General features: G+C 46.8%; 50 protein-coding genes (1 of these 50 running past the window's edge). 34 read left to right on the forward strand and 16 right to left on the reverse strand.

Features of this window, described 5'->3' with window-relative positions; all coding sequences use genetic code 11:
- Positions 1–109: 109 nt before the first annotated feature.
- The 27 genes from B3K91_RS10340 (at position 110) to B3K91_RS10470 (ending at position 33,621) form a co-directional block, all read left to right on the forward strand.
- A complete protein-coding gene (locus tag B3K91_RS10340; protein ID WP_292594986.1) occupies positions 110–352 on the forward strand; it encodes a hypothetical protein in 243 nt (80 codons plus the stop codon).
- Between the two features lie 681 nt (positions 353–1,033).
- The gene (locus tag B3K91_RS10345; RefSeq protein ID WP_292594988.1) at positions 1,034–2,581 is read left to right on the forward strand and encodes a type I restriction-modification system subunit M; all 1,548 of its coding nucleotides are present in this window, start codon (positions 1,034–1,036) and stop codon (positions 2,579–2,581) included.
- Complete coding sequence (locus tag B3K91_RS10350) at positions 2,571–3,686, forward strand: PDDEXK nuclease domain-containing protein (RefSeq protein ID WP_292594991.1); 1,116 nt, start codon at positions 2,571–2,573, stop codon at positions 3,684–3,686. Before B3K91_RS10345 ends, B3K91_RS10350 begins: the two co-directional genes overlap by 11 nt.
- A gap of 84 nt (positions 3,687–3,770) precedes the next feature.
- Positions 3,771–5,102: a restriction endonuclease subunit S gene (locus tag B3K91_RS10355; RefSeq protein WP_292594993.1), complete on the forward strand. Its 1,332-nt coding sequence runs from the start codon at positions 3,771–3,773 to the stop codon at positions 5,100–5,102.
- Positions 5,099–7,396 (forward strand): AAA family ATPase, encoded by a 2,298-nt coding sequence (locus B3K91_RS10360; protein WP_292594996.1) that lies wholly within the window; start codon positions 5,099–5,101, stop codon positions 7,394–7,396. The genes B3K91_RS10355 and B3K91_RS10360 overlap by 4 nt, the downstream gene beginning before the upstream one ends.
- A 1-nt stretch (position 7,397) precedes the next feature.
- Positions 7,398–10,577: a type I restriction endonuclease subunit R gene (locus B3K91_RS10365; protein ID WP_292594998.1), complete on the forward strand. Its 3,180-nt coding sequence runs from the start codon at positions 7,398–7,400 to the stop codon at positions 10,575–10,577.
- A 423-nt stretch (positions 10,578–11,000) separates the two neighbouring features.
- Positions 11,001–11,822, forward strand: a complete 822-nt coding sequence (locus B3K91_RS10370) for a S1 family peptidase (RefSeq protein ID WP_292595000.1) — start codon at positions 11,001–11,003, stop codon at positions 11,820–11,822.
- A 78-nt stretch (positions 11,823–11,900) separates the two neighbouring features.
- Positions 11,901–12,809 (forward strand): hypothetical protein, encoded by a 909-nt coding sequence (locus B3K91_RS10375; RefSeq protein WP_292595002.1) that lies wholly within the window; start codon positions 11,901–11,903, stop codon positions 12,807–12,809.
- Positions 12,810–12,899: 90 nt separating this feature from the next.
- A complete protein-coding gene (locus B3K91_RS10380; RefSeq protein ID WP_292595004.1) occupies positions 12,900–14,279 on the forward strand; it encodes a HEPN domain-containing protein in 1,380 nt (459 codons plus the stop codon).
- A gap of 279 nt (positions 14,280–14,558) precedes the next feature.
- Entirely contained in the window at positions 14,559–16,535 is a 1,977-nt protein-coding gene (locus B3K91_RS10385; protein WP_292595007.1) for an ATP-dependent nuclease, read from the forward strand.
- 16 nt (positions 16,536–16,551) lie between these two features.
- Positions 16,552–18,363 carry a UvrD-helicase domain-containing protein gene (locus B3K91_RS10390; RefSeq protein ID WP_292595149.1) on the forward strand — a complete coding sequence of 604 codons (1,812 nt, stop codon included), beginning with the start codon at positions 16,552–16,554 and terminating at the stop codon, positions 18,361–18,363.
- A 187-nt stretch (positions 18,364–18,550) separates the two neighbouring features.
- Positions 18,551–19,351 carry a TIGR02391 family protein gene (locus B3K91_RS10395; RefSeq protein ID WP_292595010.1) on the forward strand — a complete coding sequence of 267 codons (801 nt, stop codon included), beginning with the start codon at positions 18,551–18,553 and terminating at the stop codon, positions 19,349–19,351.
- 126 nt (positions 19,352–19,477) lie between these two features.
- Positions 19,478–19,852 (forward strand): hypothetical protein, encoded by a 375-nt coding sequence (locus tag B3K91_RS10400; RefSeq protein ID WP_292595013.1) that lies wholly within the window; start codon positions 19,478–19,480, stop codon positions 19,850–19,852.
- Between the two features lie 454 nt (positions 19,853–20,306).
- Positions 20,307–21,062: a GntR family transcriptional regulator gene (locus tag B3K91_RS10405; protein WP_292595015.1), complete on the forward strand. Its 756-nt coding sequence runs from the start codon at positions 20,307–20,309 to the stop codon at positions 21,060–21,062.
- A gap of 23 nt (positions 21,063–21,085) precedes the next feature.
- Positions 21,086–22,573: an FGGY family carbohydrate kinase gene (locus B3K91_RS10410; RefSeq protein ID WP_292595018.1), complete on the forward strand. Its 1,488-nt coding sequence runs from the start codon at positions 21,086–21,088 to the stop codon at positions 22,571–22,573.
- A 15-nt stretch (positions 22,574–22,588) separates the two neighbouring features.
- Positions 22,589–24,106, forward strand: coding sequence for a sugar ABC transporter ATP-binding protein (locus B3K91_RS10415; protein WP_292595021.1), 1,518 nt, complete (start codon positions 22,589–22,591; stop codon positions 24,104–24,106).
- On the forward strand, positions 24,099–25,079 hold the full coding sequence (locus B3K91_RS10420; protein WP_292595023.1) for an ABC transporter permease: 981 nt from the start codon (positions 24,099–24,101) through the stop codon (positions 25,077–25,079). Before B3K91_RS10415 ends, B3K91_RS10420 begins: the two co-directional genes overlap by 8 nt.
- Before the next feature lie 13 nt (positions 25,080–25,092).
- On the forward strand, positions 25,093–26,112 hold the full coding sequence (locus B3K91_RS10425; RefSeq protein ID WP_292595026.1) for an ABC transporter permease: 1,020 nt from the start codon (positions 25,093–25,095) through the stop codon (positions 26,110–26,112).
- Positions 26,102–27,664, forward strand: coding sequence for an FGGY family carbohydrate kinase (locus B3K91_RS10430; protein WP_292595029.1), 1,563 nt, complete (start codon positions 26,102–26,104; stop codon positions 27,662–27,664). The genes B3K91_RS10425 and B3K91_RS10430 overlap by 11 nt, the downstream gene beginning before the upstream one ends.
- A gap of 12 nt (positions 27,665–27,676) precedes the next feature.
- The gene (locus tag B3K91_RS10435) at positions 27,677–28,084 is read left to right on the forward strand and encodes a cupin domain-containing protein (RefSeq protein ID WP_292595032.1); all 408 of its coding nucleotides are present in this window, start codon (positions 27,677–27,679) and stop codon (positions 28,082–28,084) included.
- Between the two features lie 101 nt (positions 28,085–28,185).
- The gene (locus tag B3K91_RS10440) at positions 28,186–29,154 is read left to right on the forward strand and encodes a sugar ABC transporter substrate-binding protein (protein WP_292595035.1); all 969 of its coding nucleotides are present in this window, start codon (positions 28,186–28,188) and stop codon (positions 29,152–29,154) included.
- Between the two features lie 62 nt (positions 29,155–29,216).
- Positions 29,217–29,960 (forward strand): SDR family NAD(P)-dependent oxidoreductase, encoded by a 744-nt coding sequence (locus B3K91_RS10445; protein WP_292595037.1) that lies wholly within the window; start codon positions 29,217–29,219, stop codon positions 29,958–29,960.
- A gap of 16 nt (positions 29,961–29,976) precedes the next feature.
- Positions 29,977–30,648 (forward strand): deoxyribose-phosphate aldolase, encoded by a 672-nt coding sequence (deoC, locus tag B3K91_RS10450; protein WP_213917679.1) that lies wholly within the window; start codon positions 29,977–29,979, stop codon positions 30,646–30,648.
- Between the two features lie 162 nt (positions 30,649–30,810).
- Positions 30,811–31,917, forward strand: coding sequence for a M24 family metallopeptidase (locus B3K91_RS10455; protein WP_292595044.1), 1,107 nt, complete (start codon positions 30,811–30,813; stop codon positions 31,915–31,917).
- A gap of 213 nt (positions 31,918–32,130) precedes the next feature.
- A complete protein-coding gene (gene smpB, locus B3K91_RS10460) occupies positions 32,131–32,574 on the forward strand; it encodes an SsrA-binding protein SmpB (protein WP_292595046.1) in 444 nt (147 codons plus the stop codon).
- A gap of 144 nt (positions 32,575–32,718) precedes the next feature.
- The gene (locus B3K91_RS10465; protein ID WP_103135185.1) at positions 32,719–33,282 is read left to right on the forward strand and encodes a hypothetical protein; all 564 of its coding nucleotides are present in this window, start codon (positions 32,719–32,721) and stop codon (positions 33,280–33,282) included.
- A 21-nt stretch (positions 33,283–33,303) separates the two neighbouring features.
- Positions 33,304–33,621: a hypothetical protein gene (locus B3K91_RS10470; RefSeq protein ID WP_292595050.1), complete on the forward strand. Its 318-nt coding sequence runs from the start codon at positions 33,304–33,306 to the stop codon at positions 33,619–33,621.
- A gap of 8 nt (positions 33,622–33,629) precedes the next feature.
- Here B3K91_RS10470 and B3K91_RS10475 read toward each other — a convergent pair whose 3' ends face one another.
- The 15 genes from B3K91_RS10475 to B3K91_RS10545 all read right to left on the reverse strand — a co-directional run bounded on the left by B3K91_RS10475 (position 33,630) and on the right by B3K91_RS10545 (position 47,878).
- Positions 33,630–34,730 (reverse strand): Ldh family oxidoreductase, encoded by a 1,101-nt coding sequence (locus B3K91_RS10475; RefSeq protein ID WP_292595053.1) that lies wholly within the window; start codon positions 34,728–34,730, stop codon positions 33,630–33,632.
- A gap of 2 nt (positions 34,731–34,732) precedes the next feature.
- The gene (locus tag B3K91_RS10480) at positions 34,733–35,836 is read right to left on the reverse strand and encodes a M20 family metallopeptidase (RefSeq protein ID WP_292595054.1); all 1,104 of its coding nucleotides are present in this window, start codon (positions 35,834–35,836) and stop codon (positions 34,733–34,735) included.
- Complete coding sequence (locus B3K91_RS10485) at positions 35,833–37,032, reverse strand: UxaA family hydrolase (protein WP_292595057.1); 1,200 nt, start codon at positions 37,030–37,032, stop codon at positions 35,833–35,835. The genes B3K91_RS10480 and B3K91_RS10485 overlap by 4 nt, the downstream gene beginning before the upstream one ends.
- Entirely contained in the window at positions 37,019–37,318 is a 300-nt protein-coding gene (locus B3K91_RS10490; protein ID WP_292595058.1) for a UxaA family hydrolase, read from the reverse strand. Before B3K91_RS10490 ends, B3K91_RS10485 begins: the two co-directional genes overlap by 14 nt.
- Positions 37,319–37,320: 2 nt before the next feature.
- A complete protein-coding gene (locus B3K91_RS10495) occupies positions 37,321–38,046 on the reverse strand; it encodes a GntR family transcriptional regulator (protein WP_292595059.1) in 726 nt (241 codons plus the stop codon).
- Positions 38,043–38,873, reverse strand: a complete 831-nt coding sequence (locus tag B3K91_RS10500; RefSeq protein WP_292595062.1) for a sugar phosphate isomerase/epimerase family protein — start codon at positions 38,871–38,873, stop codon at positions 38,043–38,045. The genes B3K91_RS10495 and B3K91_RS10500 overlap by 4 nt, the downstream gene beginning before the upstream one ends.
- Before the next feature lie 10 nt (positions 38,874–38,883).
- Positions 38,884–39,786, reverse strand: a complete 903-nt coding sequence (locus B3K91_RS10505) for a phosphate acyltransferase (RefSeq protein WP_292595064.1) — start codon at positions 39,784–39,786, stop codon at positions 38,884–38,886.
- Positions 39,787–39,797: 11 nt separating this feature from the next.
- The gene (gene buk / locus B3K91_RS10510) at positions 39,798–40,838 is read right to left on the reverse strand and encodes a butyrate kinase (RefSeq protein WP_292592913.1); all 1,041 of its coding nucleotides are present in this window, start codon (positions 40,836–40,838) and stop codon (positions 39,798–39,800) included.
- On the reverse strand, positions 40,835–42,088 hold the full coding sequence (locus B3K91_RS10515; RefSeq protein ID WP_292595067.1) for a LeuA family protein: 1,254 nt from the start codon (positions 42,086–42,088) through the stop codon (positions 40,835–40,837). The genes buk and B3K91_RS10515 overlap by 4 nt, the downstream gene beginning before the upstream one ends.
- A complete protein-coding gene (locus B3K91_RS10520; protein WP_292595069.1) occupies positions 42,088–43,335 on the reverse strand; it encodes a lactate racemase domain-containing protein in 1,248 nt (415 codons plus the stop codon). Before B3K91_RS10520 ends, B3K91_RS10515 begins: the two co-directional genes overlap by 1 nt.
- A 1-nt stretch (position 43,336) precedes the next feature.
- Positions 43,337–44,053 carry an ABC transporter ATP-binding protein gene (locus B3K91_RS10525; protein WP_292595072.1) on the reverse strand — a complete coding sequence of 239 codons (717 nt, stop codon included), beginning with the start codon at positions 44,051–44,053 and terminating at the stop codon, positions 43,337–43,339.
- A gap of 2 nt (positions 44,054–44,055) precedes the next feature.
- Positions 44,056–44,814, reverse strand: coding sequence for an ABC transporter ATP-binding protein (locus B3K91_RS10530; protein ID WP_103135195.1), 759 nt, complete (start codon positions 44,812–44,814; stop codon positions 44,056–44,058).
- 12 nt (positions 44,815–44,826) lie between these two features.
- Entirely contained in the window at positions 44,827–45,789 is a 963-nt protein-coding gene (locus B3K91_RS10535) for a branched-chain amino acid ABC transporter permease (RefSeq protein WP_214079042.1), read from the reverse strand.
- Positions 45,790–45,799: 10 nt separating this feature from the next.
- On the reverse strand, positions 45,800–46,690 hold the full coding sequence (locus tag B3K91_RS10540) for a branched-chain amino acid ABC transporter permease (RefSeq protein WP_292595077.1): 891 nt from the start codon (positions 46,688–46,690) through the stop codon (positions 45,800–45,802).
- Between the two features lie 69 nt (positions 46,691–46,759).
- Positions 46,760–47,878, reverse strand: a complete 1,119-nt coding sequence (locus B3K91_RS10545) for an ABC transporter substrate-binding protein (protein ID WP_292595080.1) — start codon at positions 47,876–47,878, stop codon at positions 46,760–46,762.
- A 413-nt stretch (positions 47,879–48,291) separates the two neighbouring features.
- On the opposite strand from B3K91_RS10545, the gene B3K91_RS10550 reads away from it, so the two are divergent.
- Positions 48,292–48,771, forward strand: a complete 480-nt coding sequence (locus tag B3K91_RS10550) for a hypothetical protein (RefSeq protein WP_292595082.1) — start codon at positions 48,292–48,294, stop codon at positions 48,769–48,771.
- Here B3K91_RS10550 and B3K91_RS10555 read toward each other — a convergent pair whose 3' ends face one another.
- Entirely contained in the window at positions 48,772–49,557 is a 786-nt protein-coding gene (locus B3K91_RS10555) for an SPL family radical SAM protein (protein WP_292595084.1), read from the reverse strand.
- Positions 49,558–49,614: 57 nt separating this feature from the next.
- On the opposite strand from B3K91_RS10555, the gene B3K91_RS10560 reads away from it, so the two are divergent.
- The 6 genes from B3K91_RS10560 to B3K91_RS10585 all read left to right on the forward strand — a co-directional run.
- Complete coding sequence (locus B3K91_RS10560; protein ID WP_099829693.1) at positions 49,615–49,992, forward strand: RidA family protein; 378 nt, start codon at positions 49,615–49,617, stop codon at positions 49,990–49,992.
- Between the two features lie 13 nt (positions 49,993–50,005).
- Positions 50,006–51,952 carry a threonine--tRNA ligase gene (gene thrS / locus B3K91_RS10565; RefSeq protein WP_292595088.1) on the forward strand — a complete coding sequence of 649 codons (1,947 nt, stop codon included), beginning with the start codon at positions 50,006–50,008 and terminating at the stop codon, positions 51,950–51,952.
- Positions 51,953–52,015: 63 nt separating this feature from the next.
- Positions 52,016–53,764 carry an adenine deaminase gene (gene ade, locus B3K91_RS10570; protein WP_349682111.1) on the forward strand — a complete coding sequence of 583 codons (1,749 nt, stop codon included), beginning with the start codon at positions 52,016–52,018 and terminating at the stop codon, positions 53,762–53,764.
- Positions 53,757–56,057, forward strand: coding sequence for a xanthine dehydrogenase family protein molybdopterin-binding subunit (locus tag B3K91_RS10575; protein ID WP_292595094.1), 2,301 nt, complete (start codon positions 53,757–53,759; stop codon positions 56,055–56,057). The genes ade and B3K91_RS10575 overlap by 8 nt, the downstream gene beginning before the upstream one ends.
- A gap of 30 nt (positions 56,058–56,087) precedes the next feature.
- Positions 56,088–57,470: a PLP-dependent cysteine synthase family protein gene (locus B3K91_RS10580; protein WP_292595095.1), complete on the forward strand. Its 1,383-nt coding sequence runs from the start codon at positions 56,088–56,090 to the stop codon at positions 57,468–57,470.
- A 171-nt stretch (positions 57,471–57,641) separates the two neighbouring features.
- Positions 57,642–57,671: the 5' portion of an ABC transporter substrate-binding protein gene (locus B3K91_RS10585; RefSeq protein ID WP_214061563.1), read on the forward strand. The gene runs 1,281 nt beyond the window's last position; 30 of the gene's 1,311 nt are visible here — the first part of the coding sequence; it begins with the start codon at positions 57,642–57,644; its stop codon lies off the right edge, out of view.

Consider the following 57,671-nt stretch of genomic DNA (forward strand, 5'->3'; position numbering starts at 1 on the left):
GCGAAGCGCAGACTATGATCTTCGCTTTAACCAAGAACATGGACGCGTAGCGTCGGAACGAGGAACTTAGGCGCGAAGCGCCGGAACTAAAACTAAGGAGGTAATCCATTTGAACTGGATAAAAGAGTTAATATCCCTAATCACAATTTTCGCAAGCTACGTAGAGAGTCCTGGTAACGGGGCTGAGAAGAAAGAGAAAGTGAAGCAGATGATTAAGGATGCGCTTCCGGATGAAGAGTGGAAGATCGATCCAGAATTCTTCGACTTCATCCTGGACGTATTGATAGACCTCGTCGTCTTGTTCCTGAACAAGGGACTTTGGAAGACCGCGATGAAAGTGCTGGTGAAGTAATAGCTATTTGCAGATAGCGATTGAGAAACACAATGTTTCTAAGCGACTCGAAAACAAACAAACGCACTGTATTTCACCTTCTTTTTTAGCCCGGCTTCAAAGCCGGGTTTTTTTAATGCGAACTACCCTATAATGATATTCGAGAACTAAGCAAACTAGGAGTAAGGAATTCTAGAATCTGTATCTCTTCTCTTGAACGGAAATCTGATCTACTATTGCTCAATTCCGAATTCGTATCACAAGTACTATGTTTGTTACTAAACATGCAAGAGAGATCACAAACTACTAATTCACGTGAGCTAACCCGATAGGATTCGACTAGTGGCCTAGCTGGTCCATCATCAATTTAGGATAGACAGGCAGAATATCTTATCCGATAGGGTGCCGCATGAATCATGAATCCAATGTCTCCGTAAACTTTCCGCAATCTTTTGGATTGCATTTGGTTTTTTTTGTAATTATTACTATAATAATCGTGAAAAGTACTAGAAACGCAAGAAAAGATTGTTTGGGTAGTTGAGCCTACTGTCTTTGAAAGAAGACTCCAAATCAAGTTCTTCGATATACTTCAATCGCTCAACTAGGAAAGATCTACACTTCCAGATGGAACACTTCCCTACCCGAAACAGTTTGCTCGATAGACTCTTTTGGCCCTAAATCATGCCTATGGAGGTAGACTATATGGCAAAAGAAACCAACGGAGCGAATCTCGGCTTTGAGAACCAGATGTGGGCCGCCGCCGACAAGCTGCGCGGACATATGGATGCCTCCGAGTACAAGCATGTGGTTCTCGGATTGATTTTTCTGAAATACATCTCGGACGCCTTCCAGGCCAAGTACAAGCAGCTGGAGGCCACAAAGGATACTGAATATTCAGATCCGGAAGACCGTGACGAATACTCGGCTGCCAACATCTTCTGGGTGCCAAAGGAGGCCCGCTGGTCAAATCTACAAGCAAACGCCAAGCAGCCGACGATCGGAAAGATCGTTGATGATGCAATGGTGGCCATTGAAAAAGAGAACCCGACGCTTAAGGGTGTTCTGCCTAAAGACTATTCACGTCCGTCTCTAGATAAATACCGTCTGGGTGAGCTCATCGATATCATCAGCAAGATCGGTCTTGGAGACGATGAATCCCGCTCAAAAGATATTCTCGGCCGGGTGTACGAGTATTTCCTTGGCAAATTCGCTGCGGCGGAAGGTAAAGGTGGCGGTGAGTTTTACACACCCCGGTGCGTGGTCAATCTGCTCGTGAGAATGATCGAACCATATAGGGGCCGTATATATGACCCGTGCTGCGGCTCGGGCGGTATGTTCGTTCAAAGCGAGCGCTTCCTTGAGGAGCGCGGCGGCCGCCTGGGTGATATCGCTATCTACGGTCAAGAGTCCAATCCCACAACCTGGCGGCTGGCGATGATGAACCTGGCCATCAGAGGTCTAGACGCCAATCTTGGCGGCCAACATGCGGACAGCTTTCATAACGACCTGCACAAAGACCTGCGGGCCGATTTCATTCTCGCCAATCCGCCATTCAACATGAGCGACTGGGGCGGCGAACGCCTGCATGAGGACGCCCGCTGGAAATACGGTATCCCACCGGTTAACAACGCCAACTACGCTTGGATTCAACATTTCATCCATCACCTGTCACCTACTGGCGTTGCGGGTTTCGTCATGGCTAACGGGTCCATGTCCACAAACTCAAGCGGCGAAGGTGAAATCCGCAAGAACATCATCGAGGCGGACCTGGTGGACTGCATGATCGCCCTGCCCGGACAGCTTTTTTATACGACTCAGATTCCGGTGTGCCTCTGGTTTCTCGCCCGCAACAAGAAGAACGGCAAATTTCGCAATCGGAGCGGTCAAACTCTTTTTATAGACGCGCGTAAACTAGGCTCTCTCATTGACCGAACCCACAAGGAACTATCCGAAGAAGAAATCGGCAAGATTGCCGCCACCTACCATGCCTGGCGTGGGGAGAAAGATGCCGGTGAGTATCAGGATGTGCAGGGTTTCTGCAAGAGCGCCACAACCGATGAGATCAAGGGACATGGTTATGTGTTAACCCCTGGCCGTTACGTAGGCATGGAAGAGATCGAAGACGACGGTATTCCATTCGAAGAAAAAATGGCCGAACTGTCAGCAACGCTCTACGAGCAGTTCGCTGAGGCTCACCGGCTCGAAGCCGCTATCAAAAAGAACCTGGAGGTTTTGGGCTATGGCCAATAACCAGGAAGGCTTCAACTTCAGCACCCTGGTCACTGCTATTCACCAAGTAGACGAAAACATGGCCGCACAGGCCAGCCGGGCGGTCAATGTCAGCCTGACCCTTCGAAACTGGATGATCGGCGCCTATATTGACAAATATGAACTGAACGGTTCGGACCGGGCGGATTACGGTGATAAGCTCCTTTCAGAACTGGCAAAGCGGCTGACAGGCATCAATGTGAGTAATTGCAATCGCCGCCAGCTCTATCGTTACCTGCGTTTTTACCGGCTTTATCCTCAAATTGTGGGGACACTGTCCGCACAATTGAAAACCATGCTGCCTGCGGACTTACATGGAATTGAAAAAGTGGGGACACCGTCCCCACAATTGAAAATCCCACCGGAAAAACTCGTATATCGGCTTTCATACAGCCATCTGGAATTGATCGTGGATCTTGACGATCCTCTCAAACGGACCTTTTACGAGATCGAGTGCATCCGGGGAAACTGGTCGGTGCGGGAGCTCAAACGGCAGATCGGCAGCCTCTACTATGAGCGTTCCGGGTTATCGGAAAATAAAGAAAAACTGGCAGAACTGGTCCAATCAGGGACGGAAAAGAGCGAACCGAAACTGGCTGTCCGCGATCCCTACGTTTTCGAGTTTCTCGGGATAAAGTCCTGTGAGGTCATGAGGGAGTCCGATCTGGAGGATCAGCTCCTGAATAAACTACAGGATTTCCTTTTGGAGCTTGGCCACGGATTCTGCTTTGAAGCCCGCCAAAAGCGGATTCTGATCGGTGATACACACGGTTTCGTTGACCTGGTTTTCTACCACCGCATCCTTAAATGCCATGTGCTGGTAGAGTTGAAGGTCGAGTCCTTTAACCACGAAAACCTCGGACAGCTCAACACCTATGTGAGCTGGTACCGGAAAAACATGATGGCCGACGGAGACAAGCCGCCCGTGGGCATTCTGCTCTGTACGCAAAAAGACCATGCGCTGGTGGAATACGCCCTGGCAGGTATGGACAACCACCTGTTCGTCTCCAAGTACCAGCTCGAACTGCCCCGCAAGGAAGAAATACAGAAATTTCTGGAAGAGAAGATGCGGGAGGTGGGGGAATGAAAAGAGCAGCCACACTCTACGAGCAGTTTATTGAAGCGGACCGGCTCGAAGCCACTATCAAGAGAAATTTGGAGGTCTTGGGCTATGGGGGGTGATTGGGTAAATCACCGAGTTGATGATGTTGCTAATGTAACAGACTACGTGGCAAATGGCAGTTTTGCCATTCTAAAAAAGAATGTTTCTTATTCATCTACCCCTGATTTTGCGATATTGGTCCGGCTTGTTGATTTTAATAATGGTTGGAATGGAAATTATGTATATCTCCCTGAGAATTCTTACCGCTTCTTGAAGAAGAGCTCTTTAGATGTTGGTGATGTTATCATTTCGAATGTTGGCGCGAATACGGGTACAGTTTTCCGTGTACCCGACCTTGGAAAACCAGCAACCTTGGGCCCAAATTCGATTGTTATTAAAACCAAAGGTAAAGAATCACTCCGTGACTTTCTATACTACTATTTTTCCGGTCCAATGGGCCAAAATCAAATTCAAAGTATAATTACAGGAAGTGCTCAACCCAAGTTCAACAAAACTGATTTTAGAGCTATTACTATCAAAATCCCTAGCAATGAGCATGAACAACGCGCCATCGCTCATATCCTCGGGTCTCTGGACGACAAGATCGAATTGAACCGAAGGATGAACCATACGCTGGAGGCAATGGCCCGCGCCATCTTCAAATCATGGTTTGTGGATTTCGACCCCGTGCGTGCCAAAGCCGAAGGTCGCCCGACAGGCCTGCCGGAAGATATCGACGCACTTTTCCCGGATAGTTTTGAGGACTCGGAGCTTGGGGAGATTCCGAAAGGTTGGGAGGTCGTGGCCATGCCTGAGATTATAGATGTAAACCCTGCCCGAAAACTTAAGAAAGGTCAAATCGCTCCGTATCTCGAAATGAAAAACGCACCCGAAAATGCAGCAAGAGCTTTGCATTGGCATTACAGGGAATATGGCTCAGGAGTTAAATTCATAAATGGTGATGTTCTAATGGCTCGAATAACGCCCTGTCTCGAAAATGGGAAGGGTGCTTTTGTTGATTTTTTGGAAGATGATCAGGTTGGATGGGGTTCCACGGAGTACATAGTCTTTAGGTCAAAAAAACCATTACCTTTGGAGTATTCGTATTTTTTATCTCGAACAAATGATTTTCGATCTTACACCATAGTCAACATGACAGGTTCGTCTGGCCGTCAGCGAGTACCTGCCACAATATTCGATTCCTACCTTGTTGCTAACCCAAGCAGGGAAGTGTCTGAATGCTTTGGCATGATTACAGGCGCAATAATGCAAAAGATGAAAAAGAGTGATGAAGAGGCTCATACCCTCGCCTCTCTTCGCGACACCCTCCTTCCCAAACTCATTTCTGGCGAGTTGCGCGTCCTGGATGCAGAGAAGTTCGTTGAGGAGGCCGGGGTATGATAGAAAAAATCTTATCAATAAAAAATATTGGGCGGTTTCGAAATTGCAAGCCTCGTGGAGACGTGTCCTTTCGGAAGTTAACCTTACTTTTCGCTGAGAACGGACGAGGCAAGACAACTCTTTGCGCAATTCTCCGTTCGCTTCAAACTGGTCAGTCAGAATTTATCTCTGAACGGAAGACACTGGGGACGACAGATTCGGCATCCGTTCAAATACGACTTGGCGGAAATACTCACACTTTTGGAACTAATGGTTGGTCGTCCATTCATTCGGACATCGTCGTTTTCGATTCAGTCTTTATTCACGACAATGTGTACGCTGGCGATCATGTCGAACACGAACACAAGAAAAATCTCTATCGCGTTATTATAGGCCCCAATGGCGTTCAACTAGCACAGAGGGTTGAAGAACTAGATGGCAAGATTCGCGATGCCAACACCGACATCAACACCAAGAAGAGCGCTGTGTCGCGAACTCTTCTGAATGGTATGACGCTCGAAACGTACCTTGCTTGGCAACCTATCGAGAACATTGAGGCTAAGATACAGCAAAAGAACACTGAGATAACCAATCGCCAGCGGGCCTTGGACAAGGCGACAGAAATACAATCGAAAGCCTTGCTTTCGAAGATTGACCTTCCCGCTTTTCCTGTCGGTTTTTTGGGCACACTATCAAAACAGTTAACCGATGTAATTGCTGATGCTGAGGCACGTGTTAGACGGCAAATCGAAGATCACAGCATGGGAAACAAGGGCGAGACATGGTTATCTCAAGGATTGGCCTTTGTGGCCCATGATAAATGCCCTTTTTGTGGGCAAAACATCGAGACCAATGAACTGATTGCTGCCTACAAGTCTCATTTCAACGCCGCCTATACGCAGTTGAAGCAGGAAAGTGCAGGGCTCTCTCAGCGTATATCAAGTGCAATCGGAGAAACTGCACTCAATAGTCCGCAACAAACGTATTCCAGCAACTTAACACTCGTTGAATTCTGGAAGCAATTCGCCGAAATCGCTGTGCCTTCCTTCGATTTCGAGAATGTCCGAACGAAATACTCAGCGCTTCGTGATCTTGCCACCAAGCTGGCTGAAAAAAAGCAACAGTTGCCAACGGAGCCCATTCTTCCCGGTGACGATTTCCAGGCCGCGCATGATGCTGTGACTGCCCTTCAATCTTCCGTTGAGACCTACAATGTCGCAGTGAACACGGCAAATACCATTATTAACGAGCAGAAAGCCTCAGTACAACAAGGCGTTGACATAAACGTTCTGAAAAGTGAACTGGCCGACTTGGAGGCGAGGAAGAAGCGCTTCGAGCGGGATGTTGTTCAGGCATGCAAAGACTACCAAGATGCGGTAACCGAGAAGACCTCTCTTGAACAGCAAAAATCAACGGCCAAGGAACAGCTCGACCAACACTGCCAGCAGATTCTTCAAACCTACCAATCATCCATAAACACATACCTGGACCAGTTCAATGCTGGATTCAGAATCACGAACTCACGGCATCTATATACCGGTGGAACACCCAGCTCTCATTACCAGATTGAAATCAACAACAATGCTGTTGACCTTGGCGATTCACGAACACAACCTGGAATGCCATGTTTCAAGACAACACTAAGTTCAGGAGACCGAAGTGCTCTAGCTCTTGCATTCTTTCTTGCGGCATTGAAGCAGGATGCAGAAATCGGAAACAAGATTGTCGTTCTCGATGACCCTTTCACAAGTCAGGATCGCTTTCGCCGCACATGTACGCAGCAGCTGATACGCCAAATGGCAGATACGACGCAGCAGGTAATCGTTCTCTCCCATGATCCGTTTTTCCTGAAACTCATATGGGAAGGTTACGCACCTGCAGACATCAAGACTCTTCAAATGTGCAGGACTGGAGACAATACGATCATCAGCGAATGGGATATTGAGACGGAAACGAAGTCTACTTACATGAAGAACTATTCCATGCTTCTTGACTTCTACCGGGAAAGGAAAGGTGTCCTGTTGGATGTAGCGCGTTCAATCCGCCCCTTCATTGAGGGGATGCTACGTGCTCATTTCCCCGGACACTTTCAACAGAATGAATGGCTTGGTGATTTCATCGTCAAAATCCGGAATGCAAGCAATACCGATGGACTGTATCACGCCCAAGCCGATCTATCAGAAATCGAAGCGATAAACGATTATTCTAAAAAATACCACCATGATCAGAACCCGAGTGCTGATTCTGAGTATTTATCAGAAGAGGAATTGTACGGCTTTGTAAAACGAACACTGAAATTAGTAGGGGGTTGTTGAAATGATTAGAACCTCCGAAACCACTTTAGAACAAACAGCCCTCGATTGGTTTGAGACCCTGGGTTGGCAGACCGCCTTTGGCCCGGATATCAGCCCCGACGGCACGGCCTGTGAACGCAATGGCTACGATCAGGTTGTCCTGCTCGGAAGGCTTCAGACCGCACTTGAAAATATCAACCCAAACATCCCGCCTGATGCGATTGTAGAAGCTATCCGGAAAATCACCCGCACCGACTCGCCCAGCCTGATCGAAAACAACCGGCGTTTTCACCGCATGTTGACTGACGGCGTGGATATCTCATATATGCAAGATGGTAGAGAGGTTCACGACAAGGTATGGCTGCTCGACCTTGAGGACCTGGAAAACAACGACTGGCTCGCCGTTAATCAGTTCACGGTCATTGAAGATCGTAGAAACAGGCGGCCCGACATTGTGGTTTTTGTCAATGGCCTGCCCCTGTGCGTGATCGAGCTCAAGAATCCTGCGGATGAGAAGGCTACCATCCGCCATGCCTTCAACCAGCTTCAGACCTACAAAAACGATATACCCGGCCTCTTCATCTATAACGAGTTGCTTGTCATTTCCGATGGTCTGGAGGCCCGCGGCGGGACGCTTACAAGCGGTTGGGATCGGTTCATGCCGTGGCGCACGATTGACGGCAAAGAAGTCTCCCCGCGTGGCTCTGTGGAACTTGAAGTGCTGCTCAAGGGGGTTTTTGAAAAGCGGAGATTTCTCGACCTTGTATTGAATTTTGTCGTGTTCGACGATGATGGAGCCGTGATTGCCAAAAAAGCGGCTGCTTATCATCAATTTCATGCGGTCAACAAAGCGGTTGAATGTACCCTGTCGGCATGTGGTATCGATGCAGACCCCGGCATGCTGTATGCCCGTTTCCCGGAGCATGACAAGCACAATCCTTTTGTAGTGCGCGAGCCGCAGGCCGCTTATGGCACTGGCACCGATCACTTCGGCGGTCACCGCATCGGCGTGATCTGGCATACCCAGGGGAGCGGCAAGAGCCTTTTGATGGCGTTTTTCGCCGGTAAGATCATCCGTCATCCAGCCATGGAGAATCCTACAATGCTGATGATAACCGACCGGAACGACCTGGACGATCAGCTCTTTGGCACGTTTTCATCCTGCCGTGATCTTCTTCGTCAAACACCCATTCAGGCAGAAAGCCGGGAACATTTGAAGGAGTTGCTTCAGGTTGCTTCAGGTGGGGTGATTTTCACGACGATTCAGAAATTCCTGCCTGACGAGAAGGGCCAGCAATACCCCGAACTATCGACTCGCAGGAATATCGTGGTCATTGCCGATGAAGCGCACCGCAGTCAGTATGACTTCATCGACGGATTTGCGCGCCACATGCACGACGCTCTGCCAAATGCATCCTTTATTGGATTCACAGGTACACCCATCGAACGTGACGACCGCAGCACGCCCGCGGTCTTCGGGGACTACATCGATAAATACGACATCCTGCGGGCGGTCGAGGACGGTGCTACCGTTCCCATCTTTTACGAAGGTAGGCTGGCAAAGATCGACTTACGGGAAGAGGAAAAACCGACAATCGACTCGGAGTTTGAAGAGATCACCGAGGGGGAGGAAGAGTCCTACAAGCAGAAGCTGCGCACCAAATGGGCCGCTCTTGAAGCGATGGTCGGAACAGAAAAGCGCATCGCGCTCGTTGCTGAAGACCTGGTGAATCATTTTGAAGACCGTATGCAAGTATTGGACGGCAAGGCCATGATTGTCTGCATGAGCCGTCGAATCTGTGTGGAGATGTACAACTCTATCGTGAAGCTTCGACCTGATTGGCATAGCAAGGACGACGACAAGGGCGTGGTGAAGATCGTCATGTCCGGTTCCGCATCGGATAGCGCTGACTGGCAGCCCCACATTCGCAGCAAGCCGCGGCGTGAGGCCCTGGCCAAGAGGTTCAAAGACCCGAGCGATCCGATGAAGATGGTGATCGTGCGGGATATGTGGTTGACGGGTTTTGATTGCCCGTCGCTGCATACGATGTACGTCGACAAGCCGATGAGGGGACACGGCCTGATGCAGGCGATAGCCCGCGTTAACCGGGTGTTCAAAGATAAGCCGGGTGGACTGGTCGTTGACTATCTCGGCCTTGCCGACCAATTGAAAATAGCCCTTGCGGACTACACCGAAGCGGGTGGCCGCGGGAAGGCGGCCATTGACCAGGAAGAAGCCGTTGCGGTGATGTTGGAGAAGTTCGAAATTGTCGTCTCCATGTTCCACGGTTTCGATTACACCTCTCTTCTCAAAGCAGAACCGGCAAAGCGTATTGGCGGTATTGCGGCCGCCATGGAACACATCCTTCAGTTGGAGGATGGCAAGAAACGCTATCTGGCAGAGGTGACTGCGCTGTCCAAGGCTTTTGCTCTCGCTGTTCCTCATGAGGAAGCTCTTAAGATTCGTGATGAAGTGGGATTCTTCCAAGAGGTCCGCTCCGGGCTGGCGAAAGCAACTGTTGAAGGCGAAGGCAAGAGTCCGGAAGAGATGGATACCGCGATTCGACAGCTGGTATCTCGGGCCGTAGCCTCAGAAGAGGTGATCGACATTTTCGCTGCGGCGGGATTAAAGAAACCGGATATCTCGATTCTCTCGGACGACTTCCTCCAGGAAGTGAGGCAGCTTCCTCACCGGAACCTCGCGGTGGAATTGCTGAGAAAACTCCTGAACGATGAGATCAAGATAAACTCCCGCAAAAACGTTGTCCGGGCACGCTCCTTTGCAGAGATGCTTGAAAAGGCCATACGAAAATACCAGAACCGGGCGATTGAGGCCGGGCAGGTCATCGAGGAACTGATCAAATTGGCCAAGGAAATGCGCGGGGCTCAGCAGCGTGGCGAAAACCTAGGCATGACCGATGACGAAATCGCCTTCTACGATGCGCTTGAGGTTAACGACAGTGCGGTGAAGGTTCTGGGTGATGAAATGCTGAAGATGATTGCGCACGAACTGGTTGAAGCTGTCAGGCGGAGTGTAAGTATAGACTGGGCTGTTCGTGAAAATGCCCGCGCCCAGATACGGGTGATTGTGAAACGGATTCTGCGCAAATACGGCTATCCACCAGACAAACAGGAAAAAGCAACTCAAACCGTTCTGGAACAGGCTGAGGTCGTTTGCCGAGAGTGGGCTGTGAAGGTATAGGCGCACCTAACAGATCGATGCACTTGTTCGCTATTTGCCTGGAATGTTCGCGGCAAGTGAGCTTCAGCGATATGCACATAGAGAGTGAATGCAAGCAAACCTGAAATCACATTTTTTCGCGACGGACTCCGTTTTTACAAAGTTAAAGCGCTTCTTCGGTCAGTTAAGAATAATATCACGATTCGCTGGCAGTAAGAGAAACCGTGGGGCCTAAGATGAGAGCAGTAGTAGAACGGATTCTTAGAAGATACGAATAACCATCCGACAAGAGTGCAGAAGCTACTGAGTTAGTGGTCGAACAATAGCGGCTTATAAGCAGTGAATCAGAGTAACCAAACACATTGAGAACCCGCTTTTGGTTCCTGACGCTAAGCTCAAGGTGCTGCCAGATATGAATGTTCTGAGTAGAGGAGACCTGGGTATATGGCTGAAATGTCTATAGTTGATCAAGTGAGTCACAGTACCGTACGTATTGAATGTAGTCTTGAAGGAGGAAAGACTTCAACTGGAACAGGTTTCTTTTACAGTTTCAAGCGCACTAAAGATTCACATGTTCCGGTAATAATTACCAATAAGCATGTTATACACGGAGCTTTGACCGGAACTTTAGTGTTCACTCTTACTAAATCTGATGGAACCCCTGATTATGGAAATACACGAGGTTTCAGATTTGATGATTTCTCTAGTTTTTGGAAGCCTCATCCTGATGATTCAATTGATTTGTGTGCAATGCCAATTGCTCCCATTATTAAACAAGCATCTGAACAAGGATTCAAGCCATTTTTCACATATCTCGATAGCAGTTTTCTCCCAAAAGATTCTGAGATCGAGGATTTGAAGAGCCTGGAAGAAGTAACAATGGTCGGATATCCAAACGGTTTGTGGGATAGAGTAAATAATCTACCAATTTTTCGACGAGGAATTCTGGCAACTTCTTATGCAAGAGACTGGAACGGAAAGAAGGAGTTCTTGATTGACGCCGCCTGCTTTCCGGGTTCGAGCGGGTCTCCTGTAATGCTCGTGAACGTCGGCAGTTACAAAGTTGGTGCCACGACCTATATCGCTAGTCGGGTTAGATTGCTAGGAGTGCTTTATGCTGGTCCGCAACATACAGTTACGGGAGAAGTAAGTGTAGTTGACATACCGGTAGTCCAAAAACCTATCTCGGTAACTGCCATTCCGACTAATCTTGGCGTCGTGATAAAGGCTTACTTGCTTGAGGACTTTGCGGGCGTCTTCAAATAGCGTCGTATTTCCTTTGGCCAACTAAGGTTTCATTTCACAAGATTCGAACAATGACAGGAGAGGGGAGGTGAAAGGGCCGTGGAGCACACTGCCAAGACTGCTAATTCTGTAACTGAGAGAAAGAGAACGTTCAAGATTGGTTTGTTGTACGGAATTTACCTAATCACATATGGAGCAATAGATATTGTCAATCGTTGGAGAGGAGAGTGCCCTAATGATGGTTCAGTTTTAAAGTATCTAGTAATTTTTGCTGTCGGCTCTTTTATGGTATTAATTGCTTCCTTTTTACTGAATTCGATTAAATCAAATAATGAATCCAAGAGTTCGCTCACAAAAGGAATTGTTTTTGGAGTTGTTTTTTTCTTTATCTTTATCACTTGTCTTGCAATTACAGAGTTTCCAGGAATGGATGAAGCTCACAGTAACTCGTTATTGAATTCGTTACTGAACAAGATCGGTGCGACTGGGTTTCTTTTTGGATTAGGGGCCATTGTATTCATTATTATCTCGTTTTATACCCCTCCCATTACTGAGTTCTTCAAAGAACACACTCTTGCATCTGTTATTCAGGTTGCGGCTACAATAGCAACTGCACTTTGGGCATTATTGGGGGTTGCAATTACAATAGTCTGGGCTCAAAAAGGTTGGGTGGGTGATACAGCAACTCAAATTAGAGATAGCGGCCAACTTTCTAACTACATGGGAGGACTGATGCTCACACTTAAGGCTACTTTTAGTGCCACCATATACACTTTTTCGATGATCTTCTGGGTCTTTAAGCCATGTTTTGATAGGCTCTTATTCCTCAGAAACGAAGATGCAAAAGCAAACTACGTAGCAAATGAATTGCCATGTGGCACGGAAGAACGAGTTGGTTATCATCTTGCTAGAACGCTTGAAGAGATGGAGAAAGCTGATGATCTACAGAAGACGAATGCAGAGCTAGCAGAAAGAATCTGCCGAAGAAGTGAACAAAGAGCTGAGTGAGATACTAAGATAGAAGCTCGGAATGTAGTTTGTTCAGAGCATTTTCTCATAGTGTTTTCTAACTCCTGACAACAAAGAGGGGGTATGGCTTTGAGATTGAAGGAAGAGATTGAAAGATCCGGGCACTTCTGGCTTCCCTCAGACCCTGACAGGCAGGTGCCAGGAAAACTAACGATACTTGATGGCGGAAGGATAGAGATAGAGTTTCGTGGGCTGTTCGACGAAAGCATAGAAGGTCTAAAGCATTTTTTCGATGCTGAAGACTCAAGAATCGAAATAATATTCGGTTATGTTGAGAAAGATGGCCCGGTGACTCTTTCTGATTGCTTCTACACTTCTAGGAGCATTTCGTCTGTTGCGCCCTTAAAGTCACGAATCTTTGCACGTACTGCCATTTTAGGTATACATTGCGAAGATAGGGCCTTAACTATCAATACGCTTCAATTCTCGATAGAAGGTATTGATGAATGGCTTGGGATAAATAGTATCACTATTGAACACGATAAGATAGAAAAGACGAATACTATAAGGGCTGCACAACCTCAGGAGATTTCTGTCAAACTTAATAACGAGCTGATGCTAATTATTTGTATTTCGTCAAGTCTATCGATAATCCTAATGAAAGAGGCAAAGATCACTCAAAAGATCTACTTAAAACTTGTTTCTTGTGAGGAACGCACTATTGATGAAATGATATCGGTCGCTCACAAAGTCACTACGCTGGTTTCATTTGCAACAAGTCAGAATGTGTCTATCGAGGATGTACAAGCTAAGTCAGCAAGATTCATTGATGAGGATGGCAAACCAAAACAGTTTTCGGTGTTCTATCAGAGTCGCCCGTTTTCTGCGGACAAACCTAGGATAGATATTAACAGAATGCTTTTCAGGTATCCTCAAATAAGGGCAAATCCAGAGATGGTTTTCCAGAATTGGTTCAGCGCTTATGAGACAAACTATCCAGCCTTAGGTTTGTACTTTTCCGCAGTTCATGGTGGTTATAGTTTCATAAATGGTAAGTTCCTTGCGCTGGCCCAAGCGATGGAGATTTATCATAGAAGAACATCTGATGAAACAGTTATGGCAGAAAAAGATTACGAGCAACTGTGCAATGTCTTGGTAGCGAACTGCCCGAAGACCAATCGCAAATGGTTATCTGAGAAACTTAAGTACGGAAACGAAATCAGCCTTAGCAAGAGGATCAAAAGTATCATCGAGCCCTTTGAGCAACAAATCGGTACATCCAAAAATATAAAGAAGATGATCCGAAAGATAGTTGATACCAGAAACTACTTCACTCACTTTGATCAATCGCTGAAATCCAAAGCTGCACACGGACAGGAACTCTCGGATCTCTGCCACAAGATGGAGGCAATAATTCAGCTCCACCTTCTTAAGTTATTAGGGTTCAATGAAGAGCAGATCAATGAGGTTTTGGAAAATAACCTGGAACTGAACTACAAGCTGAAATAGGCCTCCAGAATTGAAGGAATGATTCTGTTTGTTTCAAATACTCTCTTGTAAGTCAATCAAAAACTGTACTTCAGTCAATTTCAATTGAGAAAGAAAAAGCAATGCGGTCTCAAAGTCTCGAAATCCATAATTGACAAGATCCTTGAAATACTATTACTGAGCAAGGCAATAAATCAGTGGTTCTGGTGAGCCAGGCTAGGAAGATGTACTCTTTACACTGGCCTCCTGATGGGTTTCTGATGATTTCGCAAATCACCGACTCTAATGAAAGGGGAGCTTATGAGAATTGAAAAAGTGAAGGTAAGCAATTTCAGAAGTTTTGGGAACGCTGAGACTTCGGTTATGCTTGACAATTTCACTATCATGATTGGACCTAACAACAGCGGAAAGACGAACCTTATGCTTGCTTTGTCTAAGCTTTTCGGGTCAACAGATCAAAGGATTATTCATTACAGAGACTTTCACGTACCACTGGGAGAGGTTCTTGAAACTAGTGGTAAAAGAGAAATGCACATTGAGGTAATTCTAGGGGTCACGAATGAGAAGACAGATGCTCCACTTTTCTGGAATGAATTCACGGTGGAAGAAGCTGGGAAAAAGCCATATGTTAGAGTGCGACTCGAATCATCTTGGGAGAAAGGAGCAACGCCTGACGGCACAGTCGATAGCAGAATGTATTTTGTCACTGCGCCAGAATCTGAAGGGGAACCTCCTGAGAGCAAGAAGCCTGCAAGGACACATGACTTGTCAAAAATCAACCTAATATACGTTCCCGCAACAAGAGATCCTTCGTCACTTTTGAGAAAAGCATCTGGAAATGTATTGTGGAGAGCTCTGAGGTATGCAGAATGGAACGACGATATCAGGAAGAAAATTGATGGCCATATTGAAGATCTAAACAATGACTTCAATGAAGAAGAAACAGTTGCTCAAATTCAGGAAATTCTGCGGTTGAAATGGAAGGGATTTCATCGAGAACAAAAGTACAATAAGGCAGCACTCACTTTCGCAAGGAAAGATCTTGACAGTATGTTGAATAGACTGAACGTGGAGTTCTCTCCGACTGATACAGGTGGGACGTACGATATTGAAGATTTGGGAGATGGAATGAAGTCTCTATTCTACCTTGCGCTGGTGAGTACCTCACTCGGAATTGAGGAATCCGTACGCAAAAGTGCTCGTAGCGAAGAGGTGCCCGTACTAACACTGGTTGCAGTAGAGGAGCCTGAGAATCATATAGCACCACAACTAATGGGCAGGATTCTTGCCAGTCTTAATGACATCGCAACAAATGACAATGCTCAAGTAATTCTTTCATCGCATACTCCATCGATTCTGGCAAGAATTGAACCAAAGCAGATCAGATACTTCATGAATAGGGGAAGCACAAGTGTAAGAGCTATACTTCTGCCTGATAAGGAGGAGGAAGCTCATAAATTTGTGAATGAAGCAGTAAAGGCATTCCCCGAGCTATATTTTGCAAGGTTGGTTGTCTTGGCTGAAGGAGACAGTGAGCAGATAATACTTCCGAAGATATTTGAGATGTTTTCTATGCAAGTTGATCCCCATGGAATTTCTGTCGTGCCCCTAGGAGGTAGACATGTGAATCACTTCTGGAAACTGCTGAGAAACCTTGACATCAAATACGTCACTCTGTTGGATCTAGATTTAGAAAGGGAGACAGGCGGTTGGGAGAGAATAAAGTATGTTGTTGATCAGTTATGTGAGTGTGAACATACATTTGAGAGACTCAAACCTTGCGGAGTATCAATAGAGTCACCTAGAGATTTGCTGAATAAGAGTAATGCTGAGCGGGACCTAGAAGAGATGAGACTCTGGATTGATTTCTTGGAAGAACACGATGTGTTCTTCTCTTACCCTCTTGACATTGATCTATTGATGCTTGAAAAATTCCCTGATTGCTACAAATCAATTATTCATGATCGTGAAGGAGCGAGAATCGGGGGAAGAAAACTGTCGGAAGTGGAAAGTGAATCTGCTTCTACAGAATACGAGGACAGGCTTGTGAAAGATCTAAAAGCCATTCTAAGAGATGAAAGCGACAGATGCAGTGCTTATGAAGGAGAACTGCGAAAATTGATGCCCTGGTACAAATATTTCTTCTTGGGGAGGAGTAAACCAGTGTCTCACATTATGGCTTTATCGAGAGCTGAAATTGATGGGAAGTTAATTATCTCGAATCTGCCAAAGTTATTTGAGCGTTTAACAAAGAAGGTTCGGACGAAGTTGGAATAGAGAGATGTGTAGTTTGATGAGATTTCAGAGCGAAGATGAATGGTTTGCCGAATGCGGAATGGAGTTTGAACCTTCTGCAAGGGAAGCTATAAGAAACTCCGGTAATTTGCTAGTAACTGCAGGTCCAGGTGCAGGCAAAACAGAGATTCTTGCTCAGAAAGCGTCCTTTCTGTTGAAGACTTCTAGATGCACACATCCCCAGAGAATTCTTGCAATAAGCTTCAAAAAAGATGCGGCAAGCAACATTGCCGAAAGAGTGAAACAAAGATGTGGCGAGGAATTGGCAAGAAGATTCCACTCGATGACCTTTGACGCATTCGCAAAAGACTTAATGGACCGCTACTTGAAAGCAATCCCTGAGAATTTCAGGCCTGAACGAAGCTACTCAATAGGAGTGAAAGACGAGGAGCTAAAGGAAAGACTCTCAGCCTGTGGAATGCCGTCTAATGAGAGAATAAAAGAACTTACAGCAAAGCCGCTGTATTCTCTTAGTGAATGCGACAGGAGTATTTTGAGAGACTGGAGGATTCTTCTAAAACATCCTGGAGAAGAGTCACTGCTAAACTTCAGAATGATATCAAGACTTGCTGAACTGATAATCAAGACCAATCCAATAATTAAGGCATATCTAAACACATCTTTCAGTCATGTTTTTCTCGACGAATTCCAGGATACCACATTCATTCAATACGACCTTCTTAAGGCTTGCTTTATGGGATCAAATTGTGAATGCACAGCAGTAGGTGATGATAAGCAGAGGATAATGACATGGGCTGGAGCAAGACCTGGCATATTCGGGGAATTTACTCGAGATTTCAATGCCAACGAGGTTTCGCTGGTAATGAACTACAGGTCAGCACCGAAATTAGTGGAATTCCAAAGACATGTATTCAAGTTACTTGGTGAAAGAGTCTTAAGCACGCGGCCAGACAAGAGACGGGACTCAGGGGACGGAGATCTAACTCTACTGCATTTTGCAGACAAAGTAAGCGAGGCTTCATACCTTGCTAAGCTCATCAAGGGACTGATTGATGCCGGAACACCTCCAAGACACATTGCCATCTTGATCAGGAATTATATTGATGACAACGCATCAGAAGTAATCAACCAGCTAGGGAAACTGGGGATTGGTGCCAGGAATGAAACAAAATACCAAGCCATGTCATCTGAAGAACTTGTGGGTATCATAATGTCAGCTATCAGGTTGGCTGTGATTGATCGCTCTCCTGATGATTGGATTCATCTATTAGAGATATTGATTCAGCTAAAAAACTACTCGGACTTGGAGAAAATACATCAGGCCAAGAGCGATCTTAGTAGGCTCATCAATGACATAAAAAATGACTTGGAAGATAGTTCAAACAAGAAAGAACTTCGATCGATAATTGATAAGATTCTGGAATTTTTCTCTGTTGATTCACTCAGAGCATTATTTCCAAGATACTCAAATGTGGATTACGTAGAAAGCTTAAAGGATGATCTTTCGGAACTGCTATGGACAAACAGGAAAAAAGAGGATAACTGGAAGGCGGCTCTTAAGAGATTCGAAGGAGATAATACAATACCTATTATGACAGTTCATAAGTGTAAAGGACTGGAATTTGAGACTGTCATCTTTCTAGGGCTTGAAGACAAGTTGTTCTTCAACTTCGGCAGAGATTCTGATGAAGAGACAAGATCTGATGAAGAGACAAGAGTTTTCCTTGTTGCTGTTTCGCGTGCAATCAAGAATTTGGTCTTCTCAACCTGTAATTCGAGAGGAAAGGTTATTGATTGCTTTCTTGATGTTATTAACGATTCTGGTTTGGTGAACTGCCTCTTTTTGTAAGAGTGGCCATACCCCTCCTGAAGACCAAAAGGCAGAGAACTCACGCCCATAAGACTCCCAAGGTTTTCAACCCTATGCTTGGTCTTTGAAACAAGTTTAGTTCACTTTCTGTAGTTCGACGAGTAAAAAACGAGAACTTCCCTGTCTTTCAAAAATGGTAGAGGCCAGCCAGGAAAGGAGAATGAATATGAGTAAGGTTGAATGCTTCAATGAAAGCAACTTCGAACAGGTATCGAGAACTCTTGCCGAGACAGTCACCGGAACACAGTTAGGCTACATTTTTTCCAGTTGCCAAATAGATGACATTATAGGAGCAACCGGAACCAAGTGGAAGCGAATATACCATTCTATGCTTGAAAGACAGAGGATGGACAAGTGCGGAAATCATGTAGCACAGTTCATTATGGCTGTGATGTCTCCAGGGCGTTTTGCAAAAGAGAAAAACAAATTCATCGAAGCCAGAAGAGAACTGAACTTATTTCTTTCGTTCGATGGTCTGGAACTGGACGAGGAAGGGAAACTTCACCATGTTGAAAAAAGCAGAACAATTTCTGAAGCAGAAAAACGCTGTCAAATACTATCAGCAAAACTAGTTGGACGAGACATTCATCCTGAAGTCATCAAATTCTGCAAAGTAGAGCTCCTTCACGACAACTATTTTCATGCGGTGTTCGAAGCCACAAAAAGCTTGGCTCAAAGGCTGAGAGACCTATCAGGCGAGGAGACTGACGGATCCAGACTGGTTGACGCCGTGTTTGACCTAGACAAACCAACACTGGCAATTAACAAACTGACATCAGAGACAGAGAAGATGGAACACAAAGGGTTCGCAACTCTTCTGAAAGGATGTTTCATGGCTATAAGAAATCCCTTGGCACATGAACCCAAGATACTGTGGAACGGAGAAGATGATGCCGCTGATTACTTAACACTGATATCTCTACTGCATAGAAAACTCGATAGCGCAGTCAGAATTCCAAGATACTGAAACCATTATCGTGAATCCTTCCTTCATCACCAAACTTAGGTTATCTCAAGGCTGCGGTCGACAAGGTTGCAGAGCATTTGCAGTACTCCTTGCATTAAAGGGAATTCACATCTGCAGTTTCAGAGAATGAATCTCTGCAACTTCAGATATCATATTCTGCGAAAACAAGCAGGTTCTTTGCACATCGGAGGTGCCGCGCTGAAGAATCCACCTCAGATTGAGAGCATAAGAGCGCTTTCTGAAGAAGAAGTGCTTGTGAGGGTTCTCATGAAAGTTGATGTGGATTACAGTATCGACTTTGATTGGGATGACTACGCTGAATATGAGGACGTGCGAGAATTGCTTGGAAGCTGCGACGAAAGCTTTTTGTTTACGTCGTTGTCGGGCAAAGAGACGATTACTCTTGAATTTGATCTAATAATACACAGGATAACAAAGGAAATCATCACTTATGAGCTTTCTCTTATTGAAGGACCCTCTGCTTCACTGTTTCTACGCTAATCATTAGAAGTCGAAACTGGGCTTCAAGACTGGCAGCCCCATGGGGGACCGAACCCCGACCTTCGGACTGAGAATCCGGTGGATCAACTCGATTGGCTTGTTATAGTTCTTTCGACGACAGATTAACCTTCTTGCGGCGAACTATCTTCAGATGAAATAAATATCCCGCTCAGGGTTCCAGCGTACATAATGAGTATTATCAGTATTGAAGCTATTCACTCGTCAGAACAAGCTGCAGCTCGACAGTCCATCAAACTAGCTAGATCCCGTTTATTCCTTCCATTCTTCGAATTTCGAAGAACTTCATTGCTAAAGAGGCGACAGTGTGAATAATCTGACCAGACGGAGGATCATCGGGTTTCTTGGATCTGGTTGATATTTGGTATTATTATCACTGTGTTATATAGATATATTGTTATAACAATAGATAAATCCCTGTAGAGAAGGTGAATCCATGTACAGTTGGACGAAAGTGAGGCTAGATGTCTCTTCTTCTGTTCCGTTATTTCAGCAGATCGCTGACTGGATCACTAATGCAATATCAAAGGGAATCCTTGAGGAAGGCGATAAACTGCCGAACGAAATGGAGCTCTGCAAGGTATTCGACGTCAGTCGAATCACCGTCAGAAATGCTTTGATGAAGCTCCAGAGGGACGGGTATCTCTCTAGGCAGCGGGCCAAAGGAACCTTCGTTTCATCGCGGGCAATCACGTTCCAGTACGTCAGTGAAACGATGGGTCTTGGAGAGGAGCTAGTAAAGAAAAACATTGGCATTAAGGACAAGGTTCTGAGATGCGAGATTATCGGAGCGAACGAGATTATTGCTGAAAACCTTGGAATCTCCCCCGGGTCGAAGGTCTTCGCTTTGGAGAGGCTTAGAGTAATAAACAATGAGCCTTTGATAATCTCCAGAAACTTTATTTCTTACGATCTGGTGCCGGACGTTGAGAAGAATGACTTTAGCAAAGAATTCCTCTATTCTGTGCTCGAAAGACAATACGGAATTGTGATGCAGGAGTTTGTGAGATCCTTTGTCCCGATTATTCTGAATGATTCCGAAATGAAGATCTTCGGTTTGAAGAAGGACTGTTACCCCGCATTCAAGATAGAGAGCGTTACCTACGACAGTAACAGGAGATTGATTGAATACTACGAGGGTATTCAGCTGGGCAAGTATGGAAAGCTTACTGTACGTTCAAAGGGTATCTGAGAATTCGGAGGGGGTTTTGCTTTATGAGTAGTGATTTGGTAATGGCGATCGATATCGGGAGTACCGGGACGAAGGTCATCTGTGTCGATGCTTCCGGATCTATCGTTGCCAGTGCTAACACCCCTATCGATTCCTTCAGTCCCAGAGATGGATGGGTTGAGCACGATCCTATCCAGTTGTGGGATTCGGTAGTGAATTGCCTTGGGGAAATCCGGAACGATGTTTCGAGCAGTAGAGTGGCCGCGGTTGGGATAACTAATCAGCGCGAGACAACTGTAATCTGGGACAGGAAGACCGGGAGCCCAGTTTACAATGCCATCAGCTGGCAGTGCAAGCGTTCTGCCGACATTTGCAGAAGATACGCTCACCTTGAAGCGGAGATTGAGAAAAAGACAGGGTCACTCCTTGATGCTTATTATTCAGCCACGAAGATAGTCTGGCTTTTCGAGAACGTGGCTGATGTGCGCGAGCGCGCACTCAAGGGGGAGTTGCTTTTCGGCACCGTCGATTCCTGGATCATCTGGAAGCTCACAAATGGGGCCTCTCATAAGACAGACAGTTCTAACGCTTCTCGAACTCTCCTGTTCAACATAATCACAAATCAGTGGGATGATGCGCTTCTTAAGGAATTTGACATACCTGAGAAGATCCTTCCGGCGGTCGGCGATTCCGATTCACTCTTTGGAGAAGCGGTGGCACCCGCCGAGTTTTTCGTCAAGCCCATTCCGATAATGAGCTGTTTGGGGGACCAGCAATCGGCACTTTTCGGACAAACCTGCTTTGAAGAGAAAGAAGCAAAGTGCACATTTGGAACATGTCTGAATTTGGGAATCAACACAGGCAAGATCATAAGATCGGAAGCCAGAGGTTTGACTCCAACTATCGCCTGGAGGACCGGCGGCGAAATGACTTACAAAGTTGAAGGCGGAGTATACGTCGCAGGTTCTCTTCTAAATTGGCTGGTCAAGAAGGCTCGTCTCGCTTCGAGCGTTTCCGAGCTTACTGATCTGGCCCAAAGCGTCGACTCGGCCGAAGGGATAGCTTTCGTTCCCGCGTTCGTAGGACTTGCCGCTCCCCACTGGGATATGACTGCGCGGGGAATTCTCGCGGGTCTGTCTTTCAACCATGATGTTGCTCACATTTCCAGGGCCGCACTGGAGTCGGTTGCCTTTCAGACCTACGATGTTCTTAGAACTGCCCGCGAGGGGCTGGGTATAAGTGTTCAGAAATTGAATGTCGATGGTGGAATGGCAAAGAACGACTTCTTGATGCAGTTGGTTTCGGATATCTGCTCATGTTCTCTTGACAGAGCTGAATACCTGGAGAGCACGTCCATGGGCGCGGCGTATCTTGCTGGTGTATCGACCGGGTTCTGGAAGGATTATTCGGAGGTGAAAAGACTCCGGAAGACCGAGAGAGTATTCGAACCGCAATTGAGCGAAAGCAGAAGGGAAAACATGATCTCTGTCTGGAACAGAGCCGTTGAAAGGTCTAAAGGATGGAGTCAGTAGTGGAGAGTGATGATTGTGACTAACACAAGTCTACTTGAATTCTCAGGAATAGACATGAGATTTCCGGGGGTGCACGCTCTAAAGAATGTGAGTTTCGAGGTGAAAGAAGGAGAGGTCCATGCACTTCTCGGAGCCAATGGCGCCGGAAAGTCTACTCTGATAAAGATACTCGCCAGGGTATATCAGCAGACAGACGGAGAGATTTTTCTTAATGGAAAGAGCCTAAACAGTGCTTCTGCACAGAACATAAGGCAACACGGGATCGACTTTATATTCCAGGAGCTCGAGCTCGTTTCCAGTTTCACTGTAGCAGAGAATGTCCTTCTGGGAGACGAGGTAACTAAGGGCGCTCTCTTGAATCGGAGGGAGATGTCAAAGAAAGCTCAAGAAACACTTGATCAGCTGATTCCAGGGTTCATAGACGCTAGATCGCTTGCTAGAGACCTGACCGTAGCTCAGCAGCAACTTGTATGTATTGCAAGATCGCTTTACAGGAATCCAAAGATCCTTGTTCTGGATGAGCCGACTTCAAGACTTAGTTCATCGGAAGTGGACGCTCTATTTTCCGTAATTGACCGTCTGAAAAAGGAGAGGAATATTACTGCAATTTACATATCCCACAGACTGGAAGAGATCTACAGGATTGCCGACACTCTCACCGTTCTGAGAGACGGGGAGAAAGTCGTGACCTGCAAGGTAAACGAAATTACGACCAAGGAAATTATACGCAGCATGATGGGAAAAGAAATCGATGTTACCAAGAAGATGGAGAATCTTGCTCCCGGGTATGGTGAAAAACCTGCTCTAGAGGTAAGGGGGTTGAGCGACGGCAAGACTTTCGGGCCCATAGACTTCGATGTCTTCAAAGGCGAAGTCTTCTGTATTACAGGAGCAGTCGGAAGCGGAAAAACGGAACTGATAGAGACTATCTTCGGCCTGAGAAAAGCTGCAAGTGGAACACTCAAGATAAATGGCAAGAGCTGGGTTCCCAAGAGTCCTTTGCATGCCAAAAACAAGAAGTTGTCGCTTGTGCCGGAAGACAGAAGACTCAATGGTCTAGTGTATGACTTCTCGGTTAGAAAAAACATCTCTCTGGTGTCATTGAAGAAGCTGTCGAGGTTTGGATTCGTTGTCAACGTGAAAAAGGAGAAGGAAGTGGCAAAGAAGCTGGTAGAAGAGCTTTCCATAAAGACCGCCGGTCTAGAAACGGCGTCGAAATTCTTGAGCGGTGGAAACCAGCAGAAGGTAGTGTTTGCCAAGTGGCTTGTCGGCAACTCCGAGATCTACTTCTTTGATGAGCCTACAGTTGGGATAGACGTGAAGGGAAAAGAAGAGATATATGAAATCATACACAGTCTTGCGAAAGAAGGGAAGTCTGTTATTGTCACTACCAGCGATTTTGACGAAGCTCTAAGGGCATCGACCAGGATAATGGTGCTCTTTGCGGGGAAGGAGAAAGGACTACTTGATTCCGAAACTGCAGTTAAAGATGAGCTTCTATTGTTGACGATGGGGGGAAAAGTTAATGAGTGAGCTGGCTTTATCAAAAAAGAGTAAGGGCTTCGGTTGGTGGCTTGACAGAAGCGGTACAATCATGGCTTTCGTGTTCATGATTGTAATATTTGGCATACTTTCTCCATACTTCCTCCAGCCAGATAATGTAGTTAACATAATGATTCAGGTTTCCCCTCTCTTGGTCACGGCACTTGGAATAGTCTTCGTAAATATGGCAGGTGAGAGCGATCTTTCTCTCGGAGGAGTTCTTGGCCTGGGTGCCACTCTGTACTGTGGATTCCTGAAATCAGGAATGCACCCTGCGGCATCTCTCGTGGCAGTAATCGGGATCTGTGTTTTGTTTGGGATTCTTAATGGTTTTCTGGTTGCGTATCTCAGGTTGTCTTCATTCATAGTTACTACGGCAGTTATGTTCATTGCTATGGGTCTTGAGAAGTCTTATAACAACGGATTCAGTATATGGATCAGAGACGATCGAGTAACCGCGTTCGCTAACGGAAGCTTCTTGGGGATCCCGAATCTCGTTCTTCTGGCTGCTATCATTTATTTGCTGACGCATCTGCTTCTCCATATGACAAGATTCGGAGTTCATACCCAGTCAGTTGGGGAGAGTTTCGAGACGGCAACACTTATGGGTATAGCAGTAAAGAGGCTGAAGTTTTCCTCCTTTGTTATAGCGAGCGCTTTCTACGCGCTGGGCGGGATTATGTATGCCATGAGGAGTTCAGGAGCGATTATCTACTCCGGACAGAAGGTATTGCTTCCGGCCTTAGCAGTGACTTTCGTTGCTAGAACGGTCCTGGGTGCAAAGCGACCGAATACCTTTGGGATAATTATCGGCGCACTTCTCTTAGGGGTCATAAACAATGCATTTACGCTCATGGGGGCAGAGTTCTACTTGATTCCTATAGCTCAAGGGATTGTTCTGGTTGCTGCAGCTGCGATAGCTACCATAAACAAGAGGGACATTCAGCAGGAGAAGCTCGACTAGGAGGGGTCTGTAAATGAAAGAGAATGGAATTACATACGATGGGAGCCAAAGAGACAGCTTGCAGAATAAAATCAGAGTCTTCTTGATGAAGTATCTGATTGTGGTCATATTCTTCGTGATGGTCGTAGTCTTTTCGATTGTTTCTCCTTCGTTTTTGAGAGTGTCTAATCTCAGATCAATAATGGTACAGACAAGTATGCTTTCGATTGTCGCTTTCGGAATGACTTTGGTAATGATAGGCGGAGGGGTGGATCTCTCGATTGGTTCCATTGCGGGTCTTGCGACGATTTTCGGAGTTACTATGATGGTCTACTCGGGCCTGCCGGCGATCCTCGGAATTCTTCTTGGCCTGCTTATAGGTGGTCTTGTCGGCTTTTTCAATGGGCTTCTGGTCTCGAGATTCAATGTTGCGCCGTTTGTTGCAACTCTGAGCACGATGTTCATTGCTCAGGGGCTTCAGTTTGCGATCAGACACGGCGAGAGTATAGGCTATGGTTTCCCAGCAGCTTATATAAGCATGGGAAGTGGAAGAGGGGGGTTTCTCTCCATTCCCACTCCAATATGGATATTCATAGCGGTACTTGCTATCATGCTCTTCATAACCGAGTTCACCACCTACGGGAGATATGTGCGCGCCATAGGCCTCAACCAATACGCTTCAAAGTATTCGGGCGTGAGAGTAAGGCTTCTTACGCTATCTACCTATGCTATCGCAGGCGTTCTGGCGGCCCTTTCGGGATTGATTTTGGGAGCCAGTCAATCCTATATTCAGCCCTATATAGGAGATAGCTTTTTGCTCGATTCTCTCGTTGTGGCACTTCTTGGCAAGGCTGCTTTTGCCGGTTACGCTTCCATTCTTGGAACAGTTTTCGGGGCGCTCTTCCTGAAGAGCCTGGAAACAGGAATGGCTATGCTTGGCGCTCCAGGGATGATACTGAACATCTCGAAAGGGGTCCTGCTTCTGGCCGTTCTGCTCTTGAGCATTGTTCAGCGGCAATCCTTGTCAGTAAGGAGGGTTGCGCATGAACAATAGTCTCATTCTCGCCGTTGATTGCGGAACCAGTAGTGCCAGAACAATTATCTTTGACGCCGCAACGGGAAAGCAGATGAGCGTCGCTCAGATTCCCTGGCAAAGAACCGAGGACGATCACGGGGCCACCAGATTTGACACTGAGGGCAACTGGAAGATTATTTGCAGTTGCATTAGAAAGAACCTTGAGGATTTCGACGCAAAGAACATTATAGCCATTACCACGACAAGTTTCAGGCATGGACTTGTTTGCATTGATAGGGACGGCTCGGTTGTTTTTGCGTGTCACAATGCGGACCCTCGATCTGACGAGCAAGTCAAGAGATTGAACGAGACTGGTCTTGCAGAAACAGTTTTCCGAATTACGGGCGACTCTCCGACCATAAACGCACTGCCAATTCTGATGTGGCTGAGAGAGAACCACCCCGAAAACTTCTCGAAGATCTGGAAGGCACTTTCGGTTGCCGGGTGGGCGTCGTACAAGCTCAGTGGAAAGACAGCGGTGGAACCTTCGATGGCTTCAGCAACATGCCTGTTCGATGTCAAGAAATTGGAGTGGTCAGAAGAGGTTCTCAAGATTGCCGGATTTGGTCCCGAGATACTTCCGGATCTTGTGCCGTCGGACTCCAAAGTCGGTTCCGTTACGAAGAAAGTGGCGTTTGAGACAGGGCTTCTTGAAGGGACGCCTGTATTTGTGCCTATTGGAGATACACAGGCCGCCATGATTGCTACAGGTGACATTACTCCGGGGAGATCTTCGCTTATCGGAGGCACCTTCTGGTTGGAGGCTCAGACAACCGGCGAACCGATTACCGATGAAGCTCTCTTCTTGAGAACGCAGTGTCACTGCGTCAAAGATGTGTGGTTTAACGAAGGTTGCAGCTTCTATGTCGGACCATTTATAAGTTGGTTTGTCAAAACATTCGGATGTGAAGATTCGGAAGGCGAAGTAGTTTTTGGTAGAGACTTCGATGAACTGACTAGAAAAGCGGCCCTCGTTCCTCCGGGCGCTTATGGATTACAGGCGATCTGGTCGAATCTGACCAATGTAAGTAACTGGAGGCATTGTGCGCCAGCCTTTCTTGACTGGGACATACTGGAACCTTCCCGGTCGTCGAAGGAGGTGTTTTTCAGAGCAATTCTTGAAATGGCAGCGATGCTTGCATTTGGCGATTTTGAAAGGATCAGGAACGTCACTGGTCTTTGGCCCAGTTCGATGAGTTTTTCCGGAGGGGCAGCCTCAAATGAACTGCTGGCCCAGATACTGAGCGATGTTATGGAATCAAAAGTCACCGTATTCGATTCAAGCGAATGTTCTGCTCTAGGAGGTGTAATGATTGCCAGTGCGGCGAGCGGGATTTACGATTCGCTGGAGTCTTCTGTGAAGTCAATGTCGAAGATCAAGACCGAATATCTGCCTTCCGTTGAAGTCAACCAGGTTTACAAGGCTAAGTACAGAAGATGGAGATCAATCTATGATAGTCTTCTTAGACTATCCGATGATGGACTGACAAAGTATTTGTGGATAGCAGCTGGTGCAAGAAAATACACTTGAGGAGGTGTTTTAGTGAAGAAGTTTGAAATTGGAAAGCTACCCGTTTATCGTGCGGCCCCGCCCAATGTAAGAGATAACCTAATCCTTGTTGATAAAGAGGTGGGCGCCGAGAATCTCTCGGTAGGTATAGGAATTTACCGCAAGGGACAGGCTTCAGAGTTTCATACTCACGTGACTGAAGAAGAGGTAATGATTTACCTCAAAGGAAAAGGAATTATGAAGACAGCCGATGGAGAGGAGGTGGAACTTGCTGCGGGAGACGTTACTTATGTTCCTGGAAACGAGAGTCACAAGTTGATCAACACCGGTGATGAAGACTTTGTATTTCTGTTCATCTATTCCCCTATGGGACCCGAGAGAAACATCCGAAAGTGGGACATTGTGAAAGACCTAAACTATTCTTTGGAGGATCTCCGATAATCCCCTTAGAATTGCAATGTCCGCCAGTCTCACGGGCCCACAGAGGAAGACTGCGATATGTGTAGAAATTATACCACAGGGAAAAAAGGGAGGTATCTTAGGTGAAAAAGACAATTTCTCTACTGATAGCAGTGATGCTTGCAGCAAGCATTTTCTTGGCTTCCGGTCCAATAATCGGGGCGGCTAGTCAGCATTTGAACAATGACTGGAACAGAGGAGTAGTTAAGGGCTTGAAAGACGCTTTTGAAGCATACGGGTATGAGTTTATCCACACAAATGCCAGAGGAGATACTGGTCAGCAAGTGGCAGACGTGGAAAACTTCCTTGCCAGGAAAGTAGATGCAGTCATTATTGCCGGCGGCGAAGGCCCCGCATTCGAACCAGTTATGAAGAAGCTCCAGGAGGCAGGTATTCCTGTCATAACAATTGATATCCCTTCTCAGTACACCTTGTGTAATGTAACTTCGGACAATTTCAATGCCGGTGAAAAACTTGCCCTCTACACAGTAAACAAGCTCGGCAAGAAGGGAAACATAGTTGTTTTCGACACCCCCGGCTGGTATAGCTTGTTGGTCAGAAGCAGAATGCTTGATACAGTTGCTATGGACTATCCTGACATCAAAATCGTTGCCAGATTCGAGTGTTCGGTAATCGATTCGGTCAACAGCAGTTATGAACAGATGAGAAGCTATCTGCTTTCGAATCCAAATGTGAATTCAGTTTACTGTACCTGGGGTCTTCCGGCACTCGGAGCTTCTAAAGCGATAAAGGAGCTAGGCCTCGAAGATAAGATCTTTGTGACCTGTGTCGACGCTGACCAGGCGGTAGTTCATGAAATGATGCTTCCCAACTCTCCGCTCACAGGAGTAGTTGGTCAATACCCTGAGAAGCTGGGACAGATAGCGGTCCAAATGGCAGATTTAGCGATTAAGGGCGAAGCTGACAAGCTCCCTGTCGAAGCTTATGCTCCAATAATCCTAATAGAAAAGGACGCTCCCGAGATCTGGTTTGCAGGTTTGGAGAGAATGCTGCCGGCCCAGGCCTGGGAGGCACTTTACCCGGCGAATTAATGCATTGTTTTGGCTTCCGGCATTCAGCCGGAAGCCATTTCTATCGTTAGGAGAGAAGGATTGTGGAGAAAAGACTCGAAAGAGCTGCCGTTGTAACAGGTGCAGCGAGAGGAATTGGACTGGCCATAGCAAACAGTCTGCTCAGAGATGGATTTCTTGTCTTGGTGACAGACATCGACGAAATTGCATTGAATCAGGCCGACTATGAGTCTCAAGAAACGGATCGGATTCTGAGGATCCCGTGCGATGTTTCAAGGGAAAGAGATGTTCTTCTTCTTTTCAAGGAAGTCGAGTCCAGGTTTGGTTGTCTCGGTGTACTTGTTAACAATGCAGGCATTCAGACTCATGAGCTGGTCGAAGAAATGGATGAGAATTCCTGGGACAGGACTATCCAGATAAATCTCAAGAGTGTCTTTCTTTGCACGAGGAGTGCTATTCCGCTTATGAAAAAGTCTCGTTGGGGAAGAATCATTAACATTTCTTCCATGTCATCCGTACGAGGTTCATACAGGCATGCTCATTACTGTGCATCAAAGGCCGGTGTTGTGGGATTTACGAAGGCAGTCGCTCTAGAGGTTGGAGAGTACAACATTACTTCCAACGCAATTTGCCCAGGAACTATTGAAACCAGAATGATTGAAGAAACAATGAAGATCAAGAGGGAAAAGTGGTTGGAAGAAATCCCCATGAAGAGATTCGGAAAGCCTGAGTACATAGCAGATATGGCCTCATTCTTAGCATCTGACAAAGCTTGTTGGATTACTGGCCAATCAATACACGTTAATGGAGGAATAGTCACACCTTGAAAGGGGATGAGTTGCATTGAGTGAAGAAAGCTTGACGAGAATGATTGATTCAACGATGTTGAAACCCGACGCAACAAAGAGGGACATCGAAGAAGTTTGCAGGCTGGCCATGGAATACAAATTTATGACTGTTGCTATTGGGGCTTCCTGGATTGAGTACGCGTCGGAGATATTGAAGGGTTCAGAAGTAGGAGTTGATGCACCGGTAGGCTTTCCGAACGGCTATTCTACAACTGAATCGAAAGTATTTGAAACAAAAGATGTCCTATTGAAAGGTGCAAGTGAAATAGATATGGTCATAAACATAGGTTGGCTGAAGAGCCAGATGTACGATGAAGTGAAGAATGAGATATTGGCTGTAAGAGATGCGGCCAAAGGCGTAGTCATGAAAGTCATTCTGGAAGTTCATTACCTGACAGATGAAGAAAAAAGGATAGGAGCTAACATAGTTGCAGATGCCGGGGCCGATTTCGTGAAAACATCTACAGGTTTTGCCGACACCGGCTGCACTGAATCCGACGTTAAGCTCCTGCTGGACGAGGTGGGAAACAGGATCCAGGTCAAAGCGTCAGGCGGCATAAGAAAGCTTAGGGACCTTCTTAGATACCATGAGCTCGGTGCGACGCGTTTTGGGGCAAGCAATGCACATCTCCTGATCGATGAATTAAGGAAGACGCCGTTTTATTGATGCGTAAGAGAAGGCATCATTGCTTTTGGTTTTTTGAGTAATGCAAGGGGATTTTCGGGTTGGTTTTCAGTGTTTCGTACAGAGAACTAGCGTCTCGTTTTTTGCTCGAAAGCAGGTAAGATAGATATGAAAGCCAACCTTTTTTGTTTAGGAGTGGGGGAAATGCTTTTAGAAGAGTTTAGAGATAGGGTCAAGAGCTTGAGAGAGCTAATAGCTGCCAGAAGTGCAAGCGCCCTTTTATTGAGCAAGTGCTGTAATTTCTCATGGTTCACTTTCGGAGCCAGGAGTCACATTACCCTGAACTCCACCGAGGGAGAAGCCTCAATTCTCATAACAGGGGACCGCGTCTACATGATCACAAACAATATTGAAAAGCAGAGAATTCAGGAGATCGAGCTGGATGAAAGTCTTCTCGGAGAATTCGGGTTTCTTGAGTATAGCTGGTTTGAGCCCTCCGGAGAGAAAAGGCTGCTGGACAGCGTGGTTAACGGGAAGCTTATATCGGATACGGGAAGATACTCAAGCGAGTATGTTGATATAACACCCATGCGGAGCGTCTTAAGTGAGACGGAAATCGACACGTACAAAGCTCTGGGAAGAGAGTGCGATGAAATCTTCTCCCTGATAGTGCCGGATTTGAATCGACATATGACTGAGCTGGAGGTTCAAGGGCTTTTCTATAGGGCCATGGCAGAGAGGGATATAGAGCCGGTGTTGACACTGGTCTTCTCGGAGGAGAGCTCTCTCAGTTACAGACACAATCTTTCGCGAGATGTCAGACTGGGGAAGAGAGGCTTCGCGAGTATCTGTGCAAGAAAACGAGGGCTGATAATCTCTTCGAGCAGGTCTTTTCTGTTTGAGGCATCAGATGATATCAGGAGGCAACACGAACAAAACTGCCTCATCGATGCAAAAGTTATCGGATGCTCGAAGCCAGGAGTGAAGCTTTCACAGGTTTTTGAGAGGCTAGTAGAGGCCTATGAAACGGCTGGCAGGGCAGGTGAATGGAAACTTCATCACCAGGGAGGAACTGCGGGTTACCTCCCCAGAGAGGTGATTGCTAACCTGAAGAGTGATATCGTTCTCCAAATTGGAAACGCGGTTGCCTGGAACCCGACAATTAGAGGCACGAAGTCCGAGGATACTGTACTTGTAGGCAAGTCACAGAACACGATTCTGTCATTTCCCGATTCGAGCTCCTGGCCGGCTCTTGAATTCGAAATAGACGGTGTATCAGTTAAGAGGCCTGAGATTGTTATTGTTGACTGAGCGACAGTATCAGACCGAGAATCGCTTTTTTCATAATTGACTTATCAAGTTTCATTTGAGTCAACGAATAAGAGTTATAATGAATTGGGCATGGTTTTCTCTTGTCTAAAACAAAGAGCAGACCATAAAAAGGGGTCTTGTTAAGATCCCTTTTTTGAAATGCATAGACCTTGTGCTAAAATGAATTCCGTTCAGCGGGACGGAGGGATCTCAATGAAAACAGTAGTTACGAACAAAAAGGCACGTTTCCAGTACCATCTTATGGATTCATACGAAGCCGGGATCGAGCTTGTCGGCACGGAAGTAAAATCTCTGCGCCTTGGTGGCGCTTCTTTGATAGATGCCTATTGCAAGATCGAAAATGGAGAGATCTTTCTTCTGGAATGCAATATCAGTCAGTATACACATGGAAATGTTTGGAATCACGAGCCGCGCAGAAAACGAAGGCTCCTTATGCATAGGAAGGAGATACTGAGGCTCGATCAGAAGATCAAAGAAAAGGGATTGACGATTATTCCTTTGAGGATATATTTCAACGAAAGAGGAAAGGCGAAGGTTGAGATTTCGCTTGCAAAGGGAAAGAGGCTTTTCGACAAGCGGGAAGATATCGCGAAGAGGGATGTTGAAAGAAGGATGCGTCAACGGACAGACTTGTGAATAATTTTGCTTCCTGGGCGTATTTTTCTTCCGAATAGAGCAGCAATAATGGCTTTGAACCTCAATACTGTTGTGGTATAATCAATCTGTCATATAGTGCCAATAACGCCAATAGCTTTGCAATTATTAAGGGGAGGTGTATTTATGAAGAAAGTCGCTTTAGTAGCTTTGCTCCTTTTTGCGGTCTCACTGGGTCTCTCTACGCCTAAAGCGCTTATAGGTGGTGGTTTTGGAATCAATGCCACTAATCCAGTTTATCAGCCAGAGAGATGGGGTGCCGGTGCTTTTGATCTCTCTCTTCAGCTTCCATTTACTGATAAGATTGGAACCATGTTGAGTGCTCAGGCTGCAATCAGATATCCGACCAATAAGATTGGCCTTTTAAATGCTGACATTTACTTTCAGGTTCTCGAGACGCTCAATCTGAAGGTGAGGCTGCTTGTTAGTGTGGGTTCAGTTCAGGATACCATAGCCGGTCAACAGTCCTGGGAGATAGGAATACTTGATCTAGGAGCTCCTCATCTTGCTCTCGGTGGTGGGTTCCAGATAATGACACCGATCACTGACAAGATGATTCTCAATGGATTTGCCAGGGGTTACAGAGTGAAAGACTATCAGACTCGCCAGGAGGGAGACTTCCCCGGCGGAGATTACTGGCCCCTTCCCGAGTTCTTCTCTGTAGGACTTGGAGTACTCTACGAATTCTAATCAAGAGCTAAAGAGGCTTTTTTGAGCAAGTATTTTTTGCTATTCTTTGTTCTATTTTTTTCTATTGTTGGTTTAGCGGTAACGGGTTACGACAAATTCTTACATTATTCTGTTAGTTATACCGCCTTTGGACTTTCAAGTTACCTTCTTGGGGACACAGGCGGTTTTGCCTTTACCGCATTACTGGGTGTGGGGAAGGAAGTCTGGGATCTGATTTCAGGCAGAGGTTCCGCGGAGGTTGGAGACCTCATCGCAGACTTTGCAGGCATAGCATCAGCCTATAGTTTTGTTCACAGCCTGCCATTCAGGCCGATAATAATCTTTAGATGGGTATTCTAGAGGGCAATTCATTCATGTTGAGTTCCGGTCAGCGGCCAATCGGCAGGTTTCTGGATGCCGTGTTTCTCTGCCAGTGTTGTGAGCAGTAGTTTTGTCTTGTTATCCAGTTCTATTCCCGACTCTAGAGATCTGTCCCTTGCTAATGCCTCTTTCTCTCCGTGATAGTAGATCTTTTCATGACCCTTGGCTTTATCACTTGAAACGATTTCGTCGACTATCCTTTCCATGTGTCTTACTAGGTGTGAAGCTTCTCCAAAGAGCTTAAGGTCTAAACAGCCAAAGAAGTGGCACACGCCAGCCTGGGAACTCGAGTAAGTCTTTGCGCTCCAAGTCCCCAAAGATAGCCCGGCAGACAGCAGATCTACAAGAAGCGCCATCCCAAACCCTTTGTGACCACCAAAATCCTCATCGGATCCTCCCAAGGGAAGAATACCTCCGGAGTTTCGATTGTTGAAGTTGTTCAGAACCCTTCTGGGAGAGGTTGTGCTACTACCTGTTTCATCCACTGCCCAGCCATTTGGAATGTCTCTTCCCAGCCTATCGTAAACCTCTAATTTTCCCCTGGTCACAACGCTAGTAGCCATATCCAGTATGAAATCCTTCTTCGATCCAGGGATGGCTACTGAAAAGGGATTTGTTCCGAGAATGGCCTCCTTCCCGAAAGTCGGAACGACGAGAGGGTAGCTGTTGGTCATTGCTATCCCTATCATCTTTTCTGAAAGCGCCTTTTCGGAATAATAGGCTGAGATTCCGTAGTGATTTGAGTTTCTGACCGAGACAAGGCCGATCATCGACTTCTTCGCTTTGGTTATTGCAAGATCCATCGCGTAGTTGGAAACACATTGTCCTGGGCCGCCGTTACCGTCAATTGTGGCCGAAATCGGAGTATCATGTACTATCGATGGCTTGGAATCGAGCAGGATATTTCCGCTATCTCTTTCCTTAATGTACCTACCAAGTCTTGCAACACCATGTGAAGGAATGCCACGCAAATCAGCTTCCAACAAAACGTCCACTATTTCATGAGCGGCCTCTATGTTGAAATTCTCGGAAAGAAGGATCTCTTCGCAGAGCTTCCTGAGGTTTTCATATGCTACGAGTCTACCCATAATTACCTAGTCCTTTCAAAGTAGTTCCTTGCTATTTCTACATAAAGCCTTCGGGCCCTATGGACTTCTTCAAGTTTCACATATTCGTTCGACCTGTGCGCCATTGAGGGGCTTCCGGGACCTAGTATTACTGTCTCAATCCCTTGCGATGCAGTAAAGGCACCGTCAGTGAAGTAGGTCATTGAGAGCTCTTCGGCTTTCAGGGCTTTCTTTTTGAGCACTTCCTTAACAGATTCAGTGAGAGTGCCTGAAGAGGAGAAAGACTCCCTGTTGAGCAAAATGATTTTCTCTGATTGATTGTATTTGCTTAGAACGGAATCTACGAGAGCGATGATTTCTGAAGAATCTGTGTTCTCTGCAAAACGAATGTCGATAACACATTCGGCCTCATCGGGAACGGTATTTTCTTTTGATCCACCTCGAATGATGTTCAGGCTCTCAGTAAGGCCTTCTGTTTTCCCTAGAACCTGAGAAAGCTCATTGTAGGCACTGAAAAGCCTTGTAACTGCGTTAACTCCGTTTTGCGGTTGCGAACCGTGCGCTGATTTGCCTTTGAATTTCAGTTTAAGCCAGAGCGCTCCCTTCTCTCCGGTGGCAAGTCCTAAAGAAGTGGGCTCACCAATCAGCACAGCCGAGATGTCGAATGGTTTGTGTTCAAGAAAGTACTGTATTCCCGAGCAACCGACTTCTTCGTCGCACGTGGCAAGAAGAGCCACGTTTCCGCAGAACTCCCTATCTTCCGAAAGATCTACAAGCGCCGCAATTAAGGCCGAAAGACCACCCTTCATATCTGCGGAACCTCTGGCATAGAGCTCCCCGTCTATCTGTTCAGGTTTGAAAGGATCGGTATTCCAGTTTGAACCGGCGGGTACAACATCCATATGACCGGAGAAGACTAAATATGAGATTCGGGGATCGCGTTCGATCCTTGCAAGGAGATTCGAACGGTTATCGGCAACTCGGTGAATCTCTACGCTCACTTCTTTTCGCGTGAGAGTTCTCTCGATTATCGATACGGCGAGATCTTCATTACCCGGAGGATTCGTTGTGTTGGCAGAGCATAACTCAAAAAGAAGACTTTCGAGTTGGGAATCACTGTAACTCATAGTTTTATCCCCACATTCCAGATTGAGAAATCATCCTGTCCAAGAATCTCTGATTTAGTCTTTTCGCCGTTAGCAACTCTCAGAACAAGTTCGAAAAGCCTCTTTCCGCCTTCTTCTAATGTCTCTTTTCCGGAGATTATCGCACTGCAATCAAAATCGATGTTCATCTTCATCTTTTTAGCCGTTTCGTGGTTTCCAGTTATTTTTATAACAGGTGCTATCGCATTGCCTGTAGGAGTTCCCTGCCCGGTAGTAAAAAGCACAACTGTAGAGCCACCGGCAACCATTCCTGTGACAGATTCTACATCATATCCGGGCGTATCCATAAGGTAAAGACCTGGCTCCGGATCAATTAATTCGCCGTACTCTTTAACACCTACTATCGGTACTTTGCCGCCCTTAATCATTGCTCCAAGCGACTTTTCTTCAAGTGTGGTCAGTCCTCCCCGTACGTTCCCAGGAGAGATGTTGTTGGGGACGTTTTCTTTATCCACCACATCGCGGCTGTTCTTCATGCTTTCATCAATCATTCTCTTTAGCATCCCTGCAAATCGCCTCTTCATTTCTTCGTTTTTCATTCTCTCAAAGAGGAGGTGTTCTGCACCGACCAGTTCAGTGGTCTCAGAGAGTATCACACGACCTTCTTCTCTCCATAGAATGTCGGCAGCCTCGCCGACTACAGGATTGGCCGACAAACCCGAAGAGAAGTCGGAACCACCGCATTCCATGCCTAGGACAAGTCTTGAAAGCGGAACTTCCTCTCTTTCACTCTTCGAAGCTTCCTCTACCATTTTCCTGACAATTGCAGTTCCCCTTTCTACAGCTTCTACGGTTCCGTAGTCTTGAACCATTATTAGTCCGGCCGGTTTTCCGCTGTCTAGAATCACGTCCCTCAGTTCATGTGGGGACACCCTTTCACAACCGAGCCCAACAACAAGAACGGCTGCCACATTAGGATTTAGCGCAGTATTAATCAGCGTTCTTCTAGTCTGCTGAAAGTCCTCTCCCAGTTGAGCGCAGCCTTGATTGTGGCAGGCCACTACCGATCCGGGAACAGCGGCCGAAATCTTTCTGGCAACATTCGAAGAGCAAAGAACACTGGGGAGAACGAGGACGTGATTTCTCACTCCAACACTTCCGTCACTTCTTAAATAACCCATCATGGTCTTCATAATATCTGGCCTAAGCCCTGTCACCTCCCTCTTTGATCTCCGTTCGTTCGCTTACAACATTTTGGATGTGAACATGCTGGCCCGTCGAGATGTTCGAAGTTGCAATCCCTATCTTGTTATTGTATTTGATTATTCTCTCGTTTCTTTTGATGTCTCTCACAGCGACTTTGTGACCGAAAGGTATTTCTTCCTTCGCAACCAGAATCTGCAATCCGGAAATACCCTTCACCTCTATCTCTTCGCCGATATCCACTTTCTCAAGCACCGTTGCGACATTGTCGTTTAAAGACAGCAAAATAGCATGCTTCATTTCTAATCCTCCAATTGGGCAAAGCTTTCTTTGGCAGCATAGTCAATATGGTTGGAACTGAGTATAGAACATATCATATTCATTGAGTGCTTGAGATGAACTTCCAGGGCAGCAGAAGCCTTCTCCAGGTCTCCTTCCAGGATGCTCTGCGCGATTTTGAAATGTTCCTCCATCTCGTTAATTATCCAGTCTTTTTGCTGTTCAAGAAGGTGGTATTTGATCACGTTCCGCATTCTGGCGAGCAGTATCGAGATCTTCGACATCATTTCAATTAGATATTCATTATTGCATTTATTGAGTATCTCCCTGTGCAGCCTGTAGTCAATATCATAAGGAACTTTGTTCTTTGTCTCCTCCGGTTCCGAGAGGTGTCTTCTCATCCTCACGATCAGATTCGATATAATCTCTCTGTCGATCCGATTAATTGATTCACTCAATGCAAGTTTCTCAAGCACAAGCCTTATCGGGAATAGTTTTCTGACGTCATTTTCGAGAATCTCCTTTACGTAAAAACTCTTGGCTGCTCCCGGTGCGACAAGACCATCTTCCTTCAGCCTGTGAAGAGCCCCCCTTACCGGAGTAGAAGAAACGCCGTAGATTCTCTTCAGCTTCTCGATCGTCAATCTCGCTCCGGGAGGGATTTCCAGCTCTACGATGCTATCCCTCATTGATCTGTAGAGCTGCTGCTGGATTCCCTGAAAGTGATTTGTGTCTGCCAATCTGTTCAAAGTGATCCCCCCAGGATTTGAGGGAAAGCTTTCAGAAATGAAGCAGTTTCCCTTAGAGTTTCTATCTGATCTTCATCACAGAAGACCTCGACACTGTATTCACCGACATAACTCGATTTGCTCAGCATTTTCAAGAAGCTCTGAAAATCAATCGCGCCCCGCCCCAGAGGTTTGTGATTCGTATCTGCTAGGTGAACGTGTTTTATCAGCTCGATGTTCGAACTTACAAAAGCGGGATCCTTCAACTCATCGAAATGGTCAGAATCAAGGAGAATTCCAAAACTCTTTAGCTCTCTCTCAGAAAGAAAAGAGGCGGCTTCGACACAGTTATTAAGGATCGGGCAGACCACCTTCCTCAATGGTTCTATCAAAACGGACAACCCCTCGAGTTCACTTCTCACATATGAATCGATTTTTCCCAGCGACTCTCCAAGCCTCTCGAGTGACCTCTGGAGGCCGTCGGACCATATTACTCCCCTAAGTCTGCCGATATTAAGGTTAACTCCTAGAGCATGTGCCTTCTTGGCTGCCTGCAAAAAGGAGTTCAGCGCTCTCTTTCTTTCGTTCGCGTCTATGTGGTTCAGGTAAAGGCCGGCAGTTCCTGCCATCTCGCCAGTGCAGAGAAATATGCACTTCAAAGAGTACTGTCGCTCGAGTCGCTTCAGTTTTTCAACATCCACTTTTTCGGGTTCGGCGATCATGAGCTCAAAAGAGTTGAAACCGGCACCCGCCACTGCGGCGAGCGTCTCTTCCAACCTGCCGGTGAGGCCAGTGACCTTTGCACTGGCCGGAATATCCTCGTTGGCCACCATAAAGCTTACTGCCATCTCTTTCACCTCAGCCCACCGCACTCACTAGTGCCATTGAGAGCGAAACCGCTTTTGCGAATTCATTGTCGCTCCTCGATGTGAGAACAACGGGGAATCCTGCTCCCAAAAGGAGCCCGGCCGTCTTGGACTTGCCTAGATGTACGAGCCCTTTAATAAGGTTGGCCGCTGATTCAAGATTAGAACAGACCAGTATGTCGGCCTCGCCTCCGACCTTAGACGTAATTCCCTTCTTCAGTGCCGCTTCCTTTTTCAGGGCAGTATCTATGGGCAGGGGGCCGTCCACGAGACACACTCCAAATTGCCCTCTTTCCGCCATTTTAGACAACACGGCTCCTTCAACGAGGTCGCGATTTGTTACCGACACTCGCTCATTTATACCGATTACCGCGACCCTTGGTTCACTTATTCCGATCGATCTTGCAAACTCAACGGCATTCCTGAGTATCTCTGCCTTTTCCTTCAAATCAGGTGCAACGTTGACCGTCCCATCAGTTATGAAAAGCAGTTTTGGATGCTCGGGGACCTCCATACAGGAAATGTGACTTATAAGCTTTCCGCTAGCCTTTACCCTGGGGCTCTTGAAGAGCTCTCTCAGAAACACGGTGGTATTGATGTCGCCTTTCATTAGGACGGCGGGAGTATCTCCCTCCAAAGCAGCGACTGCATTTGAAGCATTATCTTCTTCGGATTCTCCTTCGACAACACGCGCCGTGTTCAGAAACCCTTCAGATGCCGCTTCCTTTATCTCTTCCAATCTTCCGAAGAGAGTGAATTCAAAATTGCCGTTAGAGGAGGCAGTTGATTCTATGGTCTTCATCGTCTTTCGATCATGCGGCTGCACGCAATTTACTCTCACGCGCTTCTGCAACTTACTTGCTTCAAGAATGAACTCAGAAAGGGAATTAATCATCGATCATCACCTCAGTATTCCAGGGCCTCTTCGATCCCCTGTATTACTCTGTGCGCTCCTTCGGCAAGGCTTTCCATCTCGTATTCTCCCGGGAAAAGAAGAACTCTTATACCCTTCAGTTTCGCAAGAAGTCTTTCTCTGACGTAGTCACACTTCACTACGCCGCCCGTAATGGCAAGGGCGTCGGGAACTCCGTCAAATACCGCCAGCAGACTGTATGAGTATTTTGCAATATTGTAAATGTACGCTTCAAGCGGCATAGAATCGATTTCTCCATTTTTGACGCCTTCGGCGATCCGTTCAACGTCGCGCATTCCGAAGTGGGAAAACAGACCGCCCCTGTGAGCCAGGTATTCGAGATAATCGTCTCTCGAGCGAGCAAACTCCGCCAATTCGTGAGTCGGGAGGGCGCCCGCTCTTTCCACAGAAAAGGGACCTTCCTTGTCGCTGTTATAGAGATCGACCATCTTTCCGTTCAGATGGGCGCTTACCGAGGAACCACCACCTAAATGGGCCACTATGAGCTTCGCTTCTTCGTACCTCTTTCCCAGTTCAGTCGCAGCTTTCTTCGCGACTGCCTTCATGTTCAACGCATGGGAGAGTGAGTTTCTTCTGATCTCCTCTATTCCCGTTATTCTTGCCCACTCGGCGAGTTCGTCCACACTGATCGGGTCGACGGTGAAAGCCGGCATTCCGAATTCCTGAGCCAGTTCAAAAGCTATCACGACCGCTGTGTTTGCAGGGTGAATGCCCTGAAGGCCCTTTCTGGCGTCATTGACCATCTCTCTGTTGATGCGGTAAACTCCGGAATTCAGAGGTTTCAATCTTCCTCCTCTGGCCGCCACGGCAGTCAGTTGGGATGGTCTTATCCCGTTTCTGTCCAGTTCTTTGAGGATCTGATCCTTCCTTATTGTGTACTGATCGGGAAAAAGGGGAAGCTCGAGCATACCATCGCCAAGAGAAAGCGTCTTCTTGAACACTTCATTCCCATCTTTGAAGACGGCCACCTTGGTTGATGTCGAACCGGGATTTATGACGAGAATCAGACTCATTTCATGTAATCTCCGACTATTCTCTTGAATTCGTCAAGTTCGAGGACCGTGTTTCTTATTCTTCCTTCCTTTCGCACAATTTCCGTCAGTTCTTCAAGCTGGTCTTCTGTCGCCTGTATGCCCAATCTCTTCAACCAGTATTTTATGCTTGCCTGACCGCTGAAGGCGCCGAGCTTCACGTCTATCTCGCCCATTCCTACGAGCGAAGGAAGGTACGGGGTCATGGCGGCGTTAATTCCGGCCGCATTCAACTTGTCGATTGCATCAACTACGATGCCCGATTCGACCCAGAAGAGACGCTTCCCAACGACCGGCTTATTGTTCGCCACCGGGATTTTCGAAATATCCTCGACCAGTCGCGAAGTGTATCCGATCTTCCTCAGATCGACTCCTGTATCTATCCCCATCAGGAGTTTCAGGCCGGCGGCGACCTCTTCGGTAGCTACGTTGCCCGTCCTTTCGCCAAGCCCGTTGATCGAGCTGTGAATGCCTGATACACCGGCTCTTACTGCGGCGAAAACCGATCCCATTGCGAGGCCGAATTCATTGTGAACGTGGAACTCCAGCGGGATGTCCGGAATGGCCTTCCTAAGCTCAGTGAAGATGAACTCGATTGCAAATGGGGAGGCGACTCCAAAGCTATCCACAAAGACAATACTCTCCGGTTTTGCTTGCTTTGCCACTTCTGTGAAGACTTTCAAGACATAATCTGGGGTCGATCTTGTTGCGTCCCAGCCCATGAAGGTCGGCTTCATGCCCTGTTCCTTCGCGTAGAGTATTGCCGAAACGACTCGGTCGATCAGTTTTTCGGGGGACACACCATAGACAAGCTCGTTATCGTATGGATTTACCGCGTGTTCGACCACTACTCGTGTGGCGCCGCAATCGACAGATTCATCGATATCCTTCTTCAAAGACCTTGCGAATGGAACGATTTCCGAATCGAGATTCATGTCAACGAGTCTACGTATAGCCCTCTTGTTCTCGTCGGAGACTATCGGCATTCCGACCTCAATGGACTTCACACCCAAATCATTCAGCGCAACTCCGATTCTCACCCTTTGATCCTCGCTCCAGGTAAGACCACAAGTCTGTTCTCCATCTCTCAGCGTAACGTCGTGTATGTAGATACTGTCTTTTGCGTTTTCTCCCTGGATATCTCTCTCATAGTTGAGAGGACTCACCCAGCGGGATTCATCGAAGTATGGTGTTCCATTTAGCTTCATGTAATCAAGATCTTTCGGTTTCATTATTGTGCCTCCTTATTCGATATTTCCGGCAATACAAGTGAGTTCTGAAGAACCGCGATTCTTTTGCCGGCCGGCGCCACTCGGTCAACAACCGATTGAATATCTTGATGGACCGTTAACCCGAGTTCATTGAACTGATCTGCAAATTTAGTGTCACTCACAATGTGAATCCTTTTCTTCTCAATAACTTTCCTTACTGCATAGGCCGCCACATACGCTAGCGGGTCTTCGGTGGTAATCATGTCCAGTCTTTCTAGGATCTTTTCTGCCTCCAACTTGAGTAATGAGGCGAATAGAGGATGGTCGCCAAAGCCTTCATCGAGTGACGAGACCATAACGATGTCTCCTCCATTTCTGGTAACAAGATCGGATGTGTACAGAGCTTTGCCGCACTGCCAGAAATCGGTCACAGAGGGGAATGAAGATATCACGGTGACATCGGCCCTTTCCGGGTACTCTCGGAGCAGCTCTTCTCTCGCGACTTTGACGCCTTCTCTGTGCGCAGTTACATGATTGCCCGATACACATCCGGCGATTCTTCCTTCGATATCGTAGTAGAAATTTATTATGAAATCAAGTCCCACTCGTTTTCCGGTTTCATCTATAAGTTCCCTGAACTCATTGTCAAGAACTCCGACGTCGGCTCTGCTCTTCAGTATTGCCATCCTGTGCGACAAAAACACAGTTTCATATGCAGAGACGCCCGGAATTACAATTTTAGCTCCACCCGACCATCCGGAGAACCTGTGGGGAACGATCGAACCCACTCCAATTGTGAGGTCGGCTCCAACCGCTTCGTTTATCCTAATCGGCACTCCTAGGAATTCTCCATAGTCTTCCATCCTGCCGGCTGCTTCGGCATCGTGCTGGATGATCTTAGTATCGCGAGAAAAACTGCCAAACTTCTCACTTAGCTCATCAGACGTCATTTGTCTGTGAGTTCCAGTCGCGACAAGCAAGGAGACTTTGCTCCAGGGAATCTTGTTTTCGACGAAAAGCGATTTCATGAAAGAGAGAGTCTCAAAGATCGGAGAGTGCCTTGTATGATCCTCTACGATCAGGACTATCTCTTTCGCAGATTCCGCAAGCTCCAGGATCGGAGCAGCATCAAACGGCTTCAGTAACGATTCGCGCAGAGAGCTGCCCTCTTCGCTTCTCTCAACAGGTGAAGTCGGAAGAAGTACTCTTCCCGCCGGAACTTCCAACTGAAGCCTCTCCTTCTCTCTATAGTCAAGTGAGAATTTCATCTCACTTACCACCAAAATACATTTCTCGGAGTCGCTCGTCGCTTTTCACTTCGTCAACAGAGCCTTCGAGTTTTATTTGACCTTGCGATACGATGTAGACTCTGTCGCTCATTGGGAGCGAGAGCTTCGCGTTCTGTTCCACAATCAACATGGTGAGACCCGTATCCTTCACGTAGTTTTTCAGAGTCTCGAATATTCTCTTCACAATAACAGGAGCCAGTCCCATGGAAGGTTCGTCTATCATCATGATCAGTGGATCGGAAACGATGGCCCTTCCAATTGCGAGCATCTGTTGCTCTCCACCGGAAAGCGTGCCGGCCATCTGATTTTTCCGGGACTTCAGTTCCCAGAAAAGCTCATAAACTTTCTCGATGTTTGGGCGAGCCTTTGCGAGTCCAATTCTAGTAGCAGCAACTTCAAGGTTTTCTTGTACGGAGAGTTCTGCGAATACCTGCCTTCCTTCTGGAACGTGTATTACCCCCAACCTGGTGATTTTGTGGGGCGGCAGATGTTGAATCTCATCTCCGTTCAGAAGGACTTTGCTTCCGGCTTCAGAAGATACGAGTCCCGAGATGCTCTTCAGAAGAGTCGTCTTTCCAGCTCCGTTTGGTCCAAGAACAGAGACGACCTCTCCCTTTTGGGCTTTTATAGAGACTTTTCTGAGAGCAGGAACCTCATTATACGAGACTGAAAGATCTATGGTTTCAAGCAAGGCCATAATCAATCCTCCCCCAGGTAGGCTTTAAGGACAAGTGGATCCTTTTCGATTTCGTCGAACTTCCCCTCCGCAATAACCTGACCGAAGTTGAGAACATAGACCCAGTCGGCAACTGCCTTGATAAAGTCCATCGTGTGTTCTACCAGTAGAATCGTTATTCCTCTTTCCTTAAGAATAATCATCAAGTCCATGATCACCTTGAATTCATCTCTAGTCATACCCGCTGCCGGTTCGTCGAGGAAAATCAACTGAGGTTCAAGGGCTAGTGCTCTTGCTATTTCTAGACAGCGTCTCAATCCGTATGCCATGCCGGTAGGAGAGTCATATGCTCTCTCCTCAAGTCCAACAAGCCTCAAGAGCTCGAGAGCCTTCTCTTTGTTCTCACTTTCCTCTCTTCTAAACTTCGGGGTTCCCAAAACGACGCTCAATGGGCCTGACTTGTAAAACGACTTTCGAGCAACCAGAACGTTCTCTATAACTGATAGGTTCTCGAAGAGCCGGATTTTCTGGAATGTGCGCGCAATACCTAATCTACTTATCCTGTTTATGTCCATTTGAGAGATATCCTGATCTTTGTAATACACTTTTCCGCTTGTAATCGGGTGTACTCCTGTTACCACATTTATGAACGTCGTCTTTCCGGAGCCATTCGGACCGATAAGAGCTGTGATATTTCCCTGAGAAATTCCTACCGAAAGTTCATTGTTTGCCACAACTCCGCCAAATCTCTTTGTCAACTTTTCCGTTCTTAGTATGTCCATCTTCAGCCCACCTTACAATGTCTTTGTGTTGCTTCTCTTAAGTTTGAAGACCTTTCTGAAGAGATTCTCAAGTATCGGCCCGAGCCCCATGGGTACGAATATTATGATAACGATAACGATCAGTGAGGTCACCATTAAGTAGTAGTTCTCCCAGCCGCCGAATCTGAGGAATTCCGGCAAAAGAGTGAGCCCGATTCCGCCGACAACTCCTCCGCTCATGTGTCTAAGACCACCAACAACGGCCATCGCAACGAAATTCGATGACTCAAAAAACGTGAATGGTTCGGGCGAAAGAAATCCTGCTAGGTGAGCGTAAAGCGCTCCTGCAAGCCCTGCCAAGCCTGCCGAAAAACCGAAAGCGGCGATCTTTAACTTCTTTGTAGATATTCCGCAGGTCTCAGTGGCCACATCATCGTCATTCATAGCAAGCATCGCTCTGCCGAAGTGAGAGTGCTTGATGCGGTACATAATGAAGACTGACACGAGCAGTATCCCTCCAAAAAGCCAGAACACCTGACCGTAGGAAAGCATGTTATTTCCCACTGAATAGAATGGGATTCCGAAGAAACCATATGGCCCCCCGGTTATCGGTGTGAGATTTATCACGAGCATCCAGACTATTTGCCCGAAGGCGATTGTTACTAGAGATAAGAAGAAGGCCTTTAGTTTGAACGAGGGGATACTCAGCAGGAAGCCCGCAACAACGCTCAGAACTACTCCCGCAATAACCCCAATCGGAATTGGTAGTCCCAGCCGCACAGTGAAGTATGCCGAAGTGTATGCTCCAATTGCGTAAAAACCCGCCTGCCCGAGCGATATCTGCCCGGCAAAACCTGTAAGGAAGACCAACCCTGTTGCAAGGATGGCGTGTATCAAGGCCCTGTTCATTAGGTAAAGGTGATACATGTTATTCGTGAAAAGTGGGAATAGTATTATTAGTAGTATCGCTCCTACAATCAATATCAGCTTCTTCATCTCGCACCCCCTATATCTTCTTGCTCTTCCAGTTGAATATTCCGGAAGGCTTGAGTATTAGAACGGCGACAAGAACCGAGAAGGATATGATGTCTCTGTATGTAGAAGAGATGTAGAGGGTGGAGAAGTTCTCCAGCAATCCAAGAGATATTCCGCCCAGTATCGTCCCGTACGGATTGGTCAATCCGCCGAGAACGGCAGATGCGAACCCTTTGACACCAATTGACCCACCACCAAGTTCTAATGACACGAAGTATATCGGGGCAAGAAGTATACCTGCAATTCCCACCACACACGTGGCCAGCATAAAAGAAAGAGAGGTCGTTACCTTCACATCTATTCCCATAAGAGCCGCGGCTTCCCTATTCTGTGCGGCAGCTCGGAATGATTTTCCTATGAGCGTCTTGTTCAGTAAGAAGTAAATGAATACCATAAGGATTCCGATTACCAAATAGATATTGAGATAGAGAGTAGGAATTCTTATTCCGCCTAAAGAAACGAAGTCTTGGCTTCCCCCAAATACCGGTGGAAATGGCTTGGGCAAAGCCCCATAAGTGACGATTATCAGATTGAGCCAGAAGGTACACAGCATCAATGTTGCAACGACAAATTCAAGCCTACCTCCACCTCTCTTCCTTATCGGCTCATATATGAACGTCCTGAGTCCAAGACCATACAAGGCAATTATCGCCACAGAAAAGACGAAAGAGAGGAAGAACCCCAAATTCGCCAGTGTATAGAAAGTATAGAACAGATACGCCGCTAACATAGCTGATGAAATGTTAGCGAAGTTTATTCTTGAGATCGTCAGCCACAGGAAAACAACTCCGAGCCCTACAAGTCCATACGTAGCACCGATTGAAGCCCCTGAAACAATGATTTGGAGAATGTCTTGAAGCATTATTCACACTCCTTGTCTTGATAAGTGAAGCGGGAGGCAGGCTGAGCACGCCGCCTCCCGCAAAGAGGCTCAGTACAGCTTGTTGATAATCTGCCAGTCCTTTCCATCAAACTGGGAGATTAGACAGACGTTGGTGAAGTTATGGTGTTCATCGCACTTCAGTTCTCCCTGAACACCAACGATATTTGCTTCATTGGCCAGGTACTGTGCGAGCTTAGTGCCGTCGGTTCCAACATTTCTCAGGGCATCCGCTAGAAGATACATTCCATCGTAATACGCCTGACCGGGATCGCTCGGTTCCTTTCCGTCCCATCTTGCTTTGTAAGCTTCAACAAAAGCCTGGACCGCGGGATCTGGATCGATCGGGTTAAAACCCTGAACAGAATAGACGCCAATTGCGGCTTCTGGAGCGAGATCTGTAAATGCCGGAACGCCCCATGCAGAGAAACCGATGATCGGCACATCAATCTGCAACTGCCTTAGCTGGTTGACAGTAACGGCGGCCTCGGATTCGTGAGTAAGTCCAATCAAACCGTCGAAGCCTGCGTTTTTGAGCTTCAACAGCTGACCAGTCGCATCCTTGTCACCTTCCTTGATCTGTTCCATTGCCACAATCTCTATTCCGTACTTGGGAAACTCTTCTTTTGCAACGTCAAGCCCTGCAAGACAGTAATCAGTAGATCCGTAGACGATTCCGGGTTTTTCAATCCCAAGAACCTCAACCGCGTATTTCACAAGCTGAATAACCTTTACTTTGTCGTCAGCTCTGAGTCTGAAAAGAAAATCGTTGGGAATAACTGAGTACCTGAACGAAGGAGAAGTAGCACCGACTAGCATCGGAACCTTGGCCTGCTGAGCCAACGGGTGAACTCCAATAACCGCACTGCTCATGTTAGGTCCAAAAACTGCCACTACGTTGTCCTGAAATAATGCCCTTCTAATAACACTGGAAGCCGTGCTAGGATTGGCAGCATCGTCGTATACAATCATTTCAAGCATATCTCCATTAATTCCACCGCCAGCGTTGATCTCTTCCAGTGCTAACTGAGCACCCATCTTGATGTAGTCGCCCAAAATCGAACCGAGACCGGTAAACGGTGCAACCAATGCGACCTTGATTGTTGCTCCAAATGCCGCAACCCCGATTAACAAGACAATCGCGACTACGAGTACCTTGCTTAACTTCATCCAAACACCTCCATATTTGGGGCCTTCTAGAGCAAGCCCCGTTCTTTGGGAAGAAAGATTAACACGAAATGAACGCGATGCATTATACATCATGCAAAGTGTATCATTATTTTCTTGAATGGTTTTAATGTCTTCAGAGCCGATCACGATCGAATAATTCAAAATAGGCTTGATTATCAAGCTATAGTTGGACTGATTGCAGTCGGAGGTTGTTTTCTGAAATGGTTTCAGTTCAATATCAGGAGCAGATCAGATGAACGCTTGCCTTACAACGCGGTTCTTTCGCGCTGACGCACAGCCATTCATGAAAGGATCATGAGTTGCTGCTGGTAATCCGCTTTCTTGCTAACGATTGGTTTATAATAGTTTTTAGAGCATATTTTGTGTAGGGGCTCTTTCTGGGGGTGTTGTCTGTGAGAGTGTTCTTTCTGATGATTCTTTCTTTGGTCCTGGTTTCAACTATGATAGCTGTGGAGATCGATCTGGGGATGAGTGTGGATGTTACTCAATCTGATCAAAACAGCCTTAGCTGTGCCAGGCTTTCGCTTCTCGGCAGTATCGGGCCAATCTCTCTGGATATTCCTGTCGCTCAAGTATGGCCTTCAGAAAGAAGAATTGAATTCTCGGATCCGTTCTTGAGTTATGTTGGTCTTAATCTGAAGCTTCCCATTACCGTTCTATACATAAAAGCCGGTTTTGGGGTTCAGGTAAGGGGAGTGATTGACGTACTTGGAGCAAAAATCGAAGGCTGGGATCTTCCGGCCGGAGTTACGGTCGGCTTAGGCGTTTCCGATTCCGGTCTTTTTCTTGAGGGCGGTTTGAATCTCGATTTCACGCCGTCACTCGAAAATACTGAATTCTGTCCTTACATTGCGGCGGGATTGGTTTTTTAGTTAATTGATCTTGAGTAATCTGGAGAATTCTTCTTTAACATTTTCAAACGCATCGCCAGTGAGCCATCTCTGCCAGCCGTATTTTCTGTAAATGTCTCTGACTTGAAAAATGTAGTTCATCGGATCTATGTGTACTTCTTCGACCCTTCTTGAAAGCTCGAAGGCAACCCTTGCTGCGTTCATCGGGAGAACCGGACCAACGAAGACGCCAACATTGATGTCGTTGGCAATAAGCATGTCGATTGTCGCTAGCCTTTCTTCAAAGGAAGATGAACCTGGTTCAAGGATCTTTCTGACATCGTTTATGTCCGTAGTGACCGTTATCAAAACCCTTGCCTCTCCTTCGGAGGCTTTCAGCAGGTCAATATCCCTTCTAATCAAAACGGATTTTGACATCAAGAACACAGGAATTCGGTGAGAGATGAGTATTCTCAGAATTTCACGGGTGATCGCATACTTCTCTTCAATATGCTGATATGGATCACAGGCCGTACTGAGAAACACGGCGCGCTTGGGATGGTGAGTGATCTCTTTCCTCAGAAGAGAGACAATATTCTTACGAACCTGAACGTCTCTGCCCCATCTGCCGCGGCTGTACTTGAAAGGGCCGATAAACCTTGCAAAACAGTACTTGCAGCCGATTGTGCATCCAACATAAGGATTGACCGTGAAATCCGTCAAAGGGATGCCTGATTTTGTAAGGGCTTTGCTTGCTCTTATCTCTTCAATCATATACAGATAGATTCTACAGTGTTTCTCTTCACGAATGCGTTTTTGAAAGTGCATATGCGTCACTTCATCTATTCTGTAATGATATAATTAACCAAAATAGGAGGTGTTACTGTGTTGAGGGTTATCAGTACTGACAAGGCGCCAGCAGCTGTTGGACCATATTCTCAGGCGATAGCGGCGGGCGGTTTCCTCTTTGTTTCTGGACAGATCCCCCTCAACCCGTTGACCGGTGAACTGGTGACGGATTTCGAAGGAGCATGCAGACAGTCACTGGAGAATTTATTCGCGGTTATCGCCGCCGGCGGGTCGAGTCTGGACAATATCGTGAAAGTGAACATCTATGTTAGAGATATGGGGAAATTCTCGATACTAAACGAAATCTACATGACGTATTTCAAGGAACACAAGCCCGCGAGAGCTGTCGTTGAAGTCTCTAACTTGCCCAAGAATGCGCTGGTAGAAATGGAAGCCGTGGCGATAATACCGTAATCAGGAGGATATCATGGGTATTTCTATAAAGCTGCCCGATGGCACAATCAAGGAGTACGGGCAAAGCGTAACACCATCAGAACTGGCAAGTGACATTTCCGAGGGCCTTGCCAGACGAACCTTCGGTGCTGTTGTCAATGATGAGTTCTGGGATGCGGACAGGCCAATTGAACGGGATGCTTCTGTGAGACTGATTCTCGACAAAGATCCTGAATCGGCTGTCTTCTTTAGGCACACGATGTCTCATATTTTGGCACAGGCTGTCATGAGGATCTATGGCAAGGATCAAGTCAAGCTGGCCATAGGGCCTACAATTGAGAATGGATTTTACTACGACATAGATCTGGGAGATATTAGAATAACTGAAGAGGATTTGCCGAAGATCGAATCCGAGATGGAGAAGATAATCAAGGAAGATCTCACGGTGGAGAGGTTCGAGCTGCCTGTGAGCGATGCAATAGCTCTGATGAAAAAGGAGGGCCAGCCTTACAAGGTAGAGCTAATAGAGGATCTTGTAAAGGATACTGGTACTGACAGCGTCACATTCTACAAGCAGGGAGAATTTGTCGATCTTTGCAGGGGACCTCACGTTTCTTCGACGGGCAAGGTTAAGTATTTCAAGCTCACATCTGTATCCGGGGCCTACTGGAGAGGCGATGAGAACAACAAGATGCTTCAGAGGGTTTATGGTACTGCCTTCGCCAAGAAGAGCGATCTCGAAGCTTATCTGAAGATGATAGAAGAAGCGAAGAAGAGGGACCATAGAAAGCTTGGTCCTGCTCTAGGTCTGTTTACAATCAATTACGAATACGCTCCTGGGATGCCGGTTTTCCTTCCGAAAGGTACGGAAGTGTTGAACCAACTCCTTCAGTTCTCCAGAGAGAAGCACATAGAGGACGGTTACAGGGAAGTGAGTACGCCACAGGTCATGTCGGATACCCTGTGGAGAACATCAGGGCACTGGGATCATTACAGGGACAACATGTACTTCACGGAGAAAGAGGACCAGCAGTTTGCGGTAAAGCCAATGAATTGTCCCGGTCATATCATAGTCTACAAGTCCTCGTCTGTGAGCTACAGGGATCTTCCGATGAAGCTCTTCGAGTTTGGGAAGGTCCACAGATACGAACGTTCAGGTGTTCTGCATGGGCTATTCAGGGTAAGAGGCTTCGTTCAGGACGATGCTCACATATTCTGTACCAGAGAACAGATACAGCAGGAGATCATGGGCGTGATCGACTTCGTAGAGAAGATATACTCGCCTTTCAATTTCGAGTACAGGGCGGAGCTTTCGACGAGGCCTGAAGATTACATGGGCGAAGTGGAGCTCTGGGATATTGCTACAAAGGCACTTGAAGATTCTCTGAAGGCAAAGAATATGGAGTTCAAGGTCAATGAAGGTGATGGGGCGTTTTACGGTCCTAAGATCGATTACCATATAAAGGATTCGTTAGGAAGGGAATGGCAGTGCGCAACTATTCAGCTCGATTTCATGATGCCCGAGCGCTTCGGAATCAAGTATGTGGGCTCCGACAACGAGGAATACCAGCCAGTTATGATTCACAGAGCCATCTACGGCTCAGTTGAGAGATTCATGGGAATACTTATCGAGCACTTCGCAGGAGCCTTCCCAACGTGGTTTGCTCCGACCCAGGTTGCAGTCATTCCCATAGCCGACAGACACATCGAATACGCCGAGTCAGTCGCTTCTGAACTGAAGAACAAGGGGTTCAGAGTCGAGGTTGATGACAGGCAGAAATCCACAAACTACAAGATACGGGATGCTCAGATGCAAAAAGTGCCCTATATGTTGATAGTCGGTGATAGAGAAAGAGAGCGCGGCACCGTATCTGTAAGACTGCGTAGTGAAAAAGATCTTGGATCCATTGAACTTGACAAGTTTATCGAGAAGCTCTCTGAAGAGATCAAGACTAGAAGGGCCACGAGTGTTTTTGAATGATAGAGAGACCCCTGCAATGCGGGGGTCTTGTTTTCCTATCCGAGAACTCCTCGAAAGGAGGCGATTGGCACGAATATCATTGATATTATTCCGGTAGCGCGGGGTGACAAGCCGGCCGACGTTCTGCTGAAGAACTGCAAAGTGGTCAATGTTTTCAGTGGCGAGGTGGAAGAGGCAAATCTTGCTCTCTTCAGGAAGAGAATAGCCGGAATTGGCGATTACGAAGAAGGTGTTGAAGTTATAGATCTTGAAGGCTCATTCGTAGTGCCCGGCCTTATTGATGCGCATCTTCACATAGAATCGTCGATGGTGTCACCGGTTGAGTTTTCAAAGACGATTCTAGCAAGAGGGACAACGACCGCAATAGCAGACCCTCACGAAATTGCAAACGTAATGGGGCTCACCGGTATAGAGTACATGATAAGATCTACGGAAGGCGTTCCTGTCAATCTGTATATCATGATTCCTTCGGCCGTCCCTGCTTCGACAATGGAGACCTCCGGCGCAACGATCAGTGTAATGGATATGATAGGCTTTGTGGAGAAGTTTCAAAACAGAGTTCTCGGGCTGGGAGAGGTGATGAATTTCCCCGATATCATAAACGGTGATCGTGATTCAATAGCGAAAATCGAATTGATCCGTCACAAATACAAGAAGATAGATGGACATATCCCTGGAGTTCTTGGCAAACCGCTCAATGCTTACATTTGCGCCTTTGTGCGATCGGAGCATGAATGCACATATGTTGAGGAGGCGCGTGAGAAGCTTTCAAGAGGAATGCAGATTCTCATGAGAGAGGGCAGTGTTGAGAGAAACCTCGTTCCGCTTCTTCCACTAATAAATGACAAGACCTATCCGTTCGTCTCTTTCTGTACCGATGACAAGCACCCCGACGACATCATCAGAGAAGGTCATATCGATCACAATATTAGAAAGGCCATAAAACACGGGATAGATCCGATAATCGCAATAAGGGCGGCGACCATCAATACGGCTAGACATTACAATCTTAGATCGATGGGTGCCATCGCGCCCGGATACAAGGCGGACCTAGTAGTGGTCGATGACCTCAAGTCCTTCAACCCCAGAATGGTTTTCAAAGACTCCAGGGTGGTTGCAAGAGATGGAAAATTGGTTGCTGACGTGATATCCAGAAGCTTTCCGCAGGAAAAAACGAATACATTCAAGTGCCAGAGAATCAATGAGAGCGACCTGGCTGTCCGAGCCAGAAGTAAATTCATTAGGGTGATAGAGCTTCTTGGGAGCGAGGTTCTTACGGGAGGCTCCATCGTGGAGGCGAAGTTAGAGGGAGGAAACGCAGTCAGCGATACTTCTCGAGACGTTTTGAAGCTCGCCGCTATTTGCAGATATTGTGAAGGGAAATCCATGTCGGTAGCTTTTGCGAAGGGATCTGGGTTGAAGAAGGGGGCAGTGGCAACATCTGTCGGTCATGATTCTCACAATCTGGGAGTTTTGGGGGTTAGTGATTCAGACATGGTTTTTGCCGCCAATAGAGTGATTGACATGGGTGGAGGTCTTGTTGCAGTAGTAGATGGAAAGATAATATCTGAACTGCCTCTGAAGATCGCTGGACTGATGTCGGATCTGACAAGCAGGGAAGTGGCTGAGAGACTGGTGGAGTTGAAGGAAGCGACAAAATCAATGGGAAGCATTCTTCCTGACCTTTTCATGACGCTCTCTTTTGTTCAGCTTTCAGTTATTCCCAAGTTGAAGCTAACGAATCTCGGTCTCGTCGATGTAGAGAAGAACGATTTCGTACCGCTTTTCGTTGAGGAGGATGAAGATGTCTGATTCACAAGAGAGAGTTGTTGGCAGAAGAATCAAGAGGGTAGATGCCCTGGAGAAGGTCGATGGCCGGGCTAAATTCGCTGCCGACGTTTCTTTTGACAGACAGGTTTACTGTGCTCTGGTTATTGCGAAGAAAGCACACGGTATTCTCAAATCGATTGACGCTTCAGCAGCCATAAGGCTCCCCGGTGTGGAAGGTGTCTTCACCTGGAAGGATATTCCCGGTGAGAATCAGCTAGGCGATGTGGTGAGGGATATGCCATGTTTGGTCAGGGAAGGGGAAAAGGTCAGGTTCTACGGTGATGTTATTGCTGTGGTTGCCGCACAAAGCAAGAGAATTGCCGAAGAAGCCGCGGATCTAGTCAAAGTTGAGATTCAGGAATTGGAGCCGGTTTTGACAATAGAAGACGCTTTGAAGAATGAGATTCTGGTCCATGAGGATACGAACGTTGGTGTGTCAAAGAGGATAAGAAAGGGCAATGCCTCGAAATATATCGAGAACTCAGAACTCGTTTTTGAAGGGGAATTCTATGCCCATTATCAAGAGCAGGCTTATATGGAGCCTCAGGGAGTAATTGCGGTTCCGGATATCGACTACGGATTCACTGTATACGGATCGATGCAGTGCCCTTACTATGTGCAGGGGGCAGTGTCACACGTTCTCGGTGTCCCGATGAGCAGGGTCAGAGTAATTCAGACCGAGACGGGCGGAGCGTTTGGAGGTAAGGAAGACGTTCCGTCTTACGTTGCTTCTTATGCGGCCGTAGCAGCATACAATTTAAAAAGACCTGCGAAGCTCATTTATTCAAGAGAGATCGATATTCAGACCACTTCTAAGCGCCATCCAGTTAAGTCTTATTATAAAGTTGCGCTTGAAGGAAAGAAAATCAAGGCGATGCAGATTAAGGCTTATATGGATATGGGAGCTTATGCCACGCTCACACCAATCGTCATGTTTAGGACGCTTGTGCATGCGGCGGGAGCTTACGAAATTGATAATGTGGACGTCGATGTTTGCGCCGTCTACACCAACAAGGTTCCACCCGGAGCTTTCAGGGGTTTTGGATCGCCACAGGTTCTCTTTGCAGTTGAAAGTATGGTTGATGATATAGCTTTTCAGATGGGGTTCGATCCCATGGAGTTCCGAGAAATCAACACGCTAAAGAGAGGATCGAGAACTTCTACAGATCATCTTCTGCTTAACAGTGTCGGAGCACCGGAGACTCTATCGAGAGTCAAGAAGGCTTCGAACTGGCAGAGACTTGTGGCGGAGACAGAGCGGTTCAACAAGGAAAACGATGATTTTAAGAGGGGTGTGGGAGTTTCTCACATCTTCTATGGAGTAAGTCTTGGCGCCGGTGGACAGGCTCTTGACAAGTCGGGTGCGCACGTTCTGATTAATAGAGACGGATCTGTAGAAGTAAGAATCGGTGGAACGGAAATGGGACAGGGCGCAAAAACAGTAATTGCGATAATGGCTGCCGAAGAGCTGGGTCAGAGTATAGAAAAAATCCTTGTCCATCAGCCGGACACGGCCTTTGTCCCTGACAGTGGACCGACAGTGGCCTCCAGGACTACTATCTATTCAGGGAACGCGGTAAGAAGCGCATGTATTGCATTGCGAGAGAAATTGGTTGGCGTATTCTGCGAAATAACGGGTGGCAGTCTCGCCGGTGTGAAGTTTGGAGGCGGCTCTGTTTATTATGAAGATGGAAAGAGAATGCGATTCGATGAAATAGTCGAAGAGGCCTACAAGAGAAATGTCAAGTTGTTTGAGACAGGTTGGTATGAGACTCCCAAATTGAGTTTTGACATGGAAAACGGGATAGGCGAGGCTTACGTTACCTACTCTTATGCGAGTCAGGTTGTACAGGTTGAAGTCGATTTAGCAACGGGCTCAATCAAAGTTTTGAAGGCTTTCACAGCTCATGACGTGGGAAAGTCCGTAAATCCCGAAGGAGTTATTGGTCAGATACAAGGTGGTTTTGCTCAGGGGATGGGGTACGCGATTTACGAGGATTTGAAGCAGAGAGATGGGAGGATCGTTTCAGATAATTTCAACACTTACATTATCCCAACGGTCCACGAAATCCCTCATGAGTTGGTCATTGATGTCGTTGAAGACCCCTTCCCAGAAGGGCCATATGGAGCCAAGGGGATAGGCGAGCCCTCACTTATGCCTGTTCCTGCAGCAGTTGCTAACGCTGTTTCTATGGCTATAGGAAGGCGAGTAAGGCAGGTACCGGTTACTCCTGAGTACGTGCTTCGACTAACTGAAAGTGATTTTTCTTCATAATACAGTAGTTAGTTAACAAGGAGGCTTATAATGGCTAAGTTTGTGCTTGGTCCAACGTTCGAAGAAATGCTGCATCCAGAGAAGATCGACAGAAAAACGAGAGAGATCGCCTGGAAGATGAGAAAGGAAGATCCTCTGGATCCGATCAACCTGTTTAACATCTCATGGAGAGACATTGAAAACAGGATCTACTACTTCGTACTTCCAAAAGAATTTACAGGAGTCGATGCAAATATTGTTGTCCTGTACGGAAAGGATTTCCCGACGGGCAGCCACAAGGTGGGAGCGACTTATTCGATTTTGATGGAAAAGGTTTTGAGAGGCGAAGTGGATCCAACTTATCACACCCTTGTCTGGCCGTCCACGGGGAACTATGGAATTGGCGGGGCTTGGGTAGGTTGCAGAATGAAATTCGATTCCGTGGTAATTCTGCCGGAAGAGATGTCCTCTGAGAGATTCGACATAATTAGAGAGTATGGTGCGAGAGTTATAGCAACCCCCGGTTGTGAGTCGAACGTGAAGGAGATTTACGACAAAGCAAAGGAATTGAAGGCAGCCAATCCAGAAAAAGTTCGTGTTCTCAATCAGTTTGAAGAGCTCGGAAATTACAGATTTCATTATTATGTGACAGGAAACACGATTCTGGAGATGATGGACGAGCTCAGGCTCGGTAACGGCAGAGTCTCCGCGGTCGTTGCAACCGTCGGTTCTGCCGGAACAATAGCTTGTGGAGACAGGATAAAAGAAGTGTATCCTGAGGTCAAAATCGTTGCCGGTGAGCCTGTGCAGTGTCCGACTCTTTCGCTCAATGGCTATGGCGGCCACGACATTCAGGGAATCGGAGACAAACACGTGACCTGGATTCACAATGTGATGAACAACGATGCCGTTGTCGCGCTTGACGACATCGAATGCAAGAAATTGCTCCAGGTTATGACCGATGGCGAGGGCAAGAGCTTCTTGAAGGAGTTTTTGAAGGAAGAAGATGTAGAGACAATGGCAGATATATTTGGTATCTCGGGAGTTGCGAATGTTGTCGGTGCGATAAAGATGGCGAAGCACTACAAAATGACTGACAAAGATAACATCGTGACCATTGCTACAGACAACATGGATCGTTATCATTCTGTGATGGCGAACATGACAAAGATTTACGGTAGCCTCACCAGGGATGAAGCAAAGCACAGGTTCGAATCGTTTGCCCTTGGAGCAAAGACGGACTGGATATTCGAAGGGACAATGGAGAACCGCATGAGATGGCACAATTTGAAGTATTATACCTGGGTTGAACAACAGGGGAAGACAGTTGACGAACTCAACAGCACAATGTCTCAAGATTTCTGGAAGGCTGAAAGTGGAAAGATTGGTGAGATCGACAGGCTCCTCCTAGACTACCGCGAAAAAACCAGATAGTCTAGAAGCGTAATTCTATGTTTTGTTTTTTGTAAGCTTTGTAGTACAATGAAAACATGGTGGTACTGACAAAGAGAAAACCGCCCCTGTCAAAGCTGCGCGGTTTTCTCTTTGTTGGTCTGAGCAGTTGCTTTGGCTTAAGTTCCTAACTCAATTCTGGAGGTGGTTCTTTTGAGAAAGCTTCTTCTTCTGTCAATTGTG

The sequence above is a fragment of the Mesotoga sp. UBA5847 genome (assembly GCF_002432735.1).
In the GTDB taxonomy this organism is placed as follows: domain Bacteria; phylum Thermotogota; class Thermotogae; order Petrotogales; family Kosmotogaceae; genus Mesotoga.

What these genes read in the sequence shown, in the direction of transcription:
- B3K91_RS10480 (WP_292595054.1), bottom strand. Translation starts at nt 35,836, where the DNA reads ATGAGTTACAGTGATTCCCAACTCGAAAGTCTTCTTTTTGAGTTATGC.
- B3K91_RS10355 (WP_292594993.1), top strand. Translation starts at nt 3,771, where the DNA reads ATGGGGGGTGATTGGGTAAATCACCGAGTTGATGATGTTGCTAATGTA.
- B3K91_RS10360 (WP_292594996.1), top strand. Translation starts at nt 5,099, where the DNA reads ATGATAGAAAAAATCTTATCAATAAAAAATATTGGGCGGTTTCGAAAT.
- B3K91_RS10475 (WP_292595053.1), bottom strand. Translation starts at nt 34,730, where the DNA reads ATGGGTAGACTCGTAGCATATGAAAACCTCAGGAAGCTCTGCGAAGAG.
- B3K91_RS10580 (WP_292595095.1), top strand. Translation starts at nt 56,088, where the DNA reads ATGGCTAAGTTTGTGCTTGGTCCAACGTTCGAAGAAATGCTGCATCCA.
- B3K91_RS10465 (WP_103135185.1), top strand. Translation starts at nt 32,719, where the DNA reads ATGAAGAAAGTCGCTTTAGTAGCTTTGCTCCTTTTTGCGGTCTCACTG.
- B3K91_RS10515 (WP_292595067.1), bottom strand. Translation starts at nt 42,088, where the DNA reads ATGAAACCGAAAGATCTTGATTACATGAAGCTAAATGGAACACCATAC.
- B3K91_RS10370 (WP_292595000.1), top strand. Translation starts at nt 11,001, where the DNA reads ATGGCTGAAATGTCTATAGTTGATCAAGTGAGTCACAGTACCGTACGT.
- B3K91_RS10525 (WP_292595072.1), bottom strand. Translation starts at nt 44,053, where the DNA reads ATGGCCTTGCTTGAAACCATAGATCTTTCAGTCTCGTATAATGAGGTT.
- thrS (WP_292595088.1), top strand. Translation starts at nt 50,006, where the DNA reads ATGGGTATTTCTATAAAGCTGCCCGATGGCACAATCAAGGAGTACGGG.
- B3K91_RS10500 (WP_292595062.1), bottom strand. Translation starts at nt 38,873, where the DNA reads ATGGCAGTAAGCTTTATGGTGGCCAACGAGGATATTCCGGCCAGTGCA.
- B3K91_RS10420 (WP_292595023.1), top strand. Translation starts at nt 24,099, where the DNA reads ATGAGTGAGCTGGCTTTATCAAAAAAGAGTAAGGGCTTCGGTTGGTGG.
- B3K91_RS10540 (WP_292595077.1), bottom strand. Translation starts at nt 46,690, where the DNA reads ATGCTTCAAGACATTCTCCAAATCATTGTTTCAGGGGCTTCAATCGGT.
- B3K91_RS10535 (WP_214079042.1), bottom strand. Translation starts at nt 45,789, where the DNA reads ATGAAGAAGCTGATATTGATTGTAGGAGCGATACTACTAATAATACTA.
- B3K91_RS10400 (WP_292595013.1), top strand. Translation starts at nt 19,478, where the DNA reads ATGAATCTCTGCAACTTCAGATATCATATTCTGCGAAAACAAGCAGGT.
- B3K91_RS10545 (WP_292595080.1), bottom strand. Translation starts at nt 47,878, where the DNA reads ATGAAGTTAAGCAAGGTACTCGTAGTCGCGATTGTCTTGTTAATCGGG.
- B3K91_RS10410 (WP_292595018.1), top strand. Translation starts at nt 21,086, where the DNA reads ATGAGTAGTGATTTGGTAATGGCGATCGATATCGGGAGTACCGGGACG.
- smpB (WP_292595046.1), top strand. Translation starts at nt 32,131, where the DNA reads ATGAAAACAGTAGTTACGAACAAAAAGGCACGTTTCCAGTACCATCTT.
- B3K91_RS10530 (WP_103135195.1), bottom strand. Translation starts at nt 44,814, where the DNA reads ATGGACATACTAAGAACGGAAAAGTTGACAAAGAGATTTGGCGGAGTT.
- B3K91_RS10520 (WP_292595069.1), bottom strand. Translation starts at nt 43,335, where the DNA reads ATGAAATTCTCACTTGACTATAGAGAGAAGGAGAGGCTTCAGTTGGAA.
- B3K91_RS10395 (WP_292595010.1), top strand. Translation starts at nt 18,551, where the DNA reads ATGAGTAAGGTTGAATGCTTCAATGAAAGCAACTTCGAACAGGTATCG.
- B3K91_RS10505 (WP_292595064.1), bottom strand. Translation starts at nt 39,786, where the DNA reads ATGATTAATTCCCTTTCTGAGTTCATTCTTGAAGCAAGTAAGTTGCAG.
- B3K91_RS10390 (WP_292595149.1), top strand. Translation starts at nt 16,552, where the DNA reads ATGAGATTTCAGAGCGAAGATGAATGGTTTGCCGAATGCGGAATGGAG.
- B3K91_RS10365 (WP_292594998.1), top strand. Translation starts at nt 7,398, where the DNA reads ATGATTAGAACCTCCGAAACCACTTTAGAACAAACAGCCCTCGATTGG.
- B3K91_RS10575 (WP_292595094.1), top strand. Translation starts at nt 53,757, where the DNA reads ATGTCTGATTCACAAGAGAGAGTTGTTGGCAGAAGAATCAAGAGGGTA.
- B3K91_RS10490 (WP_292595058.1), bottom strand. Translation starts at nt 37,318, where the DNA reads ATGAAGCATGCTATTTTGCTGTCTTTAAACGACAATGTCGCAACGGTG.
- B3K91_RS10385 (WP_292595007.1), top strand. Translation starts at nt 14,559, where the DNA reads ATGAGAATTGAAAAAGTGAAGGTAAGCAATTTCAGAAGTTTTGGGAAC.
- B3K91_RS10350 (WP_292594991.1), top strand. Translation starts at nt 2,571, where the DNA reads ATGGCCAATAACCAGGAAGGCTTCAACTTCAGCACCCTGGTCACTGCT.
- B3K91_RS10405 (WP_292595015.1), top strand. Translation starts at nt 20,307, where the DNA reads ATGTACAGTTGGACGAAAGTGAGGCTAGATGTCTCTTCTTCTGTTCCG.
- B3K91_RS10345 (WP_292594988.1), top strand. Translation starts at nt 1,034, where the DNA reads ATGGCAAAAGAAACCAACGGAGCGAATCTCGGCTTTGAGAACCAGATG.
- B3K91_RS10555 (WP_292595084.1), bottom strand. Translation starts at nt 49,557, where the DNA reads ATGCACTTTCAAAAACGCATTCGTGAAGAGAAACACTGTAGAATCTAT.
- B3K91_RS10430 (WP_292595029.1), top strand. Translation starts at nt 26,102, where the DNA reads ATGAACAATAGTCTCATTCTCGCCGTTGATTGCGGAACCAGTAGTGCC.
- B3K91_RS10455 (WP_292595044.1), top strand. Translation starts at nt 30,811, where the DNA reads ATGCTTTTAGAAGAGTTTAGAGATAGGGTCAAGAGCTTGAGAGAGCTA.
- buk (WP_292592913.1), bottom strand. Translation starts at nt 40,838, where the DNA reads ATGAGTCTGATTCTCGTCATAAATCCCGGTTCGACATCAACCAAGGTG.
- B3K91_RS10425 (WP_292595026.1), top strand. Translation starts at nt 25,093, where the DNA reads ATGAAAGAGAATGGAATTACATACGATGGGAGCCAAAGAGACAGCTTG.